The sequence below is a fragment of the Micromonospora sp. U21 genome, assembly GCF_018070045.1.
Classification (GTDB): Bacteria; Actinomycetota; Actinomycetes; order Mycobacteriales; family Micromonosporaceae; genus Micromonospora.
In genome coordinates this window covers 1-49953 of record NZ_JAGPYK010000041.1, presented here as the reverse complement: position 1 = coordinate 49953, position 49953 = coordinate 1, and the positions used below count along the sequence as shown (strand labels likewise).

The 49953-nt window shown below is 73.4% G+C and carries 51 protein-coding genes, 3 pseudogenes and 1 riboswitch; of the genes and pseudogenes, 21 read left to right on the top strand and 33 right to left on the bottom strand.

The annotated features are described in order from the left end of the window. Positions 1-112 precede the first annotated feature (112 nt). Both thrC and KBX63_RS31610 read right to left on the bottom strand, forming a co-directional pair. Positions 113-1399 carry a threonine synthase gene (gene thrC / locus KBX63_RS31615; RefSeq protein ID WP_210917608.1) on the bottom strand — a complete coding sequence of 429 codons (1287 nt, stop codon included), beginning with the start codon at positions 1397-1399 and terminating at the stop codon, positions 113-115. 10 nt (positions 1400-1409) lie between these two features. Continuing rightward, positions 1410-1545: riboswitch (SAM riboswitch) on the bottom strand. A 91-nt stretch (positions 1546-1636) separates the two neighbouring features. After that, positions 1637-2599 (bottom strand): DMT family transporter, encoded by a 963-nt coding sequence (locus KBX63_RS31610; RefSeq protein ID WP_210917606.1) that lies wholly within the window; start codon positions 2597-2599, stop codon positions 1637-1639. 91 nt (positions 2600-2690) lie between these two features. On the opposite strand from KBX63_RS31610, the gene KBX63_RS31605 reads away from it, so the two are divergent. Next, positions 2691-2996 carry a helix-turn-helix transcriptional regulator gene (locus tag KBX63_RS31605; protein ID WP_210917604.1) on the top strand — a complete coding sequence of 102 codons (306 nt, stop codon included), beginning with the start codon at positions 2691-2693 and terminating at the stop codon, positions 2994-2996. Between the two features lie 514 nt (positions 2997-3510). Then, the gene (locus tag KBX63_RS31600; protein ID WP_210917602.1) at positions 3511-4167 is read left to right on the top strand and encodes a DUF4232 domain-containing protein; all 657 of its coding nucleotides are present in this window, start codon (positions 3511-3513) and stop codon (positions 4165-4167) included. On the opposite strand, the gene KBX63_RS31595 is transcribed toward KBX63_RS31600, so the two are convergent. Continuing rightward, complete coding sequence (locus tag KBX63_RS31595) at positions 4162-5058, bottom strand: ABC transporter permease (protein WP_210917599.1); 897 nt, start codon at positions 5056-5058, stop codon at positions 4162-4164. The genes KBX63_RS31600 and KBX63_RS31595 overlap by 6 nt on opposite strands. Beyond that, positions 5058-7922 (bottom strand): alpha/beta fold hydrolase, encoded by a 2865-nt coding sequence (locus KBX63_RS31590; RefSeq protein ID WP_210917595.1) that lies wholly within the window; start codon positions 7920-7922, stop codon positions 5058-5060. The genes KBX63_RS31595 and KBX63_RS31590 overlap by 1 nt, the downstream gene beginning before the upstream one ends. 374 nt (positions 7923-8296) lie before the next feature. Here KBX63_RS31590 and KBX63_RS31585 point away from each other — a divergent pair, with 374 nt between their 5' ends. The 8 genes from KBX63_RS31585 to KBX63_RS31550 all read left to right on the top strand — a co-directional run bounded on the left by KBX63_RS31585 (position 8297) and on the right by KBX63_RS31550 (position 17756). Beyond that, entirely contained in the window at positions 8297-9490 is a 1194-nt protein-coding gene (locus KBX63_RS31585) for a hypothetical protein (protein WP_210917592.1), read from the top strand. Beyond that, on the top strand, positions 9477-12176 hold the full coding sequence (locus KBX63_RS31580) for a nitrate- and nitrite sensing domain-containing protein (RefSeq protein WP_210917590.1): 2700 nt from the start codon (positions 9477-9479) through the stop codon (positions 12174-12176). The genes KBX63_RS31585 and KBX63_RS31580 overlap by 14 nt, the downstream gene beginning before the upstream one ends. Continuing rightward, positions 12173-12649 (top strand): roadblock/LC7 domain-containing protein, encoded by a 477-nt coding sequence (locus KBX63_RS31575; RefSeq protein ID WP_208869708.1) that lies wholly within the window; start codon positions 12173-12175, stop codon positions 12647-12649. The genes KBX63_RS31580 and KBX63_RS31575 overlap by 4 nt, the downstream gene beginning before the upstream one ends. Further along, positions 12646-13125: a DUF742 domain-containing protein gene (locus KBX63_RS31570; RefSeq protein ID WP_210917588.1), complete on the top strand. Its 480-nt coding sequence runs from the start codon at positions 12646-12648 to the stop codon at positions 13123-13125. The genes KBX63_RS31575 and KBX63_RS31570 overlap by 4 nt, the downstream gene beginning before the upstream one ends. After that, positions 13103-13867, top strand: a complete 765-nt coding sequence (locus tag KBX63_RS31565) for an ATP/GTP-binding protein (RefSeq protein WP_210917586.1) — start codon at positions 13103-13105, stop codon at positions 13865-13867. The genes KBX63_RS31570 and KBX63_RS31565 overlap by 23 nt, the downstream gene beginning before the upstream one ends. A 38-nt stretch (positions 13868-13905) precedes the next feature. Beyond that, positions 13906-14427: a hypothetical protein gene (locus KBX63_RS31560; RefSeq protein ID WP_210917585.1), complete on the top strand. Its 522-nt coding sequence runs from the start codon at positions 13906-13908 to the stop codon at positions 14425-14427. Between the two features lie 35 nt (positions 14428-14462). After that, positions 14463-16718 (top strand): AAA family ATPase, encoded by a 2256-nt coding sequence (locus tag KBX63_RS31555; protein ID WP_210917584.1) that lies wholly within the window; start codon positions 14463-14465, stop codon positions 16716-16718. Positions 16719-16823: 105 nt separating this feature from the next. Continuing rightward, the gene (locus KBX63_RS31550) at positions 16824-17756 is read left to right on the top strand and encodes an SMP-30/gluconolactonase/LRE family protein (RefSeq protein ID WP_210917583.1); all 933 of its coding nucleotides are present in this window, start codon (positions 16824-16826) and stop codon (positions 17754-17756) included. A gap of 43 nt (positions 17757-17799) precedes the next feature. Here KBX63_RS31550 and KBX63_RS31545 read toward each other — a convergent pair whose 3' ends face one another. From KBX63_RS31545 to KBX63_RS31455, 19 genes and pseudogenes are all read right to left on the bottom strand, one after another. Beyond that, positions 17800-18153, bottom strand: coding sequence for a gas vesicle protein K (locus KBX63_RS31545; protein WP_210917582.1), 354 nt, complete (start codon positions 18151-18153; stop codon positions 17800-17802). Further along, positions 18150-18362: a gas vesicle protein gene (locus KBX63_RS31540; protein ID WP_307871910.1), complete on the bottom strand. Its 213-nt coding sequence runs from the start codon at positions 18360-18362 to the stop codon at positions 18150-18152. The genes KBX63_RS31545 and KBX63_RS31540 overlap by 4 nt, the downstream gene beginning before the upstream one ends. Beyond that, positions 18359-19186, bottom strand: coding sequence for a GvpL/GvpF family gas vesicle protein (locus KBX63_RS31535; RefSeq protein ID WP_210917577.1), 828 nt, complete (start codon positions 19184-19186; stop codon positions 18359-18361). The genes KBX63_RS31540 and KBX63_RS31535 overlap by 4 nt, the downstream gene beginning before the upstream one ends. Positions 19187-19352: 166 nt before the next feature. Next, a pseudogene (gene gvpJ / locus KBX63_RS36935) lies at positions 19353-19553 on the bottom strand (gas vesicle protein GvpJ); the annotation flags it as partial. Between the two features lies 1 nt (position 19554). Continuing rightward, a complete protein-coding gene (locus KBX63_RS31525) occupies positions 19555-19887 on the bottom strand; it encodes a gas vesicle protein (RefSeq protein WP_210917572.1) in 333 nt (110 codons plus the stop codon). After that, positions 19853-20176, bottom strand: a complete 324-nt coding sequence (locus tag KBX63_RS31520) for a gas vesicle protein GvpG (protein ID WP_210917569.1) — start codon at positions 20174-20176, stop codon at positions 19853-19855. The genes KBX63_RS31525 and KBX63_RS31520 overlap by 35 nt, the downstream gene beginning before the upstream one ends. A 3-nt stretch (positions 20177-20179) precedes the next feature. Further along, positions 20180-20935, bottom strand: coding sequence for a GvpL/GvpF family gas vesicle protein (locus tag KBX63_RS31515; protein WP_210917564.1), 756 nt, complete (start codon positions 20933-20935; stop codon positions 20180-20182). A gap of 136 nt (positions 20936-21071) precedes the next feature. Next, positions 21072-21248 (bottom strand): annotated as a pseudogene (gene gvpJ / locus KBX63_RS36930) (gas vesicle protein GvpJ); the annotation flags it as partial. 35 nt (positions 21249-21283) lie between these two features. Next, entirely contained in the window at positions 21284-22498 is a 1215-nt protein-coding gene (locus tag KBX63_RS31505) for an SRPBCC family protein (RefSeq protein ID WP_210917561.1), read from the bottom strand. Between the two features lie 2 nt (positions 22499-22500). Continuing rightward, entirely contained in the window at positions 22501-22941 is a 441-nt protein-coding gene (locus KBX63_RS31500; protein ID WP_210917560.1) for a hypothetical protein, read from the bottom strand. 272 nt (positions 22942-23213) lie between these two features. Beyond that, a complete protein-coding gene (locus KBX63_RS31495) occupies positions 23214-23723 on the bottom strand; it encodes a GNAT family N-acetyltransferase (protein ID WP_210917559.1) in 510 nt (169 codons plus the stop codon). 141 nt (positions 23724-23864) lie between these two features. Continuing rightward, the gene (locus tag KBX63_RS31490) at positions 23865-24671 is read right to left on the bottom strand and encodes a hypothetical protein (RefSeq protein WP_307871908.1); all 807 of its coding nucleotides are present in this window, start codon (positions 24669-24671) and stop codon (positions 23865-23867) included. Between the two features lie 51 nt (positions 24672-24722). Continuing rightward, entirely contained in the window at positions 24723-25376 is a 654-nt protein-coding gene (locus KBX63_RS31485) for a DUF3618 domain-containing protein (protein WP_210917557.1), read from the bottom strand. Positions 25377-25398: 22 nt separating this feature from the next. Next, positions 25399-25794 carry a phage holin family protein gene (locus KBX63_RS31480; protein WP_210917554.1) on the bottom strand — a complete coding sequence of 132 codons (396 nt, stop codon included), beginning with the start codon at positions 25792-25794 and terminating at the stop codon, positions 25399-25401. Further along, positions 25791-26477 (bottom strand): hypothetical protein, encoded by a 687-nt coding sequence (locus tag KBX63_RS31475; protein ID WP_210917552.1) that lies wholly within the window; start codon positions 26475-26477, stop codon positions 25791-25793. Before KBX63_RS31475 ends, KBX63_RS31480 begins: the two co-directional genes overlap by 4 nt. Positions 26478-26670: 193 nt before the next feature. Next, positions 26671-27081 carry a DUF3263 domain-containing protein gene (locus KBX63_RS31470; RefSeq protein ID WP_210917549.1) on the bottom strand — a complete coding sequence of 137 codons (411 nt, stop codon included), beginning with the start codon at positions 27079-27081 and terminating at the stop codon, positions 26671-26673. Positions 27082-27187: 106 nt separating this feature from the next. Next, entirely contained in the window at positions 27188-28204 is a 1017-nt protein-coding gene (locus KBX63_RS31465; protein ID WP_210917547.1) for an ABC transporter permease subunit, read from the bottom strand. Further along, positions 28201-29211: an ABC transporter ATP-binding protein gene (locus KBX63_RS31460; RefSeq protein ID WP_256443213.1), complete on the bottom strand. Its 1011-nt coding sequence runs from the start codon at positions 29209-29211 to the stop codon at positions 28201-28203. Before KBX63_RS31460 ends, KBX63_RS31465 begins: the two co-directional genes overlap by 4 nt. Positions 29212-29331: 120 nt before the next feature. Beyond that, positions 29332-30117, bottom strand: a complete 786-nt coding sequence (locus KBX63_RS31455; RefSeq protein ID WP_210917545.1) for a DeoR/GlpR family DNA-binding transcription regulator — start codon at positions 30115-30117, stop codon at positions 29332-29334. Between the two features lie 199 nt (positions 30118-30316). Between KBX63_RS31455 and KBX63_RS31450 the strand changes: the two genes are divergently transcribed. The 3 genes from KBX63_RS31450 to nagA are packed head-to-tail and all read left to right on the top strand — an operon-like array spanning position 30317 to position 33320. After that, complete coding sequence (locus KBX63_RS31450; RefSeq protein WP_210917543.1) at positions 30317-31246, top strand: SIS domain-containing protein; 930 nt, start codon at positions 30317-30319, stop codon at positions 31244-31246. Beyond that, positions 31243-32214 carry an ROK family protein gene (locus KBX63_RS31445; protein WP_307871907.1) on the top strand — a complete coding sequence of 324 codons (972 nt, stop codon included), beginning with the start codon at positions 31243-31245 and terminating at the stop codon, positions 32212-32214. Before KBX63_RS31450 ends, KBX63_RS31445 begins: the two co-directional genes overlap by 4 nt. After that, the gene (gene nagA / locus KBX63_RS31440; protein ID WP_210917540.1) at positions 32211-33320 is read left to right on the top strand and encodes an N-acetylglucosamine-6-phosphate deacetylase; all 1110 of its coding nucleotides are present in this window, start codon (positions 32211-32213) and stop codon (positions 33318-33320) included. Before KBX63_RS31445 ends, nagA begins: the two co-directional genes overlap by 4 nt. Positions 33321-33620: 300 nt before the next feature. Here the strand turns inward: nagA and KBX63_RS31435 are convergent, their stop codons facing one another. After that, the gene (locus KBX63_RS31435) at positions 33621-34832 is read right to left on the bottom strand and encodes a DUF4032 domain-containing protein (protein WP_374102289.1); all 1212 of its coding nucleotides are present in this window, start codon (positions 34830-34832) and stop codon (positions 33621-33623) included. A 102-nt stretch (positions 34833-34934) separates the two neighbouring features. Here KBX63_RS31435 and KBX63_RS31430 point away from each other — a divergent pair, with 102 nt between their 5' ends. Continuing rightward, positions 34935-35681: a phosphatase PAP2 family protein gene (locus KBX63_RS31430; protein WP_307871906.1), complete on the top strand. Its 747-nt coding sequence runs from the start codon at positions 34935-34937 to the stop codon at positions 35679-35681. A gap of 10 nt (positions 35682-35691) precedes the next feature. Then, the gene (locus KBX63_RS31425; protein ID WP_210917536.1) at positions 35692-36930 is read left to right on the top strand and encodes an APC family permease; all 1239 of its coding nucleotides are present in this window, start codon (positions 35692-35694) and stop codon (positions 36928-36930) included. Here the strand turns inward: KBX63_RS31425 and KBX63_RS31420 are convergent. Continuing rightward, a pseudogene (locus tag KBX63_RS31420) lies at positions 36895-38829 on the bottom strand (TrkA family potassium uptake protein); the annotation flags it as partial. The gene KBX63_RS31425 and the pseudogene KBX63_RS31420 sit on opposite strands and share 36 nt — an antisense overlap. A gap of 93 nt (positions 38830-38922) precedes the next feature. On the opposite strand from KBX63_RS31420, the gene KBX63_RS31415 reads away from it, so the two are divergent. The 3 genes from KBX63_RS31415 (at position 38923) to KBX63_RS31405 (ending at position 41796) form a co-directional block, all read left to right on the top strand. Beyond that, positions 38923-39405, top strand: coding sequence for an MSMEG_6728 family protein (locus KBX63_RS31415; RefSeq protein ID WP_210917535.1), 483 nt, complete (start codon positions 38923-38925; stop codon positions 39403-39405). A 35-nt stretch (positions 39406-39440) separates the two neighbouring features. Further along, positions 39441-40979, top strand: coding sequence for an FAD-dependent oxidoreductase (locus KBX63_RS31410; RefSeq protein ID WP_210917534.1), 1539 nt, complete (start codon positions 39441-39443; stop codon positions 40977-40979). Positions 40980-41352: 373 nt separating this feature from the next. Next, a complete protein-coding gene (locus KBX63_RS31405; RefSeq protein WP_210917533.1) occupies positions 41353-41796 on the top strand; it encodes an HNH endonuclease in 444 nt (147 codons plus the stop codon). Positions 41797-41865: 69 nt separating this feature from the next. Here the strand turns inward: KBX63_RS31405 and KBX63_RS31400 are convergent, their stop codons facing one another. From KBX63_RS31400 to KBX63_RS31390, 3 genes are all read right to left on the bottom strand, one after another. Continuing rightward, positions 41866-43464 (bottom strand): serine/threonine-protein kinase, encoded by a 1599-nt coding sequence (locus KBX63_RS31400; protein ID WP_210917530.1) that lies wholly within the window; start codon positions 43462-43464, stop codon positions 41866-41868. A gap of 85 nt (positions 43465-43549) precedes the next feature. After that, positions 43550-44317 (bottom strand): enoyl-CoA hydratase/isomerase family protein, encoded by a 768-nt coding sequence (locus tag KBX63_RS31395; RefSeq protein ID WP_210917528.1) that lies wholly within the window; start codon positions 44315-44317, stop codon positions 43550-43552. 136 nt (positions 44318-44453) lie between these two features. After that, positions 44454-44642: a hypothetical protein gene (locus tag KBX63_RS31390; RefSeq protein WP_210917526.1), complete on the bottom strand. Its 189-nt coding sequence runs from the start codon at positions 44640-44642 to the stop codon at positions 44454-44456. Between KBX63_RS31390 and KBX63_RS31385 the strand changes: the two genes are divergently transcribed. After that, complete coding sequence (locus KBX63_RS31385) at positions 44614-45177, top strand: protealysin inhibitor emfourin (RefSeq protein ID WP_210917524.1); 564 nt, start codon at positions 44614-44616, stop codon at positions 45175-45177. The two genes, KBX63_RS31390 and KBX63_RS31385, sit on opposite strands and share 29 nt — an antisense overlap. A gap of 22 nt (positions 45178-45199) precedes the next feature. Here the strand turns inward: KBX63_RS31385 and KBX63_RS31380 are convergent, their stop codons facing one another. The 4 genes from KBX63_RS31380 to KBX63_RS31365 form a co-directional block, all read right to left on the bottom strand. Next, positions 45200-45838, bottom strand: a complete 639-nt coding sequence (locus KBX63_RS31380; protein ID WP_210917522.1) for a histidine phosphatase family protein — start codon at positions 45836-45838, stop codon at positions 45200-45202. Positions 45839-45906: 68 nt separating this feature from the next. Continuing rightward, complete coding sequence (locus KBX63_RS31375; protein ID WP_247663730.1) at positions 45907-46512, bottom strand: DUF998 domain-containing protein; 606 nt, start codon at positions 46510-46512, stop codon at positions 45907-45909. Positions 46513-46582: 70 nt separating this feature from the next. Then, a complete protein-coding gene (locus KBX63_RS31370) occupies positions 46583-47002 on the bottom strand; it encodes a VOC family protein (RefSeq protein WP_210917517.1) in 420 nt (139 codons plus the stop codon). 35 nt (positions 47003-47037) lie between these two features. Continuing rightward, the gene (locus tag KBX63_RS31365) at positions 47038-47436 is read right to left on the bottom strand and encodes a helix-turn-helix domain-containing protein (protein WP_210917514.1); all 399 of its coding nucleotides are present in this window, start codon (positions 47434-47436) and stop codon (positions 47038-47040) included. 466 nt (positions 47437-47902) lie between these two features. On the opposite strand from KBX63_RS31365, the gene KBX63_RS31360 reads away from it, so the two are divergent. Beyond that, on the top strand, positions 47903-48346 hold the full coding sequence (locus KBX63_RS31360; RefSeq protein ID WP_210917511.1) for an HIT family protein: 444 nt from the start codon (positions 47903-47905) through the stop codon (positions 48344-48346). Continuing rightward, entirely contained in the window at positions 48346-48822 is a 477-nt protein-coding gene (locus KBX63_RS31355; protein WP_210917510.1) for a hypothetical protein, read from the top strand. Before KBX63_RS31360 ends, KBX63_RS31355 begins: the two co-directional genes overlap by 1 nt. Positions 48823-49309: 487 nt before the next feature. On the opposite strand, the gene KBX63_RS31350 is transcribed toward KBX63_RS31355, so the two are convergent. Next, on the bottom strand, positions 49310-49738 hold the full coding sequence (locus KBX63_RS31350; RefSeq protein ID WP_307871905.1) for a hypothetical protein: 429 nt from the start codon (positions 49736-49738) through the stop codon (positions 49310-49312). Positions 49739-49953 lie beyond the last annotated feature (215 nt).

Sequence of the window (49953 nt, the reverse complement as noted above, 5' to 3'; positions counted from 1 at the left end):
CCCGGCAACCCACCGGCAGCGGTCGATCATGAAGTTGGCGACGCCGACACCGGCGTGTCGCGCCGCTAACTTCATGATCAACCGGGTTGGGGGTGGGTGGGGTGGGTGGGGGTCAGCCGAGGAGGCCTGCGTCTCGGGCTGCACGGAGGGAGGGCTTGATGTGGTGGGTCGGGCCGACCTGGTTGGCTACCGCGTCGATGGTCTTCAGGCCCTCGCCGGTGTTGAACACGACGGTTTCCGCCGTGGGGTCGAGCCGGCCGGACTCGACCAGCTTGCGCAGCACCGCCACGGTGACCCCACCCGCGGTCTCGGCGAAGACCCCGGTGGTACGCGCCAACTGGCGGATGCCGGCACGGATCTCGTCGTCGTCGGCGTACTCCATCCAGCCGTCGGTGCGGCGGACCGCCTCGATGGCGTAGAGGCCGGCGGCCGGGTCGCCGATGTTGAGCGACTTGGCGATGCCGGTGGGCTTGACCGGGGTGATCGTGTCGGTCTCGGCGTGCAGGGCGGTGGCGATCGGGTTGCAGCCGGCGGACTGGGCGCCGAAGACCTTCCAGCCGTCGGCCGGCGCCTCGACCAGCCCGATCTCGACCAGTTCGGAGAACGCCTTGTCAATCTTGGTGAGCAGCTCGCCGCTGGCCATCGGGATGACCACCTGGGCCGGGATCCGCCAGCCGAGCTGCTCGGCCACCTCGTACCCGAGCGTCTTGGAGCCCTCGGCGTAGTACGGCCGGACGTTGACGTTGACGAAGGCCGTGTCCTCGAAGGCGTCGGTCTCCACCAGCTCGCCGCAGAGCCGGTTCACATCGTCGTACGAGCCGTCGATCGCGACCAGCTCGCCGCCGTAGACCGCAGTGGTGATGACCTTGCCCTGCTCCAGGTCGCTGGGGATGAAGACCACCGACGGCACCCCGGCGCGGGCGGCGTGCGCGGCCACCGAGTTGGCCAGGTTGCCGGTGGAGGCGCAGGCGAACCGGGTGAAACCGAGCGCCCGCGCGGCGGTCAGCGCCACGGAGACGACCCGGTCCTTGAACGAGTGGGTCGGGTTGGCGCTGTCGTCCTTGACCCAGAGCGGCGCGGTCATGCCCAGCTCGGCGGCGAGGTGCGGGGCCGCCACCAGCGGGGTGAGCCCCGGATCGAGGGTGACCCGGGTGGCCGGGTCCTGACCGGCGGGCAGCAGCGCGGCGTACCGCCAGATGTTGTCGGGGCCGGCCTCGATCTGCTCGCGGGTGACCGCGGCCAGGGCTGCGGCGTCGTAGTCGACCTCCAGCGGGCCGAAACACTCGTAGCAGGCGTGCTGGGCGGCGAGCGGGTAGCGGGCCGAACAGGCGCGGCAGACCAGGGCGCGGGCTGGGCTGGCGGAGGTGTCGATGCCGGAGGCGGCGAGCGTCGACGTCATGTCGAGGGTCCTCTCATCTTTCCCCGCATCGCACGGTGCGGCGGGGACGGAATTGGCACCTGCCCCGCGGGTCGCTCAGCGGTGAGCGCGCGGGGTGGTTGCCGGGGCGTCGTCGGGCCGTATCCCTCAGCCCCTCTGGATGAGGTATGCAGTTGTGCCGTCGAGTCTAGGCAACGCCGGGCGTCGCCTCCACCGCAGATCCCACGCTGTGAGCGGGCGGGCCCGGACGGGTGGGGGTCAACGGGCGGCCACCGCCACCGGGTCGACCACCGCGACCGGGTCCGTCACCGCGGTCGGTCCGGGCTGGGACGGCACCCGGGCCCGGGTGGCGAGGTTCGCGGCGACCAGGGCGGCGATGGTGATCGCGGCCCCGACCAGCTCGACCGGCTCCGGCCGGTAGCCACGGGCGATCTGCACCGCGAAGGTGGTCACCGGAACCAGGTTCATGAACAGGGCGGCGTTGGCGGCGCCGAGCCGCTGCACGCCGGTGTTCCAGGCCAGCACCGCGACCACGGCGCCCAGGATCACGACGTACGCCAACTGCGGCGCGACCGCCACGAGGTCGGCGGCCACCGGCGCGTGCTGCCAGCCGATGCCGTCGGCGAGCACGCTCGCGGCCAACATGGCGGCTGTGCCCGCGAGCGCGGTCAGCGTGGTGAAGCGCAGCGGAGACCAGTCGCCGAACCGGCTGGCACCGTGCGTGTAGATGCCCCAGCCGAGCACCGCGCCGATCATCATCAGCCCGCCGAGGCCGAACTGACCGAGCCCGGCCAGGCTCCCGCGCGTGATCACCAGGCCGACGCCGAGAAGCGCCACCAGGGAGAGAGCCAGCAGGAGGGGCTTCGGGCGTACGCCGTCCCGGGCCCAGCGGACCAGCTGGGTGATGACCGGGGTGGTCGCCACGAAGAGGGCGATCTGCTGCGGTGCGGCGTGCTCGAGCGCCAGGCTGGTGAGCACGTTGAAGCCGGCGAAGCCGACCACGCCGAGCACCACCACCTCGACCGCTCGGCCGCCGAGCCGCAGCGCGCCAGCGCCCTCGCGGAGCAGCAGGATGCCGACCAGGATGACGGCGGCCAGCAGATAACGGGTGGTGGTCAGGTTGAGCGCGTCGACCCGGGTCAGCGCACTGGCCAGGATCGGGAACATCGCTCCCCAGCTGAGCACGGCGAGTAACGGGTAGGCGGCGGCGCGGGATCGCATCGTCAGCTCCAATGTTCGAGTATCTTCGAACCAACGGCACCGACACTAGGGGGATGTTCGACGATTGTCGAACAACGGTTACACTGGTCACATGGAGCCGCACGAACCCGACCTGGCCGCCGTACCGGTCACCGCCGTGCTGGCCGCACTCGCCGACGACGTGCGGCTACAGATCGTGCGGGCGCTCGCCGAGGGCGGCGAGCGGGCCTGCGGCACCTTCGAGTTCGGCGTCTCCAAGGCGACCCGCAGTCACCACCTGAAGGTGCTGCGCGAGGCCGGCCTGACCCGCACCCGCGCCGCCGGCACCAGCCGCTACGTCCGCCTCCGCCGCGACGAACTGGACCACCTCTACCCCGGCCTGCTGGACGCGGTCCTCACCCAACCCAACCGAAGCTGACGTCAACCGGGCCGCTCGACCCCGCGCTGCCTGCCGGCCCACGCCGCCCGCCCGGCGCGCTGTCCGCCCGGCGCGTGACCGTGTCCGCCTGCGCGGCGAGCGGGGCAGCGAAGGTCCACACAACTACAGGGAAGATGTCGCCTCAAAGCGACGGCAGGCAGCACCTTCCCCGAAAGTGCTGCCTGCTCCTGGCCCCCACCATCCATCGGGCACACCGGGGAGCGAGTCCGGCGGCGCCCAGCGGATCGACCGCGCCTGGGCGTGTGCGGCCCCCGTGATGGCCGTTCACGGCCAACCGCCAGGTGATGTCACCAACGATTCAGCTCCAAAGGGGACGAGCCCATCGGGCCGGCGGCGGGAGGGACGCCCGGCGGGGGAAGTGACGCCGGTCCAGGTTCGGAACAGCTCGACAGGGACGAACGACAGTTGATGCCGGGTCGACACGAGGGCGGGAGTCGTCGAGATCGAGAGGCCCGGGCGGTGGTGGGCGGCCCACGTGGGCAAGGATCGGTGGATGATCTACCGCGACGCGGCAACACCGCGACGGGCCAGCGTGGCGGTCGCGATGGTTCTCGCGCTCGCCGCCTGCGCCCCCGCCGACCATCGGGGTCAGGCCGGGGACGGCCCGAGCGCGCCGCCCCAGCTCACGGCCACGCCCAGCCCGACACCCTCGGCGTACGTCAGCCCGCCGTTCTGGTGCCCGGAGTCGGGCGCCCGGATCCGGTCGAGGGGGTCGGACGCCGCCATGGGGCTGCGCGCCCTCGGCCTGGAGCTGGTGAACTGCGGCGACCGCCCCTACCGGATCAAGGGATACCCGGCGCTGCGTGTGCTGGACGAGGACCGCAAGGCGATCATCCTGCGCGTGCTGCCCGGGGCGAAGGAGATCACCCCGGGCTTCGACCAGCCACCGCGTGAGATCACCCTCGCCCCGGGCGACCGGGCGGTCGCCACCGTGCTCTGGCGCAACCTCGTCACCGACGCGACCGTGCCCGCCACCAACGGGGAATACCTGCGGGTGGCACCCGCCGCGGGGCAGCCGGCCGAGGACGTCGACCCGGACGGGCCGGTCGACGTGGGCAACACCGGCCGGATCGGCGTCAGCGCCTGGAAGAAGGCCGAGCCGTCCACCCCGGTGCCGTCGTCGGTGAGCCCACCCGACAGCCGGCTATGACGTGATGTCCTTACGGGTGAAGCGCCAGAAGGCCAGCCCCCAGAACAGCGTCGCGTAGCTGATCGCCGAGATGCAGCCGCGCACCACGTCGTCCGTCTGCACCGGAGTGGAGAGCAGCCCCAGCCAGGCGGTGCTGAAGTGGGTGGGCAGGAAGTCGCGCAGCGCGCCGAGCGCGGTGATCTGGTCCAGGATGCTGGAGAGGATCCAGAGCAGCACCGCGCCGCCCACCGCACCCAGCGCGGCGTCCGTGATCACCGACAGCAGGAACGCCAGCCCGGCCACCGCCAGCAGGACGACCGCCAGGTAGCCGAGCACGGCCAGCAGCCGGAGCAGACCCTCGCCCGGCTCCAACTCGGCGGCGACCGTGCTGCGCAGCGGCGACCAGCCGTAGCGCAGGGTGCCCGCGGCCAGCGCGGTGCCGGCCAGCAGGAGCAGGGCCAGCCCGGAGTACGCGAGCGCGACCACCAGCTTCACGGTGAGCAGCCGGGCCCGGGGCACCGGGATCGCCAGCAGGTAGCGCAGGCTGCCCCAGCTCGCCTCGCTGGCCACCGTGTCGCCGCAGAACAGCGCGACGACGACCACCAGCAGGAACGACGCCGACACGAAGATCGAGAACAGGGTGAAGTTGAGCCCGCCGGACGTGGCCAGGTCGACCAGGCTGGCGAACTCGTTGTTGCCGTTGTCGTCGTCACCGCCGGAGTTGAACTGGAAGGCGACCAGGATGATCAGCGGCAGCAGCACCATGAACCCGAGTGCCAGCTGGGTACGCCGCCGGGACGCCTGCCGGCGGAACTCCGCGCCGAACGGCATCGTCGCCGACGGCCGGTAGCCCCGGGCCGCACCGGCCGGGTCGGTGACGCCCATCGGCGTCTCGACGGAAGAGCCAGCCATCACCGGTCACCGCTTCCCCGAGAGTTCTCGCCCACCAGGGCGAGGAACGCGTCCTCCAGGCGGCGCCGGGGCACCACCCGGTCCACCCCGATGCCGGCGCGCACCAACTCGGCCACCACGTCGCTGCGGGCCGTGCCGTTGGTGTCGACCACCAGCTGACCGTCGCTCTCCGGCAGCACCCGGACCCCGTGCAGCCGGTCCAGCACCGCCCGCGCCGCCACCGGGTCGGTGACGTCGAAGAGGACGCTCGGCGACTCGCCCACGATCTCCTCCACCGGCCCGGACGCCACGATCCGGCCCTTGTTCACCACCACCGCGTGCGTGCAGGTCTGCTCCACCTCGGCCAGCAGGTGGCTGGAGACCAGCACCGCCCGACCGTCCGTGGCGTACCGCTGGAGCACCCGGCGCATCTCGGCGATCTGCGGCGGGTCGAGCCCGTCTGTCGGCTCGTCCAACACCAGCAGCTCCGGCAGGCCGAGCATGGCCTGGGCGATGGCCAGCCGCTGGCGCATCCCGTGGCTGTAGTTCTTGATCTTCCGCTGCACCGAGTCGCCCAGGCCGGCGATCTCCAGCGCCTCGTCGAAGTGCGCGTCCCCCGCCGGCCGCCCGGTCGCCCGCCAGTACGCCCTCAGGTTCTCCAGACCGGACAGGTGCGGCAGGAAACCGGGCCCCTCCACCAGCGCGCCGATCCGCGAGAGCACCGGCGAGCCGGGCACCAGCCGGCGGCCGAAGACGTAGATCTCCCCGGCGGTCGGCTGGGTCAGCCCCATCAGCACCCGCAGCGTGGTGGTCTTGCCGGCGCCGTTCGGCCCGAGCAGGCCCACCACCTGACCCGGATGCACCTCGAAGTCCACGTTCGACACCGCGACGAAGCCGTCCGCGTACTCCTTGCGCAGCCGGCGCACGGCCAGCGGCGTGCCCGCGTACTCCGGGTGCACGGAGCGGTCCTGCCGGCGGTGCCGGCGGCGGACCACGGCGACGATCACGACGAGGCCGATCGCGATGGCGGCGAGCAGGCCGGCGAGCACCCAGCGCCAGACCGTCGCCGTGGTGGGGATCGGCTCCCCGCTGACCGTGGGCAGGCTGACCGCGCCGTCCACCGCCACCGTGTAGACGGTGGGCTGGGCCGGCGTCGTGTACGCCTGATCGGAACTGGCCACGACCAGCCGCAACTGGTGCCCGGCCTCGACCCGGCGGACGATCCCGGGCAGCGTCACGGTGACCGGGCGGGCGTCCTGCACCCGCTGCGGCAGGCCGGTGAGCCGGACCGGGGCGACCAGCCCGTTCGGCAGGGTGGCCGCGCCGTCCGGGTCGACGTCGTAGAGCTTGACGAAGAGCACCGCCTCGCCGGTCGGTGAGGCGGCCCGCAGGGTGACGGTGGGCGCGCCCGCCACGTCGACCGCGTCGGTCAGCGGCGCCGACTCGAACCGGGCGTGCTGGCCGGGCACGTCGCCGGCCACCCCGTCCAGCAGCGACGCGAGCCCGCCGGCGAACGGCACCGAGGAGATGGCGGCCGGGCTGCCGTTCGGCGGGTTCGCGATCGGCTGGGCAGGGCCGGCGACCGCGACCTCCCGGCGGGCGTCACCGGCCAGGCCCGGGTAGTCGGCCGCACGGAAGCCGGTGGCGACCAGGCCCCGGTCGAGCGCGTCGAAGCCGGCGATCCGCGACCAGGTGAAGTCGTCGCCGGGCGGGTCGCCCGCACCCTTGACGTAGTGGTCGAGCCACTGGACGGTCAGGAACTTCACCCGGTCCGAGTCCGAACGGGGGCCCGCACCGCCGTCGTGCCCGCCGGTGAACCAGGCGACCCGCACCGGTGTGCCGGCGGCGGCGATGCCCCGCGCGTTGGCGTCCGCCTCACCGAGCGGGAAGAGGGTGTCCGCCTCGCCCTGCACCAGCAGGGTGGGCGCCGAGATCCGGTTCAGCACGCCCGCCGGGCTGGACCGACGCAGCAGGTCCACGGCGGCCTGGTCGGCCCGACCGGTGGTGGCGATCCGCAGGTACGCGGCGCACACGTCGGCGGCGAACCGGCCGCACGAAGGGTCGGCGGCACCCGCCGGAGCGCCACCGGGACCGGTACCCGGGCCGGCGCCCGGCGCCGGGCTGGGCGGGCCGGCGGAGGCCGGTGCCCCCTGCGGCTGAGCGGCCGTCCCGCCGGAGAGCCCGGCCGGGCCGGTGCCCACGTTGCCGCCCCCACCGAAGAAGAGACCCGCCCAACCCTTCTTGAACACGCCCTCGGTCGGCGCCCCGCCGGTGCTCTCCGGCAGGAACGCCCGGGACAGGTCGTTCCAGGTGATCATCGGGACGATCGCGTCCACCCGGCGGTCCTGGGCGGCCAGCAGCAGCGCCAACCCACCGCCGTACGAGCCGCCGACCACGCCGACCTTCGGGTCGCCGGCACCGTCGGTGCGCACCTCCGGCCGGGCGGCGAGCCAGTCCAGCAGCCGTTGCGCGTCGCGTACCTCGTAGTCCGGGCTGTCCAGGTGGATCTCGCCGCCGCTGCGGCCGAAGCCCCGCGCGGTCCAGGTGAGCACCGCGTAGCCGCGCCCGGCGAACTCCTCCGCGTCCGAGCGCACCGACTCCTTGGTGCCGCCGAACCCGTGCGCCAGCAGCACCGCCGGCACCTTCCGACCGGACGATGCATCCGTCGGCAGGTAGAAGGTGGTGTCCAGGTCCACCGGCTGGTCGCCGGCCGGTCCGGAGCGGACCGTGAGCATCGCGCTCTCGGTGCGTACGCCCGATCCCTGCGCCCACACCGCCCAGGTCACGGCGGCCGCCAGAAGCACGACGACCACCGCTGCGGCGATCGCTCGGCGGCGGGTGGGCAGGGCACGCCGGAACCACGCGGCCGGCGACGGCGATCTCATGCGGCACACGGTACGGGCCGCAGGCTGAGCGTTGGCTGAGATCCGCCGTACGTCCGTCCGGTTGCCCCGATCGGCGGTCCGGGGAGGTGCGACCGCGCACCGTCGAAGGCGGCACAGTGAGTTGAGTTCGGATCACGTGAATTCCGATCTTCGGCGGATATCCACCTCGATCCCTTCATGTCACACCCGCCGATGGGACACAGCGTGCCGGCAACCCGGACGAACGGTGACATCGCTCGAACTGACGCAAACCTGACTCACCGGCAACCGGTTCGTCCACGGACGATTCGGCTAGTTTTCCGGTCCGGTGCACGGGACTCGTCGGCGAACCCGACACCGCGCCGAGCCCCCGCCCGACGCCGGAGGAGACACACATGACAGTCCCCGCGCCACGGGCCCGTCGACGGCCGTCCATGTGGGGCCGACTGCTGCCGATGCTGCTCGTCGCGGCGCTGCTGGCGCCGGTGGGTCTGCTCCTCACGCAGACCTGGCGGCAGACCGGTGACAACCGCGACCTGGCCGCCCGGGAACGGCTCGGCGTGCAGTACCTCCGCGCCCTGGCCCCGGTCACCGACGCCCTGGTCGAGGCCCAGTCCGCCGCCGTCAATGGCCGCCCCGCCCCCGGCGACGCGCTGACCCGCGCGGTCGAGGACGCGGCCGCGGTGGACGCCCGGATCGGCACCGAGCTGCGCAGCCAGGAACGCTGGGCCGGGCTGCGGGCCAAACTGGAGGCGCTGCGTGACCGCAGCCCCACCGACGCCGAGTCCGCCTACACCGCGTACGGCGAGGTCACCGATCTGCTGCTGGCCCTGCACCGCAAGGTCCGGGAAAGCTCCGGGCTGGTTCGCGACCCGGGTGCCGACTCCTTCTTCCTCCAGGACAGCGCCGGCCAGGAGCTGCCCGAGGCGGTGGTGGCCGCCGGCCGGCTCGCCGACCTGGGCACGCTCGCCCCTCGCCGGCCGGCCGCCGAGCAGACCCGCACCCTCATCGAGCTGACCGGCCTGCGGGTGGCCGCCCTGACGCCCGCCACCGACCTGGTCGACAGCCTGCGCTCCGCAGTGGACAGCTCGGAGAGCACCGACCTGGGCGCGAACGCGCTGACCCCGCTGGACACCTACCAGCGCTCGGTGGAGGCGCTGGCCGCGTACTCCGCCCCGGCCCCCGGCACGGGCGCGGTGGACCCGGCCCGGCTGGCCGCCGCCCGGCTCGACACGCACAGGGCCGCCCTCCAGCTCCAGCCGGTCATCCTCAGCGAGCTGGACGCCCTGCTGGTCGAGCGGATCGACGGGCTGGACCGGGACCGCTGGCTGGCCATCGGTGCCGGGGTCGCCGCCGTGCTGCTGCTGGGTTGGCTCGCCGCGTTGCTGATCGCCGCCGGCCGTCGGGCCCGGCGCCGGGCCGCGATGCCCGCACCGCGCGCGGAGACTCCCGACATCCCGCCCTCGGGCGACCGCTGGCAGCCGGCGGTCCACACCGGCCGACCAGGTGATCCGCGGCAGCTGCAACCGGTCGGCGCCACCCGCGACCCGGAATCCGCCCAGTGGGGGCCGTCCGATGCTGCTCGGTAGGCTCCGGATCCGCGGCAAGCTCGCCCTGCTCGTGGTGATCCCCCTGCTCAGCATGGTCGGCCTCGCCGTGCCCGTGGTGCTCGACCGGGTGGCCGCGGCGCAGCGCGCCAGCGACATCGCCGAGCAGGTGCGGCTCGCCAGCCGGGTCGGCAGCCTGGTGCAGGACCTCCAGCAGGAACGCATCCTCTCGGTCGGCTTCCTGCTCGGCCGGGTGGAACGCGCCGAGCTGGTCCGCAAGACCGTCGACGTGGACGACCGGGTCGCCGACCTGCGGGCCGGCGGTAGCGACGCGCTGACCGGCCACGTCGACCACGCCCTGTACGGGGTGTCCAGCCTCATCGACCTGCGGACCGCCGTCCTCGCCCGGGCCGCGAGCCCGACCCAGGTGATGGACGCGTTCGGCCCGGTCAACCGAGGAATGATCGAGTCGCTGCGGCTGGCGTTCAGCGTGGACACCGACACCCGGCCGGGCCGCCAGGTGCTGGCCCTGGACGCGCTGCTGCGCGCCGACGAGGGGCTGGGCGCCTGCGCCACCCTGATCGTGCTGGTCAAGGCGACCGGCAGCGCGCAGGCCAACGCCGGGTACGTGGCGTGCATGGCCGCCCTCCAGGTGGACAGCCAGCGCTTCCGCAGTCTGATCACGCCGGAGCAGTTGGCGGTGGCCCGGCTCAACGACGTGGCCGTGGCCGCCCGCACCAGCCCCGACTTCCTGGTCACCAGTGCCCGGGACCCGGCCGGTGCGATCCGCGACGTTCCGCTGGACGTGCTCTTCCCGTCCGTCCGCTCGATGATCCGGCTCGGCCAGTTCGTGGAGAAGAAGCTGGTCGCCGACGTACTCGCCGAGGTGACCGCCGAGCAGCGGCGGGCGTTGACCGCCGCGTACCTCGTCGGAGGCGCCGCGGCGCTGATCCTGGCGGTGGTGGTGCTGCTGAGCACGGCCGTCGCCCGTACGGTGGCCCGGCCGCTGACCCGGCTCACCCGCTCCGCCGACCGGGTCGCCCGGGTCGCCGAGGCGGAGCTGGTCCGGGTCACCGACGACGAGGCGGAGAGCGCCCAGCCGGTCCGGCTGGATCCGGTGGACATCCGGGCCAACGACGAGATCGGCGACCTGGCCCGGGCCTTCGACCGGGTACAGAGCACCGCGGCCCGGCTGGTCGAGCGGCAGGTCGCCGGTCGGCGCAACGTGGCACAGATGTTCGGCCACGTCGGGCGACGCACCCAGAACCTGGTGGGCCGGCAGCTCGCGTTGATCGACCGGCTGGAGCAGCAGGAGGTCGACCCGGGCCGGCTGGAGCACCTGTACCGGCTCGACCACATCTCCAGCCGGCTGCGGCGCAACGCCGGCAGCCTGGTGGTGCTCTCCGGGTCGGCCGGGGCGGACGCGCACACCGCGCCGGTGCCGCTGGCCGACGTGGTCCGGCTGGCGCTCGGCGAGATCGAGGACTACACCCGGGTGGAGGTGCGGGTGCCGGCAGGCATCTCGGCCGCGCCGGCCGTGGTCGGCGACCTCGTTCTGGCGCTGGCCGAGCTGATGGAGAACGCCACCATCTTCTCCCCGCCGCACACGCGGGTCCTGGTGGCCGGTGAGGCGTCCGGGCTCGGTGCCCGGATCACGATGGTGGACCACGGCATCGGGATGACCGAGCAACGGCTGGCCGAGGAGAACGCACGGCTCACCCGGCGGGAGCGGCTCGACCTGGCACCGACCGAGGTGCTCGGCCTCTTCGTGGTGGGCCGGTTGGCCCGCCGGCACGGCTGGACGGTGAGCCTGGCCGCCACCGACGGCGGCGGGGTGACCGCCCAGCTGGATATCCCACCGGCGTCGCTGGTGCTACGTCGCGCCGACCGGGTCGGGGCGACCGTCGCCCGGGCCACCGTGCCGGACCGTGACCGGCGCTCGCCGGCTCCGCTCGGCCACAGCCGGAGCGCCCGATCGCTCACGGCCACCGCGACACCGGCCGGCTTCGACTCGGACCTGCTCAGCCGGGCCACCCGCAGCCTGGAGTCCGGTGCGTCCTGGGACGCGTTCGGCGCCGGGGAACCGGCCGGCACCGGCACCACCACGGCGCCACCCGCACCGGTCGACCTCCCGGTCACCGACGCGGGCCTGCCCCGACGACCGGGTCGTGGCGCGACCGGTGGCGGTCCGGGCATCGCCGGCGCCGGCATCGGCCACCCGGACCGCACCGTGCCGGGGCCGGCCCCGGAGAGCCCGGGACCATCGGGCACGCCGGCCGGCCCACGGGTCCGGCAGCGGGTGCCCGGGGCCAGCCCGCCCGCCGCTTCCGCGCCGGTCGGGCCGGTGGACGCCACCGGCGCCGACCCGGCCGCCGCGCGCGCGCTCGTCGAGGCGTTCCAGTCCGGCGTACGACGGGCCGAGCTGAGTGTCACCCCCGGCATTGGTCGCCCGAGCGTGACGGTGGACCTGCCCGCCACTCCGGGTGGTCTCGGCCCCACGGCGGCCGACACCGCCGGCCCGACCGGGGCGACGCCGGGCCGGCCCCTGCTGAGCCGGCGGGTGCCCGGGGCAAACGTCACCGCCGCCCCACCCGCCCAGCCGGCCAGCCCGCACCTCGGCGACCCGGCCGAGGTCCGCGATCTCATCACCGATTTCGAGGCGGGCGTCGCCCGCGCTCTCCGCGAAGTCAGCCCCGACCGCCGGAACGAAGAAGGATCATCACGGTGACCAGCCCCTTTCTGCACGACAACGTCGACCACCAGAGCCAGTCCGGCGCCGCCGGGGACCTCAGCCCGGAGGCCCGCACGTTCAACTGGCTGCTGGACTCCTTCACCTCCAGCACAGCCGGGGTGCTGGAGGCGATAGCGGTCTCCTCGGACGGCTTGCTGATGGCCATGTCGGCGATCAAGGACCGGTCCAACGCGGAGCGGCTGGCAGCCGTGGTCTCCGGCATGACCAGCCTCGCCGGCGGGGCGGCCAGCTGGTACGCCCTCGGTGGCCTCAACCGGGTCATCGTCGACATGGCCGACGGTTACCTGCTGATCAGCGCGATCAGCAGTGGATCCGTGCTCGGCGTGGTCGCGGACCGCTCGGCGAACCTGGGCACGGTCGCGTATGAGATGACTCTCTTCGCCGGACGGGCCGGTGGCGCCCTCACGCCGCGGCTGATCGTCGAGCTGAAGAACGCCGTCCAGCAATGACCCGCGAGGTCGCCGGTGAGGATCCGGACCCGTGGCCCGGGGCCCGGATCCGTCCCTACCTGCGCACGGCGCCCTCGACCGAGGGCGGCGGGTCGGCGGAACCGGCGCCGGAGGCGGGTGACGGCTGGCCGGCCGGTCCCCGGCCGTTCGTGCTCACCTCCGGACGGGTGGCGGGCACGGACCCGGCGATCGGGCTGGAGACACAGGTGACCCTCCGTCTGGACAACGGCCCGTGGACCGCGCCGCCGGCCGCCCCGCTGGCACCGGAGCTCCAGGCGATCATCGCGCTCTGCGCCGAGCCGATCTCGGTGGCCGAACTCTCGGCCCGGACCCGGCTGCACTTCGGCGTGACCCGGGTCCTGGTCGGCGACCTGCGTGCCGCCGGGCACCTGGATGTGCACGTCACCGAGGGCGACCACGCCTTCGACCCCGACCTCATCCTGCGAGTGATTGATGGACTCCGTGCGATCTCCTGAATGGCCGGTCGCCCCGCTCGGGGGACTCGCCGGCAACAGCGCCGCCGCCCGCTACGGCACCACGTCGGGCATCGGCTCCGCGCTCGGGCGCACCGAACAGCCACCGGCCCCGCCACCTCCGCCGTACCGGCTGCCGACCGGCACCGGGTCGACGCCACCACCGGCCCACCGGCCGCCGGCCGCGCCACCCGTCCCGGTCAAGATCCTGATTGCCGGCGGGTTCGGGGTGGGCAAGACCACCACGGTCGGGGCGATCTCCGAGATCGCGCCGCTGACCACCGAGGCCGAGATGACCAGCGCCGGGATCGGTGTGGACGACCCGGGCGGCCGGTCGACCAAGACCACCACCACCGTGGCGATGGACTTCGGTTGCGTGACCATCGACCGAAGCCTGAAGCTGTACCTGTTCGGCACTCCGGGGCAGGCCCGGTTCGGCTTCATGTGGGAGGACCTCGCCCGCGGCGCGCTCGGCGCGCTGGTGGTGGTCGACAGCGCCCGGCTGGACGACTGCTTCCCGGCGATCGACTTCTTCGAACGGGCCGGCCTGCCGTTCGTGGTCGGGGTCAACGCCTTCGATGGGCGGCTGGCCCTGGAGCTGGGTGAGATCCGGTGGGCGCTGGCCATCGGAGACCATGTACCTCTGGTGCAGTTTGACGCCCGGGACCGGCTCTCGGTGCGGGACGGCCTGCTGGTCGTCCTGGATCGTGCGCTGGACCGGGCCACCCGGGACAGGAGGGCCTGAGCCGACCGGCTCCGGCCGTGGCGGGAAGGGGTGATCTGGTGAGGGGCGACCTGGACGAGACGCTGGCCCGGTTGGCCCGGCGCGAGGAGGCGCTGCGCCGGCTGGCCAACGACCGTGACGAGAGCGCAACACCGCCGGGTCCGGCGGGTGGACCGGCCGATCCCGGGGGCGCCCGCACCGACGCCCGCAACGCCGGGCCGGGCCGGCATGCCGGAAGGGACACCCACGGCGAGGTGGCCGGCTGGGGCCCGGTGGAGGAGGTCGCCGAGGCGGTACGCCAGGTCGTCGGGGCCCACCCGGGTCTGGCGGTGACCGTCCGCGTCGAGCACGCCGGGCGGACGTACCCACTGCTGATCTCCTGGGACGGGCCGCACGTCAGGGTCGGTCCGGAGCCCTCGGCGACCCCGGTGGAGGCCCCACCGGCCTGGCCGCTGTCCGGCCGGACGGTGCCGGCCTGGGCACCCGGCCCGAACGGGTTGACCCCGGACCCGGCCGCCCGGCTGGCCGAGCTGATCCGGCGGGACCCGTCGCTGCTGGACGAACTCGATCCCCGGCGCTGACCGCGGGACTGGCCGACGGCGGCTACGGTCGGGCGGTGGCGCAACCCGACCTCACCCTCACGGCCAGCCTGCGGCCGGCGGCGCTGGACGCCCGGCGGGGCGTCGTCCGGCTGCACCCGGAGGTGCTGACCGCGCTGGGGCTGCGCCCCGGAGACCCGGTCCGGCTGGCCGGCCGACGGGAGACGGCCGGAATCGTGGCGGCGGCCAGGCCGGGCGCGAGCCCCGCCCTGCTGTACGCCGACGATCTGACCCTGGGCAACCTCGGCCTGCACGACGGCGGTCAGGTGCGGGTGACTCCGGTGCCGCTGACCCCTGCGGGCCGGGTCACCCTGGCCGGGCCGGTGGAGGTGGTGGCGGCGGTCAGCCCGGAGATGCTCCGGCTCGCCCTGCTGGGCAAGGTGGTCACCGCCGGCGACGACGTCTCGCTGTTGCCGCAGGACGTGTTGCCGGACGCCTCGGTGCGCAGCCTGATCGAGGCGGCCCGACGCAGCCTCGCCAACACGGTCGGGTTCGCCTGGACCAGCACCCTGCTCACCGTGGTCGCGGTCGAGCCGGCCGCTGGCGCGCTGGTCACCATGGACACGCTGGTCGGTTGGGAGCACGGCCCGGCCACCCACGGCGCCATCCCCGGCCGGCTCGCCCCGGCCGAGCGGCCCTCTGGGGGGCCCGGCGGAAGACGGCCGGCTGAGGCTCCGGCCGGTGCGACGGTGGGCCCGCTGGAGGAGAACGACGCGCCCGACGTCGACGAGCTGCCGGGGCTGCGGGCCCAGGCCGAGGAGCTGACCGAGCTGCTCGACCTCGGCTTCCACCACCGGGAGGTGCTGGGCCGGCTGGGCACCACCATCTCGCTGGGTGTGCTGCTCGGCGGGCCGGCCGGCTCCGGGAAGTCGGCGCTGGTCCGGGCGGTCGCGGCCCGGGTCGGTGCCCGCGTACACCCGCTCTGGGCACCCGAGGTGGCCGCGCTGGCCAACCAGGCCGCCGCCGACCGGCTGCGTGCGGCGGCGGCGGCGGTCCGCGCCGGCGGGCCGGCGGTGCTGCTGGTCACCGATGTGGAGGCGCTCGCCCCGGCGGACGAGCCCGGCCCGGTGGCGACGGTGTTCCGCCAGGTGCTCGCGGAGACCGTCCGGTCGAGTGCCGCCGTGGTGTGCACCACCGGCCGGCCGGAGGCGGTCGACCCGGCGCTGCGCGCGCCGGACCTGCTGTCGCTGCGGATCAGCATCCCGCTGCCCGACCCGGCGCTGCGCCGCGAGCAGCTCACCGTGCTGACCCGGCAGGTGCCGCTGGCCGACGACGTCCGGCTGGACGAGGTGGCCGGGCGTACCCCCGGATTTGTCGCGGCGGACCTGGCGGCGCTGGTCCGGGAGGCCGGGGTACGCGCGGCGCTGCGGCAGAAGTCGGCCGAGACACCGACCGTGTCGATGGCCGACTTCACCGCGGCCCTGGAGGTGGTCCGGCCGACCACGATGGCCGCGTCCACGCTGGAGCTGGCCTCGGTGACCCTGGACGACGTGGGTGACCTGGTCGAGGTCAAGCAGACGCTGAGCGAGTCGGTGCTCTGGCCGCTGACCTACCCGGACACCTTCGCCCGGCTCGGCGTGCAGCCGCCGCGCGGTGTGCTGCTCTACGGGCCGCCGGGCTGCGGCAAGACGTATCTGGTCACCGCGCTGGCCGGCTCGGGTCGGGCGAACGTGCTCTCGGTGAAGGGCGCGGAGCTGCTCTCCAAGTGGGTGGGCGAGAGCGAACGCGCGGTGCGTGAGCTGTTCCGCCGGGCCCGGGAGGCGGCCCCAACGTTGATCTTCCTGGACGAGGTGGACGCGCTGGCGCCGGTCCGTGGCCAGGCCAGCGACGGAGGGACCACGGACCGGGTGGTCGCCGCGCTGCTCACCGAACTGGACGGGGTGGAGACGCTGCGCAACGTGGTGGTGGTCGGCGCGACGAACCGGCCGGACCTGGTCGATCCGGCGCTGCTGCGGCCGGGCCGGCTGGAGCGGCTGGTCTACGTGCCACCGCCGGACGGAGCGGCCCGCGCGGACATCCTGCGGGCCGCGTCCCGGCACGTGCCGCTCGCGCCGGACGTCGACCTGGCCGCGCTCGGCGGAGAGTTGGACGGGTTCTCGGCGGCCGACTGCGCGGCGCTGCTCCGGGAGGCGGCGCTGGCCGCGATGCGTGAGTCGTTGGCCGCGGCCACGGTCACCGCCGCGCACATCGCCACGGCCCGGCGCCGGGTACGTCCGTCGTTGGACCCGGCTCAGGTCGCCTGGCTGGCCCGGTACGCCGCCGAGCGAGGGTGACCAAGTCAAACTGATCCTGGAGTCAACCTTTCGTCGCACCCAGGGTGTTCCTAGGACGTCAGATTCCTCAGTGGAGATATCCACGACGACGTCAGGCGGTGTTTCTTGCGCAAGCTGCTCTCGCTTCTCCTCGTTCCCCTGGTGGCGGCGGCCACCCTCACCACGGTCGGTTCGCCGGCGACCGCCCATCCGGCAAAGCCGTTCCCGGCCCGGATCGCCCTGCCCAACGGGTTCACTCCGGAGGGGTTGACGATCGGCCGGGGCACCACCGTGTACGTGAGCTCCATTTTGGACGGAGCGGTGTGGCGTGGTGACTTACGTACCGGCCGTGGCTCGGTGCTGATCCCGGCCGTGCCGGGCAAGGACAAGGCTGGCCTGAAGCTCGACCAGCACGGCCGGCTGTGGACCGCCGACTTCTCCGGTGGCGGCGCCAGCGTCTACGACGCCGGGACCGGCAAGCTGCTGGCCCACTACCAGTTCGCCGACGAGCCGGGCAGCTACGTCAACGACCTGGTGATCACCAAGCGGGCGGTCTACTTCACCGACTCGGGCCGGCAGGTGCTGTACGTGGTGCCGCTGGGCCACGGTGGCCGACTGCCGGCAGCCACGGCCTTCCGGGTGCTGCCGCTCAACGGACCGGCTGCGACGCCGGACGCCTACCACAACGGGATCGTGGAACTGCCGGACGGGGACCTGCTGGTCGCGCAGATGCTGCCCGGCCGGCTGGTACGCATCGACCCGCGCACCGGCCACAGTCGCCTCGTCGACCTCGGTGGCTACTCCGTGGAGCGGGCTGACGGTCTGGTGCTGCGCGGCCACACCCTCTACGTGATCCGCAACCTGACCAACGTCATCGCGGTCGTCCGCATGAACGGCGGGTACACCGCCGGGGTGGTGCAGCGGGAAATCACCGGCCCGGAGCTGCGGTCGCCGGCCACCGGTGACCTGCTCGGTTCGGCGTTGTACGTGGTGAACGGCCGGTTCGACGTGGAGTCCACGCCGGACACGGACTACGACATCGTCCGGGTGCGGGCCTGATCCACCGGTCGGCGGCGGCCCCTCCGGGGGTTGCCGTCGGCCGTCAGTCGGTGGGGAGCAGCGGACCGAGTGGGCCGAGGTCCAGATTGAGGTCCTCCGGGGCCAGGCCGAAGTGCTCGCGCAGCCCGGTCATCTGCTCCTCCAGCGCCATCAGCGTCACCCCGATCCGCTCGACCTGCTCCTCGGTCAGGTCACCGACGTCGACCCGGCGCAGCGCCTGCCGCTCCATCAGCTGACGGAGCAACTCGACGATCGTGAGCACCAGGCTGGCCAGCCCTCGCTCGACCGAGTCGCGGTCCACCGCAATCCGGCGGTCCAGCGGCGTGACCCGGGGCGGCTGCCACGACTCCCCGCCCAGCGCGGCGGCCAGCTCCGCTGCCTCGTCCCGCCCGGTCATCCGACGTGCTCCGGCGGGGGCAGCGCGCCGACCGAGGCGACCAGCGCGCGCAACGAGATCCGGACAAGGTCCACGTCGGCGATGGCCAGGGTGAGGTCGCCGCTGATCACGACCCCGGTGGCGAGCACCCGGTCGAGCAGGTCCACCAGGGCGACCGGCCGGTAGGCCAGCGGATCGTCCGCGCTGCTCGGCGCGAGCGCGGACGTCACCACGACTCCCGCACGGTGAGCGCCGGCTCCGGCCGTTCCGCGACGAAGGAGTACGCCGGCCACGGCCCGGTCAGCTCCAGCCGGATCTCCGGATGCCGGCTGCGCAACGCGCCGACGAGGTCGGTGAAGCCGGGCAGCGCCGCGAGGTCCACCAGGTACGCCCCGTTGAGCACCATCGGGGTGGACGCCCCGGAGAGCCGCCGGTCCTGCGGCGCGTGCCGCCGGCCCGCCACGGCCAGCTCGCACAGCGCGGCGTGCACCGCGTCCGCCGCCGCGCTCGCCACCTGCTGGCCCACCTCCCGGGCGGTCAACTGCGCCCGCCGTCGCCGCAGGTACGCCGTCCCCACGCCGCCGGCCCCGGCGGGTTCGGCGCTCGCGGTGGCCACGCCCGGGACCAAGTAACCCTTCACACCCCACTCGCCGCGTCCGGTGAGACGGTCCAGCGTGGCGACCAGCTCGGCCCTGCGCGCGACGAGTGACCCGGCCACGCGTTCGTCGTCGGTGTGCACGGTGGCGAGCCGGGCCGGCACCACCGGCCCCCGACGAGCCAGCGCCTCGACCACGCCGTGGTGCGCCCGGGCCGCCCGCTCCAGCCACGCCAGGTCCTCCAGGTTGCGGCGCAGCGGCTGCTCGCCGTACTCGTCCAGCGGCGCGGTGCTGACCACGGCGACCAGGCCGGAGGCGGACACCGCCCGGACCGGAGCGCCGTCCATCCCGGCGATCGCGGCCAGCTCCGCCGGATCGACGTCCCGGACCACGGCGTGCAGCCAGGCCCCGGCGGTCGGGACGGGCCGGTCAGCGGCTACCTCAGCCGTCGAACTCATTCCACTCCTCCAGTTCGGCGTCCCGGCGGCGCGCCCGGGCCGCCACCCGGGGTCGGCGCTGCGCCTCGACCTGCTCCGGGTCACGCGGTCCCGGCTCCAACGGGGGCCGGGCCCGCGAGCTGAGCCACGGGTCGTGCTCCCACCAGTCGATGCCGATCTGCCGCGCGGTGTCGACCGACGCGATGACCAGCCGCAGTTTCAGCGTCAGCAGCTCGATGTCGAGCAGGCTGACCCGGATGTCACCGGCGATCACGATGCCGCGGTCGAGCACCCGCTCCAGGATGTCGCCCAGGTTGGCCGGCTCGTGGCCGGCGGGCAGGACCTGGCCGGAGTTCTGCACCACCGATGGCGGCTGCGCAGCGGTCATTTCAGCCCACCTCACCCTTCCCGCGCTGGTAGCGCCGCACCCGTCGGTAGCCGAGCAGCCCACCCTCGATGTCCAGCTCCACCTCGTAGAGGCCGAGCAGATCGACGGAGGCGGGGATGCGATGCGCCTCCACCAGCTCCACCCCGACCAGCCAGCCGTCCTCGGTGGCCTCCAGCGACGTGGTTCCGGACGGTTCCCGGCCGGTCAGCTCGACGAGCTGCCGCAGCCCCGCCCGGGCCGCCTCGGCGGCCGTCACCGGCTCCACGTACTCCTCGTCGGGATAGTCCTCGGCGGTCGGGTCACGCCGTCGAGCCCGGACGTCTTCGTCGGTCATTGCGCGCACCTCCCTCGCGTGCCGGGCCACGCCGGGCCGGGCGGGTCCGCGCAGCAGCCCGGCCCTGGCCCCCGGTCAGCCGGTCCAACACCTGCTGCTCGGCCCGGTCGCGTTCCTCGGCGCTCAGCTCACCGGCGGCTGCCGCCGCGTCCAACTCCTCCAGCTCGCGCCGGACGTTGACCGGGTTCCGCTGCCGCGACTCGGCCTCCCGGGCGACCACCGCCACCACCGCGGTCAGGCCGCGCACCGGCGCGTACGGCAGGGTCAGCAGCGCCCAGAGCAGGTCCACCGGTCAGCCCGCCAGTTGGTGCGCACCGACGAAGTCGTACGGGGCGAGCGGGCCGAGCAACCGCAGCCGCAGCAGACCCCGGCGGTGCTGCGCGTACTCCTCCAGGGCGTCGACGAGAGCGACCTCCCGGTCGGTGTCCACCAGCAGGGCCAGGTGCGCCGCGTCGAGCTCGTGGCTGGGAGGGCGCAGCTGCGCGGACACGACGTACTCGGCCGTGACGTCCAGCAGCCGCCGGTTCTCCGCCTCGCGGCGCAGCTCCACCGCCTGGCTGATCAGCTCCCCGAGCCGGATCCGTGGCTCGCGGCTGGCCGCCTCGGGCTGGCCGCGTACCTGCTCGGCGAGCCCGGCGGCGGTCGGATTCTCGTCGAGCACCCCGCGCAGCAGTGTCCGCTCGTCGAAGCGACCGTGCACGACGTACTGCACCCGGCCCTCCAACTCGGCGAGCGCCGCGGCGAACCGGTCGTGGTGCGGCCGGAGCAGGTCGACCACCGCGGCCGGCCCGGTGACCACGGTGCCGAACCGCACCGGCAGCACCGGCGCCACCGCCGCCGTCCCGTCCAGCAGTTCCTGGTACGCCCGCAGGTCCGCCGACCGGCCCAGCGGCGCGTCCAACGGCACCTCACTGACCAGGGCCCCGAGGTCAGCGTGCCTGATCACCGTCACCTCGCCGGGTGGTTCGCCCACCCCGGCGGCGTCGGGAGTCGCCTCCACGTCGGCCGGCACCAGGCCGTAGATGAACAGTCCCGTCTCGTCCGCCATCTCAGCTCCTCCCGAGGTCCCGCACGTTGCCGGCGACATCCCCGACGGAGCCGGTGACGTCCCGCACCGAGCCGGTGACGCCGCCGACTAGGCCGGCCAGCCCTTCACCCTCCTCCGGAGCGAGGTCCAGCCGGTCGACCGCCTCGGCGAACCGCAGGTACGTCTCGATGCTCGCCACCACCACGCGAGCGTTGATCTCCACCAGGGGAATGCCGATGACCCCGACGGTCACCTGCGCGTCGATCACCACGCCCTTGTCGAGCACGGTCTCCACCACGTCGGCGAGCCCGCCGGCGGAGCCCACCCGTTCCAGGCCTCCGCCGGCACCGCCCTCGTCGGACACGAGCGTCACTCGTCCTCCTCCCGGCGGCGGCGCACCACGGGCCGGCGCGGCGGTTCCGGTCCACGCCGGAGCGGTGGACGGGGCCGCTGCGGCTCCCCGCGCGGCTGCGCGCGGCGTGCCCGCTCGGGAGCACGGCGACGCGGTGCCGGCGGCGGTTCCTCATCGGGTTCGTCCGCGTACCCCTCGTCGTAGCCGTCCCCGTATGCGTCGTACTCCTCGTCGTACTCCGGCTCGGCCGGCCGGCGGGGTGGCCGCTGGCGCAGCCGCCCGGCGGGCCGTCGTCGCGGCGGCTCCTCCCCGCTCGGCTCCTGCTCTGCAAGCTCGTCGGTCTCGGGGCCAGCCCCGCCGCGCCGCTCCGGGCCGCGCTGGTCCCGTTCACGCTCCTCGCGCAGGGCCGTCTCGTGGTCGTTGACCACCTGGGAGTCGCGGATCTCGCCGCGCCAGCCCTCGACCTGGTCCGGGTCGAGCGCCACCTCGGTCATCACGTGCCGGACGAAGTGCTTCAGCTCCAGCCGCACCCGCCGGCCCTGGGCGCGCCACAGGTTGCCGGTGTGCTCGAAGAGACCCTGCGGGTGGTACTCCAGCACCACCAGGATGCGGGTCAGGTCCGGGGTGATCTCGTGGAAGCTGACGGTGCCGTCGACCGAGCCCTTCTCACCCTTGGACCGCCAGTGGATGAGCTTGTCCGGCACCTGCCGGACGATGGTCGACTCCCACGTCCGATGCGACCAGAAGACCTGCGCCTTCCAGGTCAGCTTCTCGTCCGAATCGGTGTCGACGTTCTCGACCTTCTTCATGAAGCTCGGGAAATCGCCGAACTGCGTCCACTGGTTGTACGCGGCCCGCACCGGCACGCCGACCTCGATCGTCTCGACGATGTTGGTCACCTTCTTCCTGCCGCCCTTGCCGCCGCCCTTTCCGCCCGCGCGGCCGAGAGCCGACATCACCTTCTCCTTACCGCCAGCCATCCCGGCATGCACCATCGCCTTCATCGGCGAGCCACCCTCGGCGAGCTTCTGCGCGCCGGTGGCGGCGGCGATCAGGCCTGGTCCGCCACCCTGGCGCGCGTACTCACTGAGCCGGTCGGTCGCGCCGGTGATCCGCTCGGTCACCGCCGTCGTCGCCCGCTCGCCGATCGCCTCGGCCAGGTTGCGCACCTCGTCGGCCAACTGGCCGCGGACCTTGTCACCGAGTCCGCCCGGGTTCGTATTCGCCGCCATGGTCAACGCCCCCGCCGCTGCCCGGCCGACGCGTCGTCCCGGTCGGTCTGGTTCGCCGTTTCGCGGCCCGTGTCGTCGCCGCGGCCCCTTTCGCCGCGGCCCGTGTCGTTGTCGCCAGTACCACTCCGGTCTCCGGAACGGCTGCGCAGCGCCTCCGCCGAGCCGCGCAGCCGACCGGTGAGCGCGTCGACGCCGCTGCCGGCCGCCGCGGTGGCGGCAGCCCGGCCCGCGTTCACCAGTGGCCCGCCGAGCCGGCTCAGGTTGCTCAGTTGGGGGGACGAGTGCAGCACGTCGCTGCCTCGCTTCAGCAGCCCGCCGGGGGTCCGGCTGGCCCGACCGGCGGCGACGGCGGCGGCGAGGGTGAGTGCGGTACGCAGCTTGCGGCGGCGGCCCAGCAGGTAGCCGAAGCCCACCGCCAGCCCGATTCGTGTTCCGGTTTTCATCGGTTCTCCTTCGTTCCCCGGAGGTCCGGACGCCTGCCGATGGGCCAGAGAAGGGCTACCGGGGAATAGCGCGAAGCATGCCTTCGATCAGGCGTCCCGTATCTGCGGACCCGGCGGGCAGTACCCGGCCCCATTCCGCCGAAACCATTCCGACAATTTCCGTCCGCGTCGGCGAACGTCATCAGGAAACGCGGGAATGGACGCCCCAATACGGACATCCAGGCGGCAACCACCAGGGGGAACGACAGAGAAGACGAACCCTCAGAATCGCTTCAGAGCGCTGGAGGCGTCGAATCAAGGCAGATTTCGGCGCGGACCTTTCCGCCATCCTCGTGCAATTTTGCACCGCACTTCTTCAGTACGCCGACCGCGCCGACGTTGTCCGCGGTGGTCTCCGCCACCACGACCCGCATGCCCGCCCGGGCGGCGGCGTTCAGCAACTCGCGCAGGGCGGTCGCGCCGACCCCCTGCCCGCGTGCCGAGCGGCCGAGCCACATCCCGGCCTCGACTGTGCCGGGCTCGTCACAGCGTGTCATCCGAACCATCCCCACCACCTCGCCACCGACGAGGATCGCGTACATCTGGGAACGGGTCGGGCCGTCCAGGCCGTCGAAGCTCGCCCGGTGAAAGTCCCGGAACGCCTCCCGGCGGGCGAGCGACCAGCCGGCGGGGGCCTCGACCGGAGGCATCACGTCACCCGGCTCGGCCTCGGCAGCCGCTACGGAGAGCAACGGCTCCAGGTTCTGCTCATCCACCGGCTCCAACCGGACCGCACCCGCCACGTGCCGCAGTCTGCCGCCCTCATCGGTCGAAGTCCACCCCATTGGGCATCCACTGGCGGTCCGGCTACCGGTACCGACCGGTCGGACCGCTGAGCGTTCCACCTCACGCTCTGTTGCCACCCCGGCCGAGTCGCGGTGCCCTCAGGTCGCCGGCCCGAACTCGCAGAACACCACCGAGGCGTCGTCGGTCGGCTTGTGCCGGCGCAACCGGTCGGGGTGGTCGCGCTCGGCCTCCCGAACCCGGTCGAGCAACGCGCCGGGGCCCTCGGCGCTCAGCATGTCCAGCAGCCCCGCCCAGTCGGTCAAACCGAACTGGTCGACAGCGCTGGACGCGCCGTCGCTGAGCAGCGCCGCCCGGCGCACCGCGGCCGGCCCTCGCAGGGGCAACGCCCCGGTCACCGCGTGGAAGGCCGCGTCCGGGTCGGCCGCCGCCACCCAGTAGCCGTGCGTGCGGTTCATCCGTTCCCGCTGGACGCCCACGGCGTGCCGGAAGCGGGTCACCGGGTCCGCGCCAGCCGGCACGGTGGCGACCGTCCGGCGCAGCTCGGCCACCGACGCCTCCAGCCGGTCGTCGGTCACGACGCTGACCTGGCCGGTGTCCAACACCAGCGGGCTGTCGCAGAGCACCAGGTAGTCCACCTTGTCGCCGCACTCACGCAGCAGGCAGACCGTGCTGGACGGGGTACCCGGATGATCAAGGTCGCACTGCCCGCCATGGTCGGCGCGAACGGCGAGAATGGCCGCGGCCAGGTTGCTGGTCAGCCTGGCCGACGGGCGTGCCGCCTCGGCCATGCCGATCCGCGCGGCAAGATGCCGGACATACCACTCCGGCCCGTGCACGCAGCCGGTGTCGAAGCCCTCCGGCACGGTCGCGCCGTCCAGAACGCCGACCAGCGGGCCGAACCGGAAGACCAGGTCCTCGTTGACCAGCCGGCCCGGGGCTGGCACGGACGCGGAGCGTACCCGCATCATCGGCGCCAGCCCCGCCGCCCGGCCGGGTCAGCGCTGCCGGAGGTCGTCGGCGGCCGCATGCGCCTGCCCCTGCATCTGCCCGGCAGCCGAGCGGCCCTGGTCGCGTACCGCGGACACCCCCTGCTCGGCGGTGGACCGCACCGACTGCGCCGCCTGCTGCGCGGGCTCCCGGAGGTTGTCCTGCATCTGGTGGCCGATCTGGCTCGCCTGCCCACGCAGCTGGTCGGAGTGCTCACTCACCATGCCCCGCGCGCGGCCGGCGAGTTGCCTCTCCCGCCCGCTCGGCGGGAGCAGCGAGGCGGCCAGCAGCCCGACACCGAAGGCGACCACCCCGGCGGCCAGCGGGTTGCCCTGCGCCTGCTCCCGGGACTGCCGCCCGAGTGAGCGCGCCTCGTCCCGCACGGAGCCCATGGCCCCCCGGGACTGCTGTCCGAACGACCGGGTCTCGCCACGTAGCGAGCCGGCGACGTTCGACATCCGCTGGCTGGCCTCCTGGCCCATGTGGCTCGAGCTGCCCATCACCTTCTCCTTCGCTCGGGTGAACGCGCCACGGGCCTGCCCGACCCGCTCACCCGCGATCCGACGCGGGTTGACCTTGTCGGCCAGTGCGTCGACGTCGTAGCTCAACTCGTCGCGGGTGGTCTCGATCTCCCGCCGGATCCGATCCGGATCACTGGACATGATCTCTTCCCTCCCGACTCGTTCACCGACCGCGCAGGGCGTCCGGCATCTCCCGGGCGGTCTGCTTCGTCCGCGGCAGCACCGCACGCGCCCGCTGGAGCTGGCTCCGGGCGCTGATGAAGAGGCCACCGGCCACGACCGCCCAGATCACCGCGACGATCAGCGCCGCCCAGCCCTGGTCCATCGTGTTCGACAGCCCCCACCACACCGCGTACGACACGAACAGGACGGCCAGGAACCCGGCCAACCCCGCACCGCCGAACATGCCGCCGGCCTTGCCGGCCTGGCTCGCCTCCTCGCGGAGTTCGGCCTTGGCCAGCTCGACCTCCTTGCGCATCAGCGTGGAGAGGTCCCGGGTGACGTCACCCAGCAGGTCGCCGACCGAGGCCTGGGCCCGCTCCTTCTCCGGGGCGCTCATGGCGCCACCCCGCCCGGCAGGTCCCGCTCCGGCCGACCGGCCGGCGAGATGTTCTGCGCCCGAGCCGTACCGGTATACGGCTGTTCGGGCTGGTAGGGCGCGTCGAGCGCGCGGTCGTAGGGCTGCGGTCCGCCGCCGTCCGGATGGCCGTATTCTGCCGCTGGGCCGCCTGACACACCTGCGCCGCCAGCGCTGGTTAGACCACGGGTGAGTCGACCGACCAGCAGTCCGGCCACCGCCGCGCCGGCCAGGAACATCCCGGGGTTGCGTCGGGCGTACGTGCGTACCTCGTCCAGTACGTCCCCCGGCTCCCGTCCGTCCAGCCAGCCGGCGGCCCGTTGCGCGGCGTCCCCCGCCCGGCGGACCGCCTGGCCCGCCAGCCCGGAGTCACCGTCCCGCTCGGCCATCGAGTTGAGCCCCTGACCCAGATCGCGCAGCCCGTCGACAGCCCGCTGCTGTTGCGACCGGGCCTGCTCACGCAGCTGGCCGGTGGCCTCCCCGGTCATTCGCCGGGCCTGCTGGCGCGCTTCCGCGGCCACCTGGCCGCCCTGCTCGGCGGCGGTGTGGGTCACCTGTCCACCGGCCTGCGCGGCCTGCTGTCCAACCCGGGACGCCTCCTGCCGAGCCTGCTGTACGGTGCCGGTCGCACCCTGTGGTGGCCGGCTCGGGTTGCTACCCGTCATAGCCCGCTCCCTCCGTCCGCCCGGAGCCGCGTGGCAGCGACCCGGGACGCTCCCCGCCTACCCGCCGAATCTGATGCCATGCTTCCGCCGGTCCGGACGGACCGGGCACCGGGGACGCCGGTCCCAGCGGTTGGCGACCTGGCGGTTGATATCCCGACAATCAAAAGTTGGGGCAGGTGGGCGAGCGACAGCGTCAGCGACGGCGACCGCGGGCACGCGACGAGCGGAGCCGGCGGAGCCGGCCGATCAGCACGGGGTCGGCGGCCAGCGCCGCCGGGTTGTCGAGCAGCCCGTTGAGCAGTTGGTAGTACCGGGTTGAGGAGACCCCGAAGGTGTCCCGGACGGCCTGCTCCTTGGCACCGGCGTGCCGCCACCACTGCTGCTCGAAGGCGAGGATGGCCCGTTCCCGCTCGGTCAGCCCCGCCACGGGCGCGGTGGGTTCGGCATCGGCTCCGGGGGCCGGCGCGGGGTCAGCGGTGGTGGTGGTGCTCTCGACGGGCGGCGCCGGTCGGGGTGTCGGGACGGTCGGCCCGCCACCGGCCACGTCGCCCGGACGAGCGTCGGTGGACGGCTCGGGGGAGGCCGGGGTGGCGTCGGCGGGCATGGCGCTCAGCCTAGCCAGGGTCGGCCCGGGTCGCAGCAGCCGGCGCGGCCGGCCCCGCACCGCCGGGAAGCCCGACGGCCGGGCCGGCCGCGCCGTGCCGCGCTGGTCAGGAGATGTCCCGCCGACGCATCGCCCAGAGCGCCGCGCCGAGGATCACCACCAGCCCGACGGAGAGCAGCACGGAGGACTGCTGCCAGGTGATGTCGAGCGTGTCCGGCTTGCACTCCCCGTAGTAGGTGGCGTTGCAGGAGTTCCAGTCCTGCAGGGTGATCTTCTTCTGCATCCAGGCCGCCACGTACGTGGGCAGCAGCCACGCCTCGGTGAACCGCGCGCTGGCCATCGACAGCAGGATGCCGAGGCCGAACTGGCCGACCACCATCAGCGCCACCACGCCGCCGAGTGCCATCGCGGTGTGCCGACCCAGCGAGGCCAGCGCGAAGCCGATGGTGGTGACCACCAGCACCAGCACCACGCCACGCAGCCCGGTCAGGGCGAACGACTGCCAGGCGCCGGAGGTCATCTTCTCGGTGCTGCCCCGGAACGCGGCGACCGCCCAGAACCCGGCGAACCAGAGCACCGCAGCGGGCAGCGTCACCGCCAGGATGCCGGTGAGCAGCGCGGCCAGCTTGGTGAGCAGGACGGTGAGCCGCTTCGGCCGCCAGAGCAGCAGGTTCATCATGCCGCCGGTGCTCCACTCGGCACCGATGAAGGACGCGCCGACCACGAACCCGACCAGGGCGAGGATCGCCGCGAACGGGATCAGCGTCTCGTCGAACGTCTGCCGGAAGTTGAACGTCGAGGGCAGGAACCACTCGGCCTGGATCTGGTCCCGCGCCGGCGCCGTGATCAGGGAGCAGTCGTCGGGGTAGCGACCGTCGCTCGACGTACCCGCCGCCTTGGCCTGCTCGCAGGCGGCGCGCTCCTGCTCGCTCCAGCGCACCTGCTCCTGGTACTGCTGGTCGGCCTGGCGCTCGGCCCGGGCCAGCTGGCCGGCGTCGATCTTCTGGTTGGTGAAGAACACCCCGACCACCACCGCGGCCAGCACCAGCAGGCCGAGCAGCGACATGTAACGGGTGAAGCGCCGCTTGGCGAGCCGGCGCAGCTCCGTACGATAGAGGCTCACGCGCCCCACCCTCCCCCGGTGGCGCCGGGCTGACCCGTCCCACCGACCTTCATGGACTCGTCGACCTGCCGGTGCTGACCTGGTACCGGCGCGGTGGCGGTCAGTTCGAGGAAGACGCTCTCCAGGTCGACGGCGACCGGAGCCAGCTCGCTGACGTAGAGGTTGTTCTCGGCGAGCAGCCGGGTCACCGTGGCCGGCTTGTCGACGCCGGCGAGCATCAGGTGGTCCGGGTGGCCGGTGACCCGGATCCCGGCCCGGGTGAGCGCGTCGGTGGCCACGGGCAGGTCGCTGACCGCCTCCAGCCGGACCCGGACCGCGCCCGACGAGTGCTGGGCGAGCACCTCGTCGACCGGGCCGAAGGCGACCCGCCGGCCCAGCGAGATGATCGTGACCGAGTCGCAGATCAGCTGGATCTCGCCGAGGATGTGGCTGGACAGCACCACGGTCATCCCGGATTCGGCGAGCGTCCGCATCAGCGTGCGCATCTCCCGGATGCCGCCCGGGTCGAGGCCGTTGGCCGGCTCGTCGAGGATGAGCAGCTTCGGGTTCTTCAGTAGAGCGGACGCGACGGCCAGCCGCTGCTTCATGCCCAGCGAGTACGTCTTCACCCGCTCGCCGGCCCGGTCGCGTAGCCCGACGAGTTCCAGCACCTCGTCGACCCGGGTTGCCGGCACCTCGCCCGCCCCGGCCAGCAGGGACAGCGTGTCCCGGGCGGAGAAGTGCGGGAAGAACTGCGGGCTCTCCACGATCGCGCCGACCTGACCGGCGACGCTGGGCAGCGCACCGGGCACGTCGTGCCCGAGCAGCGCCATCCGACCGCCATCGGGCCGGATCAGGCCGAGCAGTGTGCGCAGAGTGGTGGTCTTGCCGGACCCGTTGGGGCCCAGGAAGCCGTGCACCTGCCCGGCGTCGACCCGCATGTCGAAGCCGTCGAGCGCGTTGCGGGTGCCGCGTCGACGACTCGTGTACGTCTTACGTAGACCTTCGATCTCCAGGACAGCTGGCAAGCTGCACCTCCCCCGATGGTGGGCGTGACAGCCGACACCATACGCGGTATGCAGACGGAAACAATACGCGGTATGCATCGACGCGCCGGACGACGCGTTTCATCGACGGAGAGTGACGGGTCAGGCGCAGACGACCTGCACGCCGGCGGCGCGGAAGGCTTCCACGATCTCCGGGGCAGCGCCGGAGTCCGTCACCAGCGTCTCGACCCGGTCGACCGGGCAGATCCGGGCGAAGGCGTGACCCCCCAACTTGGACGAGTCCGCGATGATCACCACCCGCTTGGCGCGGGCCACCATCAGATTGTTCATCGCCGCCTCTCCCTCGTGGTGGGCGGCGGCACCGAGCTGCGGGTCGATCGCGTCCACGCCGAGCAGCGCGACGTCCAGGGTGACCTCACGCAGCAGCGCCCCGCCCAGGGGACCGACCAGCTCGAACGACTTCGGGCGCACCACCCCGCCGGCCACCACGACCTTCATCCGGGATCGCACCAGCAGCTCGTTGGCGATGTTCAGCGCGTTGGTCACCACGGTGAGCTGGGCACCCTCGGCACTGGTGTTCAGGTCTGGCCGGACGGCCAGGGCGCGGGCCACCTCGGTGCTGGTGGTGCCGCCGTTCAGGCCGACCACCGTGCCGGGCGTGACGAGCGCCGCGGCGGCGGCGCCGATCCGCTGCTTCTCCGCCGAGTGCTTGGCCGTCTTGTAGCGCAGCGGCAGGTCATAGGAGACCCCGTTGGCGACCGCGCCGCCCCGGGTCCTGGTGATCATCTGCTGCTGGGCGAGCTGGTCGAAGTCGCGCCGGATGGTGGCCTGGGAGACGTCCAGCCGCTCGGCGGCCGCCTCGACGCTGACCCGGCCGTTGTCGGTCAGCATCTCGAGCAGGGCGTTCCATCTGGCGTACCGGTCCACCGCGGGGGCCCTCCCAGTGACTGCACGGACGGTGATTGATTGCGTGCACACTAGTGCGCGAAACTAGGGTGGCGCAAAAGACCGGCCTGCGCGATCGGTCGGTCGGTTGCCACGACCACCCGGGTTCGCGCAGAATGACGCGCGAAATACGGGTGTAACGAGCCGTATTGCGCACCGGCCGGCCCTGCGAGGAGTTCCCATGGCGTACGTGGACGCGGAGATCGCGAGTCAACCCGACTGCTGGCGGGAGGCAGCCGAGCTGGCCGGCGTCGTGCGCGGTGACCTGCCGCGCCCCGGTGAGCGGGTCGCCGTCGTCGGTTGCGGCACGTCGTGGTTCATGGCGATGGCGTACGCGGCCCGCCGCGAGCAGGCCGGCCAGGGCGAGACCGACGCTTTCCAGGCGTCCGAGTTCCCCGCCGGCCGCAACTACGACCGGCTGATCGCCATCACCCGCTCCGGCACCACCACCGAGGTGCTGGAACTGCTCACCGCTCTACGCGGGCGGGTGCCCAGCACCGTCATCGTCGGCGACCCGGCGTCCCCGGCGGTCGACCTCACCACCGCCGCGGTGACCATGCCCTTCGCCGACGAGCGGTCGGTGGTGCAGACCCGCTTCGCGACCACCGCGCTGGCCCTGCTCCGGGCCCACCTCGGCGACCCGGTGACCGCACTCGCCGCCGACGCCGAGGTGGCGGTGCGCGCGCCGCTGCCGATCGACCCGGCAACCATCGGGCAGGTCACCTTCCTCGGCCGGGGGTGGACGGTGGGGCTGGCCCAGGAGGCCGCGTTGAAGTGCCGCGAGGCGGCCACCTTCTGGGCCGAGGCGTACCCGGCGATGGACTACCGGCACGGACCCATCTCGATCGCCGCGCCCGGCCGGCTCGTCTGGGCGTTCGGCGAGCTGCCCGACGGGCTGCCCGAGGACGTGGCCGCCACCGGCGCGGCCTTCGTACACAGCCGCACCCACGGCTGCCGCACGGTGCTGGGCAGCTGGGCCGCCGGTCGTACCCCGGTCGACCCGATGGCTGACCTGATCCTGGCCCAGCGCTTCGCGGTCGCGCTGGCCACCAGCCGGGGCCTCGACCCGGACGCACCCCGACACCTGACCCGGTCGGTGGTGTTGGCGTGAACGACGACGAATCCGTGCCCGCGGACCCGGTGGTCGTCGCGCTGGACGTCGGCGGCACCGGCATGAAGTGCGCCGTGGTCCGGCCGGACGGCGTCGCGGTGCGCACCGAGCGGCACCCCACCAACGCCGCACGCGGCCCGGCCGCCGTGATCGGCACCATCCTGGACGTCGCCGAAGGGCTGGCCGACAAGGCCCGCGCCGACGGGTTCACCCCGGTCGCGCTCGGCATCGCCGTGCCCGGGGTGGTGGACGAGGTGCGCGGGGTTGCGGTCTGGTCGGCGAACGTGGGCTTCCGGGACGTACCGCTGCGGGACCTGGCGGTGGCGCGACTCGGCCTGCCCACGGCGCTCGGCCACGACGTGCGGGTCGGCGGCCTGGCCGAGGCCCGGCTCGGTGCCGGGCGCGGCACCGGGCACGTCCTCTTCGTGGCGATCGGCACCGGCATCGCCGCCGCGCACGTGGTCGTCGGCACGGCCGCCGTCGGCGCACACGGCGCCGCCGGGGAGATCGGTCACATCCTGGTCCGTCCCGACGGGCCGCGCTGCGGCTGCGGCCGGCGCGGCTGCCTGGAGGCGGTCGCCTCGGCCGCCGCGATCGGCCGCCGCTATGCCGAGCTGGCCGACGAGTCACCCGACGGGCGGGTGACGGCTGCCGAGGTGGCCGAGCGGGCCGCGGCCGGCGAGCCGCTCGCCGGCCGGGTCTGGCAGGAGGCGGTCGACGCGCTCGCCGACGGCCTGGCCTCCGGGCAGGCGCTGTTCGACGTGGCGACGGTCGTGCTCGGCGGTGGCCTGGCCCAGGCCGGGGACCGGCTGTTCGTCCCCTTGCGGGCGGCGCTGCACGAGCGGATGACCTTCCACCGGGAGCCGCGGCTGGTCGCGGCGGCCCTCGGCGACGAGGCCGGCTGCCTCGGCGCCGCCCTGCTCGCCCTGGACGCCGCGCGCGTCCGTGACCATCAGGAGAAGCGATGAGCGTACGGGTGAACGGTCGAGTGGTGACCCCGAACGGTGTCATCCGGCAGGGCTGCGTCGAGTGGAACGGCGACCGGATCACCGCCGTGGCGGAGTATCCGTCGGTCCGCGACGGGCACTGGATCCTGCCCGGCTTCGTCGACATGCACACGCACGGCGGCGGTGGGCACACCTTCACCACCGGGGACGCCGACCAGGCCCGGGCGGCTGCCGGCTTCCACCTGGCGCACGGCACCACCACCCTGCTGGCCAGCCTGGTCAGCGCGCCCTTCCCGCTGATGCGCGCCGCCACCGAGGCGTTCGCCCCGCTGGTCGATGAGGGCGTGCTGGCCGGCATCCACTTCGAGGGGCCCTATCTCTCCGCCGCCCGCTGTGGCGCCCAGAACCTGGAGTACCTGCGCGACCCGTCCACGGACGAGCTGGCCGAGCTGATCGAGCTGGGTGGGGGCGCGATCCGGATGGTCACCCTGGCTCCGGAGCGCGACGGCGCGCTGGAGGCGATCAAGCTGCTCATCGCCCAGCGGGTGGTGGCCGCGGTCGGCCACACCGACGCCACGTACGACCAGACCCGCGCCGCGGTCGCCGCAGGTGCGAGCGTCGGCACCCACCTGTTCAACGGCATGCGCCCGGTGCACCACCGCGAGCCGGGCCCGGTGGTGGCCCTGCTCGACGCGCCCACCGTGGTCTGTGAGCTGGTCGCCGACGGGGTGCACCTGCACGACGGCACGCTTACCTTCGCCACCGCGACCGCCGGCCCGGACCGGGCCGCCCTGATCACCGACGCGATGGCCGCCGCCGGCATGGCCGACGGTGAGTACGAACTGGGCGGCCAGGCCGTCACGGTGGCCGACGGGGTGGCGCGGCTGGCCCGGGACGGCGCGATCGCCGGCAGCACCCTGACCATGGATGCCGCACTGCGACACGCCGTGGACGCCGGCATCCCGATCGCGGACGCGGCCCGGATGGTAGCCACCACCCCGGCCCGAGCCATCGGGCTGGGCGACCGGGTCGGTGCCCTCCAGGTCGGCCACCGCGCCGACCTGGTGGTGCTCGACGAGGACCTGAACGTGGTCCGGGTGCTGCGCGGCGGCTCCTGGGTGGAGTGACCGCCGCTCGCTGTTCATGCGAGCGGGCCCGGGCGTCACGGCGCCGGACCCGGTCCGGGTGCCCACAGCGTCCGGGTCGGCCTCGGTTGCACCCCCGCGTTCCCTTTGGAGCTGAATCGCCTACGACATCGCGGCGTCGTGCGCCGCACGCCCGGCGGCCGGATCTGTGCGCGGCACCCTGAAGACCCGGGTAGGAACGGTTCTGCGCTGAGTCGTTTACGACATCAGATTCAAAGGCAACAGCCGCACCTGTCTGCGGTGCCAGGAGGAGGGCGGACGCAGAGTGTACGGGCCTGCGGGTCAGCCGGCGGTGGGGACCTCGACGCCGAGCACGGCCTGCTCGTCGGGGCGGTGCACCAGCACGTCGGCCAGGTACGACTGGACCGCGTGGCGCATCCCCACGTCCCGGCCGGCCCGCTCGGAGAGCAGCCACTTGTGCTCGATGATCTGCGCGAACAGCTCCTGCGGCTCCAGCTTGCGGCGCAGGTGCGCGGGCACGGCCCGGACCACCGGCTCGAAGACCTCGGTGACCCAGCGGTGCGCGGCCTGCTGCTCGTCGGTCAGGTCGCTCTCCGCCCGGTAGGCGTCCAGGTCGTTGAGCAGCTTGCGGGCCTGGTTCTCCTCGGCGTCCAGGCCGGTCAGCCGCAGCAGCCGCCGGGTGTGGTAGCCGGCGTCGACCACCTTCGGCCGGACCAGGTAACGCCCGTCGTCGATGGTCGACATGGCCACCTCGGCCACGTCGAAGCCCAGCTCGTTGAGGCGGCGGATCCGGCCCTCGATGTCGTGTCGGGCCTCCCGCTCGACCGCCTGCTCGTAGGTGATCTCGTGCCAGAGCCGCTCGTACCGCTGCACGACCTCCTCACAGACCACCTCCGGGTCGATGGACTCATGCAGCAGGCCAGCGGCCTGGAGGTCCAGCGCCTCGCCGAAGATGTTCACCCGGGCGATCTCCAGGTCCTCGCCGCGCTGACCGTTGGAGAGCGAGGTGTGCAGCGCGCCCGTCTCCGCGTCCACCAGGTACGCGGCGAACGCGCCCGCGTCCCGCCGGAACAGGGTGTTGGAGAGCGAGCAGTCGCCCCAGAAGAAGCCGGTCAGGTGCATCCGCACGATCAACGCGGCGAGCGCGTCGAGCAGCCGGCTCATCGTCTCCGGCCGCAGCGTGTGCGAGAAGAGCGCCCGGTAGGGGAGGGAGAACTGCAGATGCCGGGTGATCAGCACCGACTCGAGGGGTTCTCCGTCCTCGGTCTGCCGGTCGGCGACGACCGCCACCGCCTCGACCGACGGGAAGTCGATCCGCTCCAGTGCCCGGAGCAGGTCGTACTCCCGCTCAGCGATCCGCTCGCGAGTCTCCTTGAACGCGTAGACGTAGTCACCGAGCCGGACGAACCGGACGATGTGCCGGGAAATGCCCTGCGGCAGAGCCACCAGGTGCTCGGCAGGCCACTCCTCCAGCGGAGTCGACCACGGAAGGTCGAGCAGCGCCGGGTCCACGAGGGCCGAGGTGATCCGCACGGGCACAAGCATGACGCGTCGCCCCCCGCATTCGCCTCCCAGCGTGGCTGGGCCCACAGCGCGGGATGCCGCGGCCTCGCCCGGGGCCGGTAGCGTGGTCCCGTGCTCAAACCCACGGCGGTACGACGTGACCTGCGGCTACGGCCCGTCCGCCCGGCCGGCTGGTGGTTCGACGCGCTGCTGCTGGTCGGGTTCGGCGCGTTGACCCTGGCCCTTGCCGGGGGGGCGCTGCTCGGGGTGGACCTCGCCGTCCGGGAATGGGCCTACGCCCACCACCCCGCGCCGATCTACTGGACGGCGCGGGTGTTCAACTTCCTCGGGCAGGGTGGCTGGCTGCTGATGCCGCTCTCCGGGGCGCTCGCCGTGGCGGTGGCCTGGCGGGCCCGCACAGTCCGGCCGCTGCTGCTGGTGGCGGGGGCGTTCGTGCTGCTGTACCTGACCGTCGGACCGCTCAAGGTCCTGACCGACCGCGCCGCGCCCAGCTCGGATCTGCCACCGACCCGGTCCGTCCGGATCTTCAACGACCTGCCGCCCACCGAGTACGACCTCTCCTACCCGTCCGGACACGTCGCCAACGCGATCGTCTGGTACGGGGTGATCGCCGTACTGCTGACCGCGCTGACGGCAGGGCGACTGCATCCGACCGTGCACCGGTTGGTCCGATTCGCCCCGCCGGCGATCCTGCTGGTCACCACGACCTACCTGAACTTCCACTGGCTCACCGACGGGGTGGCGGCGCTGCTGCTCGGGCTGTTCCTGGACCGGCTCCTGCACCGGGTGCCCTGGGACGACGTGCCGTTACCCGACCGGCTACGTGCATGGGACCGGCCGTTCATCTCGTACCCCTAGGGTTCGTCCGGTGGACCAACTGGCGCGCCGGCTGGGCGTACCCGACGCGGTGGTCATCGGGCTGGGGTCGATGCTCGGCGCGGGCGTCTTCGTGGTGTTCGCCCCGGCCACGGCGGCGGCCGGCGGCGCCGGGCTGCTGCCCGCGCTGGTGCTGGCCGGGGTGATCGCCTTCTGCAACGCGACCAGCTCGGCGCGGCTGGCGGCCCGCTACCCGGAGTCCGGCGGCACCTACGTCTACGGTCGCGAACGCCTCGGCCCGCTGGCCGGCTTCGTGGCCGGCTGGGGTTTCGTGGTGGGCAAGACCGCGAGCTGCGCGGCGATGGCGCTGACCATCGGCGCGTACCTGTGGCCCGGTCAGGCCCGACCGGTCGCGGCCGCTGCGGTGCTCGCGGTAACCGCCGTGAACCTGCGCGGCATCGGCAGGACGGCCACCGCCACGAAGGCGCTGGTCGCGGTGGTGCTCGCGGTGCTGGCCCTGGTCGCGGTCGTCGGCATCGTCGGCGGTGATTTCGCCCTGGGCAGGCTCGGCGACCCCGGCGGCTCCGGCCGGGGCGTGCTCACCGCCGCCGGGCTGCTCTTCTTCGCGTTCGCCGGGTACGCCCGCATCGCCACGCTCGGCGAGGAGGTCCGCGACCCGCAACGGACCATCCCCCGCGCGGTGCCGCTGGCGCTCGGCACGGTGCTCGCGATCTACCTGGTGCTGGCCGTCATCACGCTCGGCGTGCTCGGCGCCGACCGGCTGGCCGGTTCCGCCGCGCCCCTGGTCGACGTGGTGACCGCCGCCGGGCTGCCCGGCCTCGCCTGGGTGGTTCGCGCCGGGGCCACGATCGCGGTCACCGGCGTGCTGCTGTCCCTGGTCGCCGGGGTCGGCCGGACCACGCTGGCGATGGCCCGCCGCCGCGACCTGCCCGGCGCGTTGGCCGCCGTGCACCCCGTGCATCAGGTGCCGCACCGCGCCGAGTTGGCGGTGGCCGCCGTGGTGATCCTGGTCGTGCTGCTCGGTGACGTGCGGGACGCGATCGGCTTCTCCAGCTGCACCGTGCTGGTCTACTACGCGATCACCAACGCCGCCGCGCTGACCCTGGGCCTTGACCCGGGCCGGCGGCTACCGGTTCAGGTGCTCGCCGGGCTGGGACTGGTCGGCTGCCTGCTGCTGGCGGTCAACCTGCCACTGGCCAGCGTGCTGGCCGGCTTCGGCGTGCTCGCCGTCGGCGCCGTCTGGCACCTCGTGCGGCAGCGGAGTCGCTGACCGGCCAGGCACCGGATGGGCCGCGCCGGGGGCCGAGGCGGCGACCTCCCAGTCGGCCGGCGCGGGCGCCGAGCGAGGAGCTGCTGGCGAGGTCGGGTCTCTGCCGAGGACGGGCCCGGCCGGCCGGGGAACCGGGCCGGTGCGGGCGGGCGGGGCGCACTGCCTGGTCAGCCAGTCCAGGCCCCGACGGCGGGCGACCACGGTGAGCCGGTCGCCAGCGAAGATCACCTGCCGGGGGTCGAGGTCCTTCCACCAGATGGTCCTGGCGCCGCCGGCCGGGGTACGGGCGATCAGCCGGACCTGCCCGTCGCGGTTGACCACGTCGAGCGGCCGACCGTCCAGCTCCGAGCCGGGGGCGACCGGCACCTCGGCGACCGGCAGCGCGTGCCGCTCGACCGGGATGGTGGTGATCACCGCTCGTTCGGTGAGGGCCCCGATGAAGGCCGGAGCCGCCAGGTACGAGACCGAACGGGACACCCCGAGGGCGAAGGTCTCCTCCACCCGTTCGGCGAAGTCACCGTCGAAGAGCCGCAGCACCACCCGCAGGTCGTCGCGGAGGTCCCGGGCGGCCAACGCCGCCTCCAGGTTGGCCACGTCGTCGGTGGACGCCACCACCAGCGCCTGGCAGTCGGCGACCGACGCGGCGGCGAGGGTCTCCGGCAGCGCGGCGTCCCCCACGATCAGCGGCACCTCCAACTGCCGTGCCAGGGTCGCGCCGCGCGGCTCCGGATCCTTGTCGATCGCCACCACCTCGACGTCGTACTCGCGGAGCTGCGCCATCACCCGGGTGCCGACGTTGCCGAGGCCGATCACCACCACGTGCCCGGCCCGGGCCGGTTGCAGCCGGCCGGTGTGCAGGGCCAGCCGCGCGTTGACGATGCCGTCCACCACCACCGCGGTGATCAACGGAATCAGCGCCAACCCGGCGAGGTTGAGCACCACCTGCATGATCTGCGCGTCGGCCGCCTTGTCGGTGTCCGGGTCCGCGCCGCTGAGCGTGGTGACCAGCGTCAGGTACAGCGCCTCCACCGGGGAGACATCCTCCGCCCGGGAGATCAACGCGCCGAGCACCGCGATCACCATGAGCACCAGGATCACCGCGACACCGATCTTGCGGGTGGCGAAGCCGCGTACGGCCCGCAGCAGCACCGCCATCGGGCGTCGGCGACGGCGGGCCCGGACCAGCCGGCGGGCGGCGACCGCGGTGCCCGGTGGCTGCCCGGTCGCCTCGGCGAGCACCAGGTCGGCGCCGGCCTGCTCGGCCGGCAGCAGCTCCACCCCCTGCTCCTCACTGAAGTCGGCCAACGCGCAGACCACGTCCTGCGGGCGGACGTCGGCGCGACGAGCCACCCGCAGCGTCTTGTCCCGGTGTTGGAAGGAGTTCGGGTCGACCTCGCCGAGCGCGGCGGCCACGAACGCCGGCGCGGCCATCTCGGCGTCGGAGAGCACCTCGACCGGCGCCTTGAGCAGCTTGCGCACGCCGTCGGCGAGGGTGCCGTTGAACATCCGCAGCACCTGACGGACCCGCTGGTCGACGGCCTGGGCGCAGAGCGCGGCGTGCAGGTTGCCCACGTCGTCCTGGTGCAGCAGGGCCAGACCGGTCGCCCCGGCCAGGCCGGCGGCCTCGAAGGTGTCCACATCCAGCCGTTCCGAGCGCACCACGCGGACCCCGCGCAGCCCGGCCACGTCCGGCCCGTTGCTGCGGTAGCGCTCCGGCACCACCACGGTCACCCGGGCCCCGCCCGCCGGCAGCTCCGATTCGACCATCGCCCGGGCCACGTAGTAGGCGAGCGCGTCCCGCCCGCAGATCACGTAGTGCGGTCGCGGATCACCGGCGGACCGCAGTCGCCAGTTCCACTCGACCGCCCGTCGCGCCCGGTCCCGCCACGGCTCCGCCATGCCCGGATCGTAGTCAGCACGACCACCGTGGGCGACCCCATCCGGATCATCCCGACCAGGCATGCCGACCGGGGCGGCGGGTAGAGCAGCGGCATGCAGACCTTCCTCCCGTACCCCGACTTCCTGGCCAGCGCCCGCACGCTGGACCAGAAGCGGCTGGGCAAGCAACGGGTGGAGGCCATCCAGGTGCTGCGCGGGCTCACCCGGCCCGGGTACGGCTGGCGGAACCACCCCGCGGTGAAGATGTGGGCCGGGTACGAGGAGGCGCTCACCCGCTACGGGCTGGACATGTGCGCGGTCTGGTCCGAGCCGGGAAGGGCCGACACCTGCGCCATCACGTTGACCGTCGACCTCGCCGACGCCTGCGGTGCCGGCATCGTGCGTACCCAGGAGGAGCTGGCCCGGGCCGGTGAGCTGCCACCCTGGCTGGGCCGCGACGACCTGCACCTGAGCCACCGTTCGTCCCTGCTGCGCAAGGACCCCACGCACTACCGCCCGATCTTCGGCGAAGACGTTCCCCCGGACCTGGAGTACGTCTGGCCCGCCTCCGACCGGACCCGTCGCTGCTTACCGTGAACAAGGGCAGACTGTGGGTGGACGGGGAGGTGCCCATGGCGCTGTCGAAAGTGGTGGGTCGACTCATCGGCGTACGCCAGTACCAGGTTGACCCCGGGGGCGGTGGCGCCGAGCGCGTGCCGGGACCGGTCGCGGCGGTGGTGGTGGGTGGCGGCATCGCCGGCATGTCGGCGGCTGTGGTGCTGGCCGAGCGCGGTGTGGCGGTGACGGTGCTGGAGGCGGCGCCGACCCTCGGTGGGCGGCTGGGCGCCTGGCCGGAGGCGCTCGCCGACGGCAGCCAGCAGAACGAGCACGGGTTTCACGCGTTCTTCCGGCAGTACTACAACTGGCGGTCCATCCTTCGCCGGGTCGACCCCGACCTGGGCTTCTTGAAGCCGATCCCGGGCTATCCGATCCTGAGTGGGCAGTGGCCGACCGAGGAGTTCGGCAAGCTGCCGCCCGCACCGCCGGCGAACCTGCTCGCGTTGCTGCTGCGCAGTCCCAGCCTGCGTCTGGCCGACCTCCGGTTGATGGACCGGGACGCGGCGCTGCCGCTGCTCAGCTACGACCCGGTCCGCACCTACGCCGAGCTGGACGACACCACGGCCGACCAGTTGCTGGCCGCACTGCGGCTGCCGGACCGGGCCCGCGCGATGCTGTTCGAGGTCTTCTCACACTCGTTCTTCAACCACGAGGCGGAGATGTCCGCCGCCGAGATGGTCGCCCAGTTTCACTTCTACCTGCTCGGCAACCCGGAAGGGCTGGCCTTCGACTGTCCGGACGAGGATTACGCCACGGCGATCTGGCAGCCGCTGACCCGGCACGTGGAGAAGCACGGCGGCCGGGTGCTCACCGGGTCCGCCGCGACCGGGGTCCACCGCGACGCCGACGGCTGGCGGGTGACGACCGCCGACGGCGGCGGTCACCAGGCGCGCCATGTGGTGCTCGCCGTGGACCCGCCGGCGCTGGCCGCGTTGGTCACGGCCTCCCCGGACCTCGCCGGGCAGGCGCCGGAGCTGGTGGCGCGGATGCCCGCGTTCGGCACGCCCGGCCCGCCGTACGCGGTGGCCCGGTACTGGTGTCACGGGGACGTGGCCGCCGGTCGGGCGGTGTTCAGCGGGGTGTCCCGGCAGCCCACGTTGGACTCGGTGACGCTCTACCACCGGCTGGAGAACGAGTCGCGGCGCTGGGCACGGCGGACCGGCGGGTCGGTCATCGAGCTGCACGCGTACGCCTGCGAGCCGGGAGTGCCGGCCGAGGAGCTGGCCGAGCGGATGCGCCGTGAGCTGGTGGTGCTCTGGCCGGAGGCCGCCGGCCTGTGGGTCCGCGAGCTGCGCGCCCGGGTGGAGGCGCAGGCGCCGGCGTTCAGCCCGGGCAGCCACGCCTGGCGACCGGGGGTACGCACCGACGCGACCGGCCTCTACCTGGCCGGAGACGGGATCGCCACGGACTTCCCGAGTGCGCTGATGGAACGCTCGGCGGCGACCGGGATCATCGCCGCGAACCACATCCTGCGCGCGGAGGGCGGCGCGGCCGAGCCGGTGCGGTCGATCCGGCCCCGGGGGCTGCTGGCCGGGCGAGGCGCGACAACCTAGCTGACGGCTGTGCGGGTGGACCGCCCGCTCGCCACCGCCCGGCAGACGGCGGGGGCCAGCGGCCGGAGGAGCCGGCAGCGCCGCCCGGCGGAGCCGGACAGCCGATCGAAATACGTTGCCCCTCTGTCCCGTGCCGACCTACCGTGAGCGCGCAAGGTCAACCACCGCCACGGGAGCAGCTCATGACGATGTCGCACGTCACCACCGTGCCGTCGGTGCTGCCCGGCGACGGTTGCCGAGCGGAAGGTCCGCGGGCGGGCCGGCCCGACTGACGCGTACCCGTACGCGCCGAGCCGCCCGTCCGACAACCGGACCGGGCGGCTCTTCGCTGTCCGGCGCAGTTCGTCCGTCACCACCATGGAGGGAGATCCCGGTGGACGCCGTCCTCGTCATCAACGCCGACCTCGGCCCGCTGCACCGGGTCACCGTCCAGCACGCCGTCCGGATGCTCTGCCGGCGGGTGGCCGAGATCCACGAGGCCGAGCCGGACCAGGTGATCGGGATCTTCCCGATGCCCCGGGTGGTGCGGCTCGTCCGCTACGTGGTCACCCGCTGGCGGTTCAGTTCCGGGCCGGCCTGGTCCCGGGCCGGCGTCCTGCGCCGCGACGACCGCTGCTGCGCGTACTGCGGCGGCCCGGCGTCGACCATCGACCACATCCTGCCCCGCTCGCGCGGCGGCCGGAACACCTGGCGGAACACCACCGCCGCCTGCTACGGCTGCAACCAGCGCAAAGGTGACCGGACGCCGGCGGAGGCGGGCATGCCGCTGCGCCGGGAGCCGGTGAACCCGGGCTGGGCGGCGCTGGCCGGGCGGTGACGGACCGGCCGGCGGGAACGGGGGGCCGCGTCGGGGGTACGCCTCCGCCGCGGCACCCGCCGGCCCCGGTCAGCCGGCACGCTCCTTGACCTTCGGCTTCGGGCGGCCGTTGGCGCAGTGCACACGGATCTCGCTGCGGTGCTCGCCGGAGGTCAGCTCGATTTCCACCCGCTTCGCCGGGCCCGGATCGTACGCCTCCGCCCGGTAGCCGGGTGCGGGCGTCACCGCGAGCACCTCGGCCGACGCCCCCAGGCAGCGGACGGTGACCGTCCCGCCCCGGGCGTCCACCGGCACCCCCGGTGGCGGAGCGGGCGTGGGCGCGGCGGTGGTCGGAGTCGGGCCGGAGGTGGTCGCGGCCGGGCTCGGGGGACGCGTGCCACCCGGACCGGTCGGGGGGCTGGTCCGGGCGCCGGACGGCGCGGCGCTGGCCGGCGGGACGCCGGGCGGGGCTGCGGGTGGGCGGGGATCGGCCGGGCCGGGTGGCTCGGCGGTCCTCGGCATCCCCACGGTGGTGGCGCCACCCGGCCCGATACCCGTCCGCGGCGGATCCGCTTCCTGCCGCCGCGTGCCCGGGTCGCCGAGTGACCCGCCCATCGCCACCGCGGCGACCACTGCGCCGCCGACCGCCAGCACGGCCCGCCGCCAACGCCACGACCGGCGCCGCGCGGCACCGGTCGTCCCGACTGCCGCACTGCCAACCGGCTCGGCCGGCCTCGTGGACGGGGTGTCCCCCACCTCGGCCGGTCGCGCCTCCGGGCTCGGTCCGCCCGCGTCGACAACGGCCGTCCCCGCGGTGGCGGCCGGTTCGCCGCCCGCCTCCGGTCCGGCCAGGACGGCGGCCGGCTCGCGCCGGACCGCGGGTTCGCCGGCGGCGAGCAGGATCCGGGCCGCCTCGGCGGCCGGCGGCCGGTCGGCGGGGTCGCGGGCCAGGCACCAGTGGTACAGCCGGTGGATCTCGGCCGGCACTCCGACGATCTCGGGCAGCGGGTCGGGTTCGGCAGGCCCCGGTACGCGGGGCGTCCCGATCCGCGCTTCGGAGCGCCGGGGTGGCCGGCCGGTGAGCACCCGGTGCACGAGCAGGCCGAGGGCGTACACGTCGCAGGCCGGCAGCACCTCGCCGGCCTCCAGCCGTTCCGGGGCGAGATAGGCAGGTGTGCCCAGCAGCCGCCCCTCGAAGTCGATCTCCGGATCGCCGACGGCCGCCGCGATGCCGAAGTCGAGCACCTTCGCACCGGTGGGGGTGAGCATCACGTTGCCCGGCTTGATGTCGCGGTGCACCACCTCCTGCGCGTGCGCGGCAGCGAGCGCGGCCGCCACCTCCGCGCAGACCCGCAGGCCCGCGCGCGGTGGCAGCGGCCCGGCATCCAACCGCTGTTCGAGGGTGTGGCCGCCGAGCAGCTCCATCACCACGAACGGGACGTGGACACCGCCGAGCCTCGACTCGCCGTAGTCGTAGACGCTGGTGACGTGCGGGTGCGACAGCCGGGCCGCCGCCTTGGCCTCGGCTCGGATCCGCTGCCGGGCGTTGGCGTCCGAGGCGACGAGCACCTTCACCGCCACGTCCCTTTCGAGCACCTCGTCGTACGCCCGGTGCACCGCGGACATGCCGCCACTGCCGAGGCGCTCCAGGAGCCGGTAGCGGCCCGCAAGCAACTGATCACGCTGCACGACGGACAGCCTGCCGTACCGCCCCTGCGGGACGCCAGCCGGGATCGAGATCGTCGAATGGCCGGAGCCGGCCGGCCGCGAAGGGTCAGTCCGCGGTCGGCGGACGCCAGGCGAAGCGGGGCGTCCGGCGCTCGGCGACCGCCGCCACTCCCTCCCGGGCCTCGCCGCTGGTCGCCACCTTTCGGTGCCACCAGGCGATCCGCGCCGGCCCGGCCCGGTCGTCCACGATCTCCTTGGCGGCGGCGACGCTCAACGGTGACCGCTGGGCGATCGCAGCGGTGAGGTCGTCCACCCGCGCGGCGAGCCGATCAGCTGGCAGCACCTCGTCGGCCAGGCCGACCCGCAGGGCGCGCTCGGCGTCGATCAGTTCGGCGGTGAACAGCAGGTGCTTGGCGGCGGACGGGCCGACCAGCCGGGTCAGCCGGCGGGTGGTCGGCGCCGGGTAGACCAGCCCCAGCCGGGCCGGCGGTACGCCGAACCGGGCGTCGTCGGCGGCGATCCGCAGGTCGCAGGCGACCGCCAGCTGGCAGCCACCCCCGACGCAGGCACCCCGGATCGCCGCCACGGTGGGCTTGGCGAAGCGGGCCAGCCGCTCCTCCGCGGCCACCGCGATGCTGGCGTCACCGGCGTCCAGCAGCTCGGCGAGGTCGCCGAGGTCGGCGCCGGCGCAGAAGGCGTCGCCCGCACCGCTGAGCACCAGCGCCCGTACGCCGGGGTCGGGTTCCAGTCGGTCCAGCAGCTCGGGGAGCTGTCGCCACATGGCGGCGGTCATCGCGTTGCGGCGGGCCGGGTTGTGGATCACCACGGTCGCCACCGGTCCGGTCACCTCGACGGTCAACTCCGCGTCCGACACGTCCGCCCCTTCTCGCGCCACCCGTCCGACGCCGCCGACCCAGCACTCCGGCGACGTGCGCCGTGCGGCGACCATAACGGCGCGGACCCGGCGACGACCGTTGAGGGGTGGTCGCCGGGCCCTCGCGTCGGTCAGGTCAGGAGACGGTGACCGCGGTGTCGTCGACCACGAAGTCACGCGTGTAGATAACGAGGTGTTGAAGAAAGAGAAGGCTTGGCTCCCAGACATCGACAGTGACCGTTCGGATGAGGGCGGCGACGAGGGAACCCGCGGCCGCAGCCGTGCGTCCGAGCGGCATGAGACCCGCCTCGACGACCGGCGTCACCGTCGCGCTCCTGGCCGCCCTCCTGGCCGGCTGCACCAGCGCCGACCGAGCCGACACCGTCCCGGACCAGCCCCCCGCCACCAGCGGCCCGGCCCCGACCGGCCCGTCCACCGGCACCCCGCCGCCGCCGACCGCCGTCCCCGCCACTCCGGGCGTCCCCGCACCGACCGGCCCCGAGGCCACCGGCAGCGCGGCCACGCGGGTGATGCTGTTCCGGTCCGGGGGTTTCGCCGGGCGCGGCGACGCCGTGACCGTCGAGTCCGACGGCCGATGGACGCTGGTGGACCGGGCCGGCGGACGGCGTACCGGCCGGCTCGACCCAGCCGACCTCGGGCGGCTGCGCGGGCTCGCCGCCGACCCCCGACTGGCCGCCGAGGCCGGCCGCCCGACCACCCCCACCGGCTGTGCGGACGCGTTCAGCTACCGGCTGACCGTCGGCACCGTCGAGACCGGGTACGTCGACTGCCCCGCCGACCCCGCCCCGCCACCGGCCACCCGGGCGATGGTCGAACTGCTGCTCCGGGCCACCGGCTGACCGTCGGGCACGACTCGGGCGCTCAGACCAGGTAGTCCGGCGGCAGGCCCGTGCCGCGCAGCTCCGGCGGCAGGTGCGCCACGTCGTTGAAGGCGATCAGGTTCGGCGGTGCGGCCGGGCCGTACCGGATGACGGTCAGTCCCGCGTTGTGCTGATTCAAACCCAGCCACCGCCGCTCCGGCGCGTCCAGAGCGTGCCGGACCAGCCAGGCGATCAGGAAACTGTGTGTCACGACCAGCTCACGGACCGGCTCGACGCCGCCCGCGCCGTCGGTGCCACCGGCGACCGGACCGGCGAAGCGCCGTACCGCCGCGGCCGTCACCCGCGGCCCGTCGCCCCGTTCGGCCGCCGAGAACTGGCCCAGGAAGTCGGCGTACGCCGGCGGCAGGTCGGCGGGATCCGTGTCGTGCGGGAGGTGGTCGCCGGCCAGCTCGGTCGCGTACACCGGAACCCCGGGCAGCGACGCGGCGACCAGCTCGGCGGTCTCCGCGGCCCGGCGCAGCGGCCCGTGGTGCACGGCGGCGAACGGCCGGCCCCGCAGCCGCTCGCCGAGCAACCTGGCCTGTCGCCGGCCCCGCTCCGACAGGCCGGTCTCCGGCGACTCGGTCGCCGCGTCGTCCTGCTCGCCGTGCCGGGCGAGGTACAGCAGCCGGGTGATCATGTCCAACACCTCAGCACAATGGGAGGCGCGGGATCCACCCCGCGCCTCCCGGTGTACCGACAACCAGCTCAGTCCACCCGGCCGGACGCCGCCCGCGCGAACGTGACCGACACCCAGAGCCAGCCGGCCGTCACCGCCAGGCCGAAGGCCACCATCACGGCCGGAGCCGGCCGGACCATCAGCGCCACCCAGGCCACCGCGAAGAAGGCGCCGGTCGCCAGGCTGTATCCGGCCCGACCCCGCGCCCCACGCCGCGCCGCCCGCCGGCCGACCACCACCGTCGCCGCGATCAGCGACACGAAGGCGACCGCCGCCACCAGGAAGTGCAGGCCACCGTGCCAGCTGATCTGGCCGGCGCCCCGGGGCGTGCCGGTGGGAAACCCGTCGGCCGGGTCGGCGCTGAAGATCCCCGCGCCCACCAGACCCAGCCCGTACAGGGCGAGCAGCCGGGACGGCCAGACCGACCCGGTGCCGGTGGAGCGCCGCAGCGCCCCGGCGGCCGCCACGCACAGCACTCCGGTGGCCAGGAACGTGGCGATCTGGACCCAGCCCAGCTCACCGGTGCTCAACACGCTGACCGGGTGCCGCCGAACGTCGAAGCCGTCCCGGGTGAGCGCCTGGAGCAGCGCCGAACCGGCGAAGATCGGGCCGGCGACGACACCGCAGACCAGCAACGCGCGGTCCCGGCCGGCGGTGGCCGGTCGGACCCGGAGAGCGGAACCGCCTGGCTCATCGGTCCGCCCCTCAGGCCCGGGGGAACATCTGGCCGATGCGGATCCGGTTGCCGAACGGGTCCCGGATGCCGAAGTCGATCCCGTACGGGCGCTCCTCCGGCTCATCGGTGATCTCGACGCCCTTGGCGACCAGGTCCTCGTGCGTCTTGCGGGCGTCGTCGGTGGTCATGAAGAGGTAGCCACCGAGCGCCCCCTTGGTGAGCAACTCCCGGACCTGCGCGGCGGTGGCCGGGTCCAGGGCGGGCGGCCCCGGCTTCTCCAGCAGGATCTCGCGCTCCGGGTCGCCCGGCAGGTTGACCGTCAGCCAGCGCATGAAGCCGAGGTCCTGGTCGGTGTTGAGCTCCATGCCGAGCTTGCCCACGTAGAAGTCGAGCGCCTCGTCCTGGTCGAGGACGTAGATCTGGGAGCGGCTGATCGCGTTCATCGTCATGGGAATCACGCTAGACGTAGACCCTGACCTGCTGCTTATCCAAAACTGCTGGGTCGGGTCCAGGCCTTCATGAAGCAGGACGGCACGTTGGCCGGCGCCGTACGCCGGCGGAAGTCCGTGGGCGACTCCCCGACGATCTGTCGGAACGTCCGGCTGAACGTGCCCAGGCTGGAGAAGCCGACCGCGTGGCAAATGTCGGTGACGTCCCGGTCGGTCTCCACCAGCAGCGCCATCGCCCGCTCGACCCGCCGGCGTTGCAGGTAGCGGTGCGGGGTCTCACCGAACGTGGCCCGGAAGGTCCGGATGAAGTGCGCCTCGGAGACGTACGCGATCCGGGCCAGCACGGGGATGTCCAGCGGCTGGGCGTACGCCCGGTCCATCGCGTCCCGGGCACGCAGCATCGCCCGGTTCGACTCCTCCACCGCGCGACTCATCGGCTTGCGTGCACACCCCTTGATCGGAAGACATCGGCGCGGGCCGGCCACCCGCGTCATGCTGCCGCCCAGCATACGGCCGGTGCCGGCAGTCAGCGCTCGCGCACACTCCGGTGCAGCGGCACAGCCGCGGCGTCCATCGGCGTGGCAACCACAACAGCGCCTACCACGACCGAGATGGCCGCTTTGGCACGATGAACGCCAATCCATCAGCCGCACATGCAGGGTGTCGGTTGTGGACGACACGAATCAACCGTCGGCTGGCCTACCCTGGTGCGGGGACGAAGTATTGAGGAACCTCGCCGCGACATCGGTACGCCGCCACGTCCCCTGCGCCAGCGAGCAGACGGGTGGCAGGGAATGAGTGGCAGTACCGCCAGGGTCACGACATCCAGAGAGAGGTAGCTACTTTGGCCAAGTCAGTCCACTTCAAGTGGCCGTCAGGGCAGGGTGGGACCCGTTCGCGATGATCGTCGAGACCGACTGTCCATTCTGCGCGATCGTCCGGCGTGAGACCCCAGACGCTCGAGAGGTCTATCGGGACGGGCACGTGGTCGCCTTCTTCCCACTAAAGCCGGCGACCCTGGGCCACATCCTTGTGGTGCCGCTCGACCACATTCCTGATATCTGGTCGTTGGATGGAGAAACCGCCGCCCACCTGGCGCGAGTCACGTTGAGGCTCTCGCATGTGGTGAAGTGCGCGATCGCACCAGAGGGACTGAACATCATCCAGTCGAACGGGGCAGTTGCCACCCAGACCGTGCCCCATCTACACACCCACATCGTCCCCCGCTGGTCCCGCGACGAGATGGGTCGCATCTGGCCTACAGAAACCAGTTACTCGGAGACGCAGAAGGATGAGGTCTGGGAGCGGCTCCGACACGAGTGTCGGAAAGTTGGTGGGGAGTGATGCAGCCGGCTGACGTGATGGTCGTTGATCCCGACGACCGACGGAAGCACCTCGACTATATCCAGGCCGTGGTCACACGAATGTCCTCGGCCTCCTCCGCTGCCAAAGGCTGGCTGCTCCCCGTGGTGACCGCGACGTACGGGTACGCGTTGACGAAGAACGCCAACCTGGTTGCCGCGCTGGGGGTCGCGGCCGCACTCCTGTTCGGTTTCCTCGACGCAAATTATCTACGACAGGAAAAGGCCTACCGGCGACTCTACGATGCGGTGGCGCGCGGGACGCGAAAGGTGCCGCTGTTCTCGCTCGACCCCTCGGACGCTGACGATCCCATTCCTTTCGCAGCCACCCGCGGACAAAGAATCCGACTGCGCCTCGGGCGCTGGTTTCCGGACGCCACTGTCTGGCTCTCATGGTCGGTTGCGCCGTTCTACGGAGCCCTCGTTGTCATCGGTTGCTCCATCGCATTGTTCGCTTGACGACGACAGCGTGCTGGCGGCGCCGGCACGAGTGGTCGCAGAGGCTCCGGGGTCAAGGGCGGCCCGCAGGTCCATCGCCCCGCTTCCCGCCCCAGCCGCAGGGCGTCGGGCATGACGGTCGGCAGCGCCAGCGCCCTGGCGGCGCCCCGTCCCGGGCCGCCGTGCTACACGCACAGATCGGTCGGGCCGCGTTCGTCCAGGGGCTTTGCAAGCTCGACGGGCGGCTGTCGTGACCCGATTGCTGACAGGCAGTCGGCTCGCGACAACGCCCGGCGCGAATTCCCTGGCGGAATTGGAGCCCCCGGCCGGGATCGAACCGGCGACATCTCGCTTACAAGCTCTGTTCATCTCGTCCGGTGGTGTCCGTCTGCGTCTGCGACCTCGGGCGACTGCCCGCAGCCCGGTCGCTGCCGGGTGTCCTCGTCCCGGCCGGTTGCTGTCGCCGTTGCTGTCGACAGCACCAGGACGACCACCCAGGAGCAGAGAGTCATCGAAGGCTCTCTTCCTGCCCGGCCTCCAATCGGTCTGCCCGGCTGTGAAGCTCCGCAGCTATGGCATCCCAGTCGGGACCAAAGGCATGTAGGTCGCTGGCCGCCACACGCAACAGCTCGACATCCTCCGGCCGTTGGAGGCAGGCCAGCCGGAACGCGAGGTTTCGCGCCCAGACCGGAAGACCTATCCAGTCCTCCTCCAGCATCACCTCCAGCATTGCCACGATCTCGTCAGCCGATGCGAAGGTCACCACCTCGACATATGCGCTGGCAACTCTCTCGCTGTACCCCCGACCAGTGAGCAACCGGGCCAACTCAAGCAGCGACATGCACTCCGGTGCGAAGGGCTCGGCGTCGGCGGACTCCTCGGGGCGATCCCTAGTACCCCTATCCAGCAACGCCCGCAGCCAACCCGTCCTATTCACGACTTAGAAGCTAACCGCTCCCCACCTGGCGAACCGGACACGGCACAGGCGCCCGGCGACGGTTCGACGCAGGTGAGTTGAAGCGGAACTTAGAGCGCCCGGCAGTAGGTCCAAGATTCGGACAGGCGAGTACCCGCGGGCAGTAGACAGGCACGGGTCCATCGATCATCGGAGTTCTCTACGCTCTGTGACCGATGGAGTCCCGTGCCTGCCCT

Excerpts from the sequence above, each read along its gene's own strand:
- KBX63_RS31570 (WP_210917588.1), top strand. The coding sequence starts at position 12,646 with ATGACCCGCGAGGTCGCCGGTGAGGATCCGGACCCGTGGCCCGGGGCC.
- KBX63_RS31515 (WP_210917564.1), bottom strand. The coding sequence starts at position 20,935 with ATGGCGGACGAGACGGGACTGTTCATCTACGGCCTGGTGCCGGCCGAC.
- thrC (WP_210917608.1), bottom strand. The coding sequence starts at position 1,399 with ATGACGTCGACGCTCGCCGCCTCCGGCATCGACACCTCCGCCAGCCCA.
- KBX63_RS31370 (WP_210917517.1), bottom strand. The coding sequence starts at position 47,002 with ATGACGATGAACGCGATCAGCCGCTCCCAGATCTACGTCCTCGACCAG.
- KBX63_RS31565 (WP_210917586.1), top strand. The coding sequence starts at position 13,103 with ATGGACTCCGTGCGATCTCCTGAATGGCCGGTCGCCCCGCTCGGGGGA.
- KBX63_RS31475 (WP_210917552.1), bottom strand. The coding sequence starts at position 26,477 with ATGACGGGTAGCAACCCGAGCCGGCCACCACAGGGTGCGACCGGCACC.
- KBX63_RS31505 (WP_210917561.1), bottom strand. The coding sequence starts at position 22,498 with ATGGCGGCGAATACGAACCCGGGCGGACTCGGTGACAAGGTCCGCGGC.
- KBX63_RS31385 (WP_210917524.1), top strand. The coding sequence starts at position 44,614 with ATGAGACCCGCCTCGACGACCGGCGTCACCGTCGCGCTCCTGGCCGCC.
- KBX63_RS31605 (WP_210917604.1), top strand. The coding sequence starts at position 2,691 with ATGGAGCCGCACGAACCCGACCTGGCCGCCGTACCGGTCACCGCCGTG.
- KBX63_RS31485 (WP_210917557.1), bottom strand. The coding sequence starts at position 25,376 with ATGTCCAGTGATCCGGATCGGATCCGGCGGGAGATCGAGACCACCCGC.
- KBX63_RS31585 (WP_210917592.1), top strand. The coding sequence starts at position 8,297 with ATGACAGTCCCCGCGCCACGGGCCCGTCGACGGCCGTCCATGTGGGGC.
- KBX63_RS31610 (WP_210917606.1), bottom strand. The coding sequence starts at position 2,599 with ATGCGATCCCGCGCCGCCGCCTACCCGTTACTCGCCGTGCTCAGCTGG.
- KBX63_RS31380 (WP_210917522.1), bottom strand. The coding sequence starts at position 45,838 with ATGATCACCCGGCTGCTGTACCTCGCCCGGCACGGCGAGCAGGACGAC.
- KBX63_RS31590 (WP_210917595.1), bottom strand. The coding sequence starts at position 7,922 with ATGAGATCGCCGTCGCCGGCCGCGTGGTTCCGGCGTGCCCTGCCCACC.
- KBX63_RS31415 (WP_210917535.1), top strand. The coding sequence starts at position 38,923 with ATGCAGACCTTCCTCCCGTACCCCGACTTCCTGGCCAGCGCCCGCACG.
- KBX63_RS31500 (WP_210917560.1), bottom strand. The coding sequence starts at position 22,941 with ATGAAAACCGGAACACGAATCGGGCTGGCGGTGGGCTTCGGCTACCTG.
- KBX63_RS31580 (WP_210917590.1), top strand. The coding sequence starts at position 9,477 with ATGCTGCTCGGTAGGCTCCGGATCCGCGGCAAGCTCGCCCTGCTCGTG.
- KBX63_RS31365 (WP_210917514.1), bottom strand. The coding sequence starts at position 47,436 with ATGAGTCGCGCGGTGGAGGAGTCGAACCGGGCGATGCTGCGTGCCCGG.
- nagA (WP_210917540.1), top strand. The coding sequence starts at position 32,211 with ATGAGCGTACGGGTGAACGGTCGAGTGGTGACCCCGAACGGTGTCATC.
- KBX63_RS31480 (WP_210917554.1), bottom strand. The coding sequence starts at position 25,794 with ATGAGCGCCCCGGAGAAGGAGCGGGCCCAGGCCTCGGTCGGCGACCTG.
- KBX63_RS31535 (WP_210917577.1), bottom strand. The coding sequence starts at position 19,186 with ATGAGTTCGACGGCTGAGGTAGCCGCTGACCGGCCCGTCCCGACCGCC.
- KBX63_RS31525 (WP_210917572.1), bottom strand. The coding sequence starts at position 19,887 with ATGACCGACGAAGACGTCCGGGCTCGACGGCGTGACCCGACCGCCGAG.
- KBX63_RS31545 (WP_210917582.1), bottom strand. The coding sequence starts at position 18,153 with ATGACCGGGCGGGACGAGGCAGCGGAGCTGGCCGCCGCGCTGGGCGGG.
- KBX63_RS31355 (WP_210917510.1), top strand. The coding sequence starts at position 48,346 with ATGCAGCCGGCTGACGTGATGGTCGTTGATCCCGACGACCGACGGAAG.
- KBX63_RS31600 (WP_210917602.1), top strand. The coding sequence starts at position 3,511 with ATGATCTACCGCGACGCGGCAACACCGCGACGGGCCAGCGTGGCGGTC.
- KBX63_RS31360 (WP_210917511.1), top strand. The coding sequence starts at position 47,903 with ATGATCGTCGAGACCGACTGTCCATTCTGCGCGATCGTCCGGCGTGAG.
- KBX63_RS31410 (WP_210917534.1), top strand. The coding sequence starts at position 39,441 with ATGGCGCTGTCGAAAGTGGTGGGTCGACTCATCGGCGTACGCCAGTAC.
- KBX63_RS31595 (WP_210917599.1), bottom strand. The coding sequence starts at position 5,058 with ATGGCTGGCTCTTCCGTCGAGACGCCGATGGGCGTCACCGACCCGGCC.
- KBX63_RS31470 (WP_210917549.1), bottom strand. The coding sequence starts at position 27,081 with ATGCCCGCCGACGCCACCCCGGCCTCCCCCGAGCCGTCCACCGACGCT.
- KBX63_RS31450 (WP_210917543.1), top strand. The coding sequence starts at position 30,317 with ATGGCGTACGTGGACGCGGAGATCGCGAGTCAACCCGACTGCTGGCGG.